This window comes from Bartonella sp. CL434QHHD (assembly GCF_042195145.1).
In the GTDB taxonomy this organism is placed as follows: domain Bacteria; phylum Pseudomonadota; class Alphaproteobacteria; order Rhizobiales; family Rhizobiaceae; genus Bartonella.
This window is the reverse complement of record NZ_JBHINT010000034.1, coordinates 230,685-288,355: the sequence shown is the minus strand read 5'-3', so window position 1 is coordinate 288,355 and position 57,671 is coordinate 230,685. Positions and strand designations below refer to the sequence as shown.

Here is a 57,671-nt window from a genome sequence, read left to right as displayed (position 1 = left end):
CCCATACTTTAGAAACCCATATCTATCGTTTGCGACAAAAAATCGAAAACGATCCCTCCAATGCACAAATTCTCATGACAGATCAAAATGGTTACCGTTTAAATCTTTAATTCGAGATTTACTGTTTCAAAAATAATTTTAATATCCTAAATGAAAACAGAAACGAGATGAAAAAAACTTCGCGTATAATTCAAATGCTATTACATAAAACTTACTCTTATCTGTACTCTTATAACAAAATATATAACATTATGAATAAAAAACGAAATATTCAACATGAGAACCAGAAACAAAAATGCTTTCAAACCTCACGATATACTTTGTAACTTCTGTTTCACATACTTTTGTTCTTTCTAAAATTTTTAATATGTTCCGCATATAAATAATCGTGATATCTTTTAGCAACATTCTTGATCATAACTATCATCTTTAGATGAGTGCTATTTATGATTATTTTTTTCAGAAAAACCGCTCCACGCAATGCTTTATCTCATATTCACTAGCCTAAATTGAGAGATGTTTTTTATCTTTATAGTTTTCCTCCATTCTTTATGATTTTATCTCCTCTTAAGAGGTTGTATAATTAATGATATAACGCTAAATGTTTATCCTAACGATAAAGCCACTGAGCACCACCATCTTTACCCTTATAAAAGAACAAGCCGGCACCATCACACACTTTGTTAGATTTCAATGTTGCAGAGGAGCCCTTGACACTTGAGAGATGGTTCATAAGAAGCATTTTAATCCTTCCTTGTACAGTTTTTAACCACCATGAACCATATTATGCAAGATCCCTTGGACTCTGCTATTTTTATGCTTACGAAGATACCAGCATTTTTTCTTTTAAAATGTTTCCACTATTCATGAAATATGGTTCAGTATATAGATACTTGAGATTTTTTATTCACATGCCAATTCCACATATAATGTACAAAAGAATATTTTTTAATTGTAAATGCAAAAAATTGAAATAAGAGAATCCTTCTATATTTGCGGTTCTTATGCCAAAGGCAAAATGATTAATTATCTTTATAAATTAAAATATTTCGCACTTGTGGTGATAACGCAGGAATAAAAATACGTCGCGACTGACGACGCTGTACGAGCAAACCCTGATAAACACGTTTTTGTGCCTGACACATTAAGAGTCCACCAAAATAAGGCAAAAGATAGCGTGCAAATGGCTCATAAAAAAATGAGAACAACCGCGAAACATAACCCGTAGAGGGCATATAATGTACAATTTCTTGTATTGGCCCAGAAACAAAATTTGTTTTTTCAAACAAACGAGTAATTTGTTGCCGACTATAGGGTTCGCCATAACCAAAGGGCGTAGTAATATTGCGCGCCCAAAAGCCAGAGCGATTAGGTACAATAACGATCAAGTGGCCATTGGGTGCTAAAACACGCCATATTTCATTCAACGTTTCAAACGAATTTTCTGTATATTCTAATGCATGTACCAATAAAATACAGTCAACTGACGCATCAGGAAGTGGCAAATCTTCTTCAAAAACAAGCGCTGTAGCAACTTGCTCAGCACAAGGCCAAGGCGAAGCACCCTGAGAAGCTGGCATAAAAGCAAAACATTGTTGGGCACGTTCACGCAATGTAGAAAGATAAGGAAGCGCATAACCCAACCCCATAATCCGTTTATCCGTAAGATCAGGCCACCATAAATTCAATTGGTCACACAGCGTCTTTTGCACACGCAGCCCAAGTGCAGAAGCATAAAAATCTTTCAGCGTAACGATATCCAACTCAACATACCATGTAGAAACAAATTTCAAACATTACAGATTTTCATATACCAAACTTATATGGACTTCTGCTCTTTTTCCGCAATAGCGAACATTTTAATATTTCATATTTTAAACTTAAATGATCAAAAAATCAGTACAGCAGGATAATTATTGCCTTACAAGCACTTTAATCATTTTTTGGGAGATGAACTCCATAGAGGTTCTTCATACACTGTTTTTGACATCAATTAAGAAAAAAGCCAACATTGGTTAATTAAAATGAAGCAATCTTTCAAGATAGTTTTTTTCTTCTTCTGAAAGATGCTCTTTACCAAGACGTTTGCGAATTTCATCCAAAATCTGCCGTGTACGCATTTGATCACTTTCTTGTGGTAGTGCCTCGCCTTCTTGTTCTTCATCTGTTTTTGAAGAAAGTGGACGTCCTAACGGATCTTTAGGACCAGAATCAGCATTTTGATCATCTCCCGTTTCTTTGAGTGTTTCGCGCATTTTTTTCAAAACATTTTGTGCACCTTGCCTCAAAGATTCCAAAGCATCAGACTGATTTTGTATAGATACCTGATGATTTCCATTATCAAGAGCATTTTCCGCAGAATTCATTTTTTCTTCTGCCCTTTTCAACGCGCCCCCTGTTTCAAATCCTTGTTCTGATAATTCTTTTTCTAATGTTGATAATTCAGACTGCAATTCAGCTTGACGTTTTTTTAAAGATTTTTTTTGTGTTTCTGGCACATCTTCTCCGCGTTTTTGTTCCATCTCTAACTGATGTGTTTCATTGAGAATTTCTTGCTGACGACGCATTAAATCTCCAAGCTGGTCCATCTTTTCTTTCATTTGTGCAGATTGGCTTTTTTCTCCCTCATTTTGATTGCCTTTTTGCACATGCAAATGATCAAGCGTCTGTTCAACTTCCGCCAAGAGTTGTTCAGCTGCTAAAGAAGAGCCCGTTTTAGCCATTTCCTCAATTAAATTTAGTTTTTCTTGTAATGTAGATTCAGAAAGATTAGGACTTTTTGAGCTTTTAGAATTTTTAGAAACTTGACTATCCGGTGCTTTTTCAGCCAAAGCACGAATATACTCATCCATAGCTTGACGTAAATCTGCCATAAGCCGTTCAATTTCTGCCGCTGAAGCACCGTAACGCAGTGCATCACGTAAAGCAGCTTGTGCTTGTTTTAACTTTTTTTGCACGGATTCAAGCTGATTATCTTCAATACCCAAAGCAATTTGCCATAAATAATCCACCACATCGCGCAAATCCTCGTCTGTTTGTGCTAAAGAAAGTCTTGTCCACGCACTTTGTAGAACAATAAAATGCGATGCATTTTGCAACCCCTTTTCTGGACGCACAAGCAAAGCAGAAAGCATATCCAATACACGCTCTTTCACAGAAGCATCAAGCGCTAATAGACGACGCAATTCAACCACTGCGCGTGCAACAGGATTCGAAAAAACACGCTGTGGTAATATCATAACAAAAGTTTTGCTACGCCCTTTCTGCCCCGCACCATCTTCTGCCACCAAAGTAATTTTGACTTGCGAACCTGCCCATGGATGCGCTGATATATCCTGCACCATTCGCATTTTCCCCTTTCCACCACGCGGAAGAAGAAGCTCTATTTCCGGAGCATTATAAAGAGAAGAAGCACTTTTATTCTGAGGAAGAAAAGGCTCTATTTCAACAAAAGCCTTTGTCACACCATAATCATCATCCACCACATATCGTAACTCCAACGATCCCGTTAAAATCCTCCCTGGTTTTTCCAGCCAATGAATTGTCGGAAGCTTGTCCTTAATTATCTGCAAATGCCACTGCTGTTTTTTACGACGTGATGATACAAATAAATTTATTGAATGCTTTAAATGTGTTTCAAAATGAACGATTGGATCATTCAAAGCTGTTTGTTCCGTTTTCTCTGAAAACGAAACTTCCCTCCCATCTTCTACAGACTTTGCTTTTACTGTAATACCAGCTCCATTGACAACACGCACAACAACATTACTCCCTTCAGGGATTTCTAGTTGTGTTTTCTCATCTTTTGTCAAATAAATCGGTGCCACACCGGTATAAGCTGGGGGTGTTACCCAAGCATCAATCCGCATGAGTTTTTCATCAACGACAGGACGAAAATCAAAGGCATCAGCCAAACGCCCCCCTTGTGAACCAAAAGAAAAACTAAAAGCGCACACAAAAAGAAGAGCACACAAAGCCCTCAAAGCCAAAGGATCATAATCCGCACTATTAAGAGAGATAAATCCAGTTTTTAAATGGTATAATTGCTTTGCCATTCGGCGTTGATGTTCACGCCAAATAACAGCACTAAAATCTTCATCATTTTCAGAACATAAACGATCTGTCTGAATATTCAAAGGCTGGTGTCTAAGATCATTGACGCGTTCAAGGCGGCAATTTACTTCCCGCATTGTGGGAAACCGAAAACGAATAAGAAAAAACAAACTTGCCCCAGCACAAACAAGTATAACCCCAAGTAAGAGCAAATGTGACCAATAGCCCAAAATGCCAAAAAGTCCCAACCAGCTAAACGAACAAAAGAGACTAAGAACGAGGAAAAATGGCAACAACCGTACCCACATCCGTTCAAATGAAAGGATCCCCCACATCAAAATGCGCACACACAAAAGCTTCATTGCAAAACCTTTGATGTTTTTATTTTTCATAAACAAGCATTTATCCCCTTTTATCGTGGTGCATTAAGATCATAAACCCCATACAAAACAATTTCTAGAAAATAAATTGTTTCATCAAAGTTTAGTAAAAATAAGACCCAAAATATTTAATAATGCTCAATCTAATTTGGGCTCAATCCAATCTGGAATATGATCACATCCTATCAATTGTGCATAATCAAGGCGTGGACGAATGACTGCATAACGCGTATCCTGAACCAAAACTTCCGGCACCAAAAGTCGACTATTATAAGTGCTTGCCATCACTGCGCCATAAGCCCCTGCTCCTGTTAACATCAAAACATCACCCGCTTTCAACACTGGTAAAGAACGTTCCAAGCCTAAATAATCACCAGTTTCACAAATAGGACCCACAATATCAGCATTAATCAGAGGGGCATCTACTGGTGTTTTTTTCACTGGCATTACATTTTGCCACGCATCATAAAGCGTTGGACGCATGAAATCATTCATCGCCGCATCAACAATAACAAAATTTCGTCCTTCCCCCTTTTTTAAATACACAACCGATGTCACCAACACACCAGCCTCACCAACAATACTACGCCCAGGTTCTAAGATAATATTGATCCCTAAAGGCGCAATATGTTTCTTTACCAGTGCTGCATACTCAAAAGGAGAAGGTACTGGATGCTGCTCATAACCATAAGAAATACCAAGCCCGCCCCCAATATCGATATGGGTTATCGCATAACCATTATTCCATAATTGACGCACAAAATCTGCAACAATAACAAATGCATCTTCAAACGGTTTTAAATCACAAATTTGACTGCCAATATGGAGATCAACACCACACACATGAAGACCGGGCAATTGGGCTGCTTTTTTATATGCATCACCCGCCAAAGACAGTGGAATACCAAATTTATTCTCAGACTTACCTGTTGTAATTTTCTTGTGAGTCTTAGCATCCACATCAGGATTAATACGTAAAGAAATACGAGCCGTTTTTGAAAGCGCAGCAGCCCGCGCCGATAATTGTTCAAGTTCTGGCTCTGATTCAACGTTAAAACAATAAATATCTTGTGCAAGAGCAAAATCTATTTCTTTCACTGTTTTACCAACACCAGAATAAACAATATTCTGTGCAGGAATACCAACAGCAAGTGCACGCCGTAATTCCCCTTCTGAGACCACATCAGCTCCCGCTCCATTGTTAGCTAAAAGTTGTAAAACCGCTTGATTGGAATTCGCTTTAACCGCATAAGCAATTAAACTCGGCATATCATGAAATGCATTCTGATAATCTTTAAAATGTGCAACGATTGCGCTAGCTGAATAACAATAAAAAGGTGTTTCAACTTTCCGCGCAAGTTCCAAAAGCGAAAGACCTTCAGCGTGGAGCACACCCTGATGATAAGAAAAAAAACGCATAAAAATCCCTATTGTATCAACCTATCAAGAATAAAAGGTTTATCTGTTTTGCCTTGAGGAACAAAAGTTCCTTGTGAAGAATTCACTCCTGTTGAAGGAGGTAACTCTAATGACCCTTTACGCCCACACCCAACGATACCCAAGCCCCCCAAAAGGACAATCATCACCCCCTTTAATATAATTTTCATCTGTCCTCTTTCCTCATCTCGATCTCTTTTTTACCTTTAAAATACAATCACTCAAGCGCTCACGAGACGCTTTTTCCAATACGCAATTTGCCGAAAAACCTCTGAAGGCGCTGTTCCCCCAAAGCTTTTGCGACTTTCAACAGATTTTTCAACGGTCAAAACATCAAAAAGTGTCGCATTGATATCAGGACAAATTGCTTGAAGTTCATCTAATGATAAATCATGGAGGCGACACTGTTTTTTTTCTGCCAATGCCACAGCACACCCTGTGATGTGATGTGCTTCGCGAAAAGGAATCTCTGATTCGCGTACAAGCCAATCAGCAAAATCTGTAGCTGTTGCATACCCTAAATCCGCTGCTTGTTTCATGGCTTTTTTATTCACTTTCAAATCAGCAATCATCCCTGTCATTGCTGCTAGTGATAATTCCAAACTCAAAGCCCCATCAAACACATATTCTTTATCTTCTTGCATATCCTTTGAATAAGCAAGCGGTAATCCTTTCATCACCGTTAACAATCCCATAAGCGCACCATTCAATCGACCTGCTTTCGCTCGTACTAACTCTGCCGCATCAGGATTTCTCTTTTGTGGCATAATAGACGAACCCGTTGAAAAAGCATCTGATAAATGAATAAAACAAAACTGTTCACTTGACCAAAGAATTATTTCTTCTGCTAAACGTGAAAGATGTGTTGCACAAAGAGCGCCAGCGCTTAAAAATTCCAATGCAAAGTCACGATCTGAAACACTATCAATTGAATTGCGTGTAGGTTCGCGAAAGCCTAGCGCTTTTGCTGTCATAAAACGGTCAATTGGAAAGCCTGTCCCCGCTAAAGCAGCCGCCCCTAAAGGCGATTCATTCATTCGCTCAACAGCATCACGCATCCGCGATAAATCTCGACCAAACATTTCAACATAAGCCATCATATAATGACCCAATGTTACGGGTTGAGCCAATTGTAAATGCGTAAAGCCTGGCATAAAGGTATCAACATGTTGTTCTGCGCGAATAAGTAATTGCTCTATCAATCCTTTTAAAGCTTGTGCTATCTTTTGCGTTGCTTCACGTACCCACAAGCGAAAATCAACAGCAACTTGATCATTGCGTGAACGCGCCGTATGCAAACGCCCAGCTACAGGACCTATCAATTCGCTCAGCCGCGCTTCAATATTCATATGAATATCTTCAAGCTTTCGTGAAAAAACAAATTTACCGTCTTCAATTTCTTGGCGAATAAGTTTCAAACCATGAACAATTTTTTCATAATCTGATTGTGAAATGATTTTCGTTTGCGCTAACATAGCTGCATGAGAAAGAGAACCTTCAATATCTTGTCGATAAAGTTTTTGATCAAAATCAATAGAAGCATTAATTTCTTCCATAATTGCAGCAGGGCCTGCCGCAAACCGACCACCCCACATTTGGTTCTTTAACTTCTCATCTGTCATATTCTGAAAACACCCATCCAAAGGACAAAATTATGATTTTTCAAATTTTCATCAGCAAAAAAAACAATAAAAAAAGGCAACTTTCCCTTGCATTCTTTATCATTGCATTGAGTTTATACGCAACCATAAACTACGATACCAAAAGAGAGTTTTTTCTTTTCAATTTCATTTCAGCAGCACAAGCACAAGAAATAAACATTAATAAAGCACGAGCAGAAAAAATGATGGCGATACGAAAAGCAGCAAAAGGCTTTTTTAGCCACATACGATTTGCTGATACGCCCTCAGATATGAATAAACTCTCTTTCAAGGATATTCTAGGAAAAGAGCACACACTCAGCGAATTTACTGGAAAACCAATGCTGGTCAATCTATGGGCTATTTGGTGTGCACCTTGCCGCACAGAAATGCCTGAACTTGCGCAATTAAAACGTGAATTAGGTGGAGAAAACTTTGATGTCATAGCTATTAATATCGATAAAACTGCTTCTCCTGAAAAAATTCAGCAATTTTTACAGAATATTCATTCAGATAATTTGCTTTACTATCGCGATGAAACAATGGATATTTTCAACAATGTTAGAAAACAGGGGCTCGCTTTAGGACTCCCCATTACATTGCTCATTGATAAAGAGGGATATCTCATTGCTTCTTTCAATGGTGCAGCTCCATGGGCCAATGACGATGCCAAAGCACTTATAAAAGCAGTCATTAAAGAAGCCCTATAACTTTAATAACCGCGTCTTTTTAAACGTTGTATAACAAGATCCAGTGCTGACAAAAAAGCAGAACGGTCTTTACGAGAAAAAGGACGGGGACCACCTATTATACTGCCCTGTCCACGCAAATCTTCCATCAAATTGCGCATCGCCAAAGCCTGACCAATTGAATTTACATCAAAAATACGCCCCGTTGGCGAAAGACAAAAACCCCCAGCTTGCACAACCCGTGCTGCTAAAGGAATATCACTGGTAATAACGATACTTGCCTCATGCACATGTTCTACAATCCAATCATCAGCACCATTGAATTCACCAGCAACGACCACTCTTTCAATGAGTGCTTCATCTGGAAGGGACAAAGAACGATTTGCCACAACAAATGTCTTAAGCTGATAACGATTCATCACACGATAAACTTCATCTTTTACAGGACAAGCATCCGCATCAATCAACAAAGTGATAGCAGGCTTTATTGGGATATTCATACCTTGGCTTTCAAGCAATAATAAGCTCTTTCATTCATCTGAATGTTGCAAATCCTTGCGATAAAACATTATCGCCGCGTTTATTTCTCCTCCCAAAATAAAAATTGCACTCAATATGTAGAGAAAAATAATAGCAACCATAATAGATGCCAACCCTGCATAGGTAGAAATATAATCAAACATCGTTAAATATTGCGCAAAAGCGATAGAAGCCATAAACCATATAAACATTGTCACCACTATTCCTGGTAAAATATCTATAATTTTCCGCCGCCCTGCTGGAAGCCATTTATGAACAATCAAAAGACTGATAAACAAAATAACGATTGCAACTGTATAACGCCATACACGAATAACAGCAATATATTCAGTCATAAAAAAAGAATGATTTTGCATAATTTTGATCAACAAAGGCGCCAGAATCAATAAAAAACTAATCACAACAAGACCAACAGCTCCAAGGATTACAAAAAACAGGCTTTGAAAACGACAAAATAACAAACTCCGTCGATCAGTAACACGGTAAGCTTTATTTAAAGCCGTACGCAAAGCCTCTATCCCATTAGAAGCAAAATAAGCCGCTCCAATGACAGAAAGCGTCAACACACCTCCTCGATGAATGGTTAAAACATTGACAATTTCCTGAGATAAAGGCTCTGCAATAACATCAGGCAATAACTGCACCAGTGCTTTAATTTTTTGCGGTGTATAGGTAAAAGCCCCTAGAAAACGAGCAAACGATGTTCCAAAAATAAAAAAAGGGAAAAATGCTAAAAGCCCCGATAGCGCAACATGGCTTGCAAAAGCACTCCCATTATCACGCCAATAATGACTTACTGCGTCACCCAAAATACGATAGCTATACCAAAAGATATTTTTTAACAAAACTCAATACTTTCTGGTAAAACTCTTCCTCAGTCTATTTCAAGTTTTATAAAAATCATCAAAACTCTGCAAATAAACATTTTGCAATGTTGCAATATAAAGGTCAATAATCAATACGGTCAAGCCCGACTTTATACCAAAACAAAAACAATAACCCACTCTATGAAGTTCTACAACGACCTCATTTTTTTGTTACTTCTACAGATCAGTAACCTCTTCTGTACATCATATGCCCTATAGAGAGCTAAGCAAGATGATCGTGCACACATAAAACCTTTTGAAGTCATGATTATCTGTATCGGAGCAATCGCCCCTCCTTTTTATTGCAATCTATGACTGAATAAAGAAAAAACTTCTTATCGATTTCTAGAAAAAACCAACGAAATTCAACAAAACCCCCTTGCTTTTATTCACCCTTTTTTAGAAACACTCTGACGTCCAAAATCAGGAGCATCAATTTCCTGTCCAGCATCAATAATATTGCGACGTACAGCACGCGTACGTGTAAAAAAGTTAAACAGTGTCTCACCATCTCCTAAATGAATTGCCCGTTCTAAAAAAGCAAGCCCCTCACTAAAACGGCTCAACATTTCTAAAATAGCATCCTTATTATGCAAACAAATATCTCGCCACATAACGGGATCAGAAGATGCTAAACGCGTAAAATCACGAAAACCGGAAGCGGAATAAGCAATCACTTCCGAATTTGTTACTTTTTCTAAATCACTCGCTGTCCCAACAGTATTATACGCAATCAAATGGGGTAAATGTGAAACAATAGCCAAAACAAGATCATGATGCTTAGGTTCCATCTTTTCGACACGCGCACCACAAGCTTCCCAAAACGCTGTTAATTGTGCGACAGCAGCAGCATCGCTATCCGCAAAAGGCGTTAAAATACACCAACGATTCATAAATAAATCAGCAAAACCAGCATCCGGTCCTGAATATTCCGTTCCAGCAATTGGATGCCCTGGAATAAAATGAACCGTTTTTGGCAATAAAGGTGCCATTTCCGCAATAACCAACGCTTTCGTAGAACCAACATCACTCACAATCGCTCCAAGTTTTAAATGATCACGAATAGTTTTTGCCACTTCTGCACTAGCTCCAACAGGAACAGAAAGAATAACCAAATCTGCTCCTTCAACAGCTTTTGCATTATCTGTCGTATAAAAATCCCCAAGCTCCAATTCACGCGCTCTTTTCAGGGTTTCTGGACGACGTGTTGCAATAGAAATCTGAGCCGCAAGATTTTTCTTTTTAATCACTCTTGCTAAAGAAGACCCAATCAGACCGATCCCAATGAGTGCTATTTTTTCAAACTGAATATGGAGCATCTTTCACCTTCAAAGATTCTTTGCAAATGGCAATAAAGACAATTGTAAAATCATAATTTTCTTGTTTGTTTGTTCAAGAGTTATGCGTAAAACATTAAAAAATGACAACTAGGGAATAAAGAATAACGCAGCTTACCAATTATCACCTGCGCAAGCTGACAACAGATCAATTTACCTAGAAAACACATAAAAAATAAATGACGAGAAATCTAACATCACGCTCTAAAACTCCCTCTTAATTACTGATCAAAGCGCATCACCGAAACAAAATAAAATGCACTCTCAATTAGGATAACAACGACTCTACATAAATCCCATCAGTTTACTTTATCTTACTAATTTACTCACAAAAAAACACATCAAAAGCGTAAGCAGACACTAACTCTTCTCCAATTATCCCGATACGTTCATTAATTTGTACATTAGACCTATATAAAAACGTATTACGACTCCACCTACAACATCAACATAAGTTTCGCGAATATTGAAAACACCGTAAAACAACGCATACCAAAAGATACCATTAAAAACATTTTCCTCTCCCGATTCCGGATACCATAAATAAAATAAATATGAGAAAAACACGCCCTCTCAATAAAGAAAAAGTTTGATAACAAAAACACTGAACATCCCTTTAATGGAATCACACCCCTCGCGTAAAATAGAACGCCCTAAATAGAATAGATTTGGATTACAAATTCATGCGTTTGTTTTAAAAAGGCATCTCGCTCCCCAGCCTATCTCACGACAATGTTCGTAAATGTTATAACTATAAATCCATTAAGCACGACCCTCTTTACACTTAATAAAACACTATTATTATATTTTCCTACCCCCAATGTTGCAAAAAACCTTGGAATTTGAGAGCATTCATAAGAGGCATTTTTAGTGCTTTCTTGCACAGTTTTTATCCACACGCCCCCACTTATGACGTGTAAAAGACATTGTTCTGATTGATTCAATATAAAAAATAATAAATTATTAATAATAAACAATGGCTAGCTTTGTTTATGAGACACATTCATTGCTAAGATAATCATCTCTGTATCAAACATAAAAGTTTCCCCATAGGTGCTGTCGTTTTCATCATAATCTATTTTGACCTTCTCCTCATCCCACGAAGATTCTTAATTCATACAGATCTGCACACCGTTCATTTTCTTGTCTAAAAGATTCCTCTGGCTCACTATTTTATGTGATTCAATTAATCTATAGTATATTGATTTATAAAAATAATAATTTTTTTCAATTTGAATCATAACTTCGAATACTGTAAAATTCTTCCATCACAAACCCTCTTATCAATTAAAATCTCTTTTCTACACGTCACAAGAAGACATGTGAGAAAAAATGATGAAAAACGCTTTCTAATGCTAAAAACTGTAGCAACATTAGAGGCTAGCAAAGTATATAATGAGTGTCGACTTGCACTTTTATTAAGCGTAAAGATAGAGTTGCTCTATGGGTTTTATATTCTTCACAAGGAACTTTACTTCTACACCATTCATAAACACCGCCTCGAAATAGATATGACGCGCATTAAAAAATATTTCTAAGAAAGCGTATGAATCTACCATACAAGTGTCTTCTGTTGTTTGAGATACTCTGTTTTACATGGGGGTGTTACTCCATTAAGACTCTATGAACCAACCTAATATTCACCAAATACCCACACAAAAAAACATCGAATACATAAAATTTGATATGAGCCTCGTATCACTACTCTAAAAAACAGTACTTTACGATACAACAAAATAATAAAACTGTTTCAAAATGGCCTTTTGAAAATAAACTATTTCTTTTGAAGAAAAATTTCTATCAAGCTTTCAAGCTCCTAAAATGCATCCTCAAAAATACAAGTTCCACCAACCTCTACTTGATAGCATAACAGTTTTAATTGCTGAAAATGCCTCTGTGGTATACCAAAAATAAAAAATCATTATATTTCTAGGCTGTTAAGCTGCCATCTGGCGTCGTGCAATAATTGTAAGCCCTAACAAAACTTGACGAATGATAGCTTCGCCCAAAAGTGGATTTTTACGACTGTCTAAAACAGCACTCTGAATTCTTTCCATTGCATAAGAAATTTGTTCTAACTTCCAATATTTTAAAGCTTGTTCAACGATCTTTTTCCGTTGAAAAAAAATGGGAGGACGAGCTTCAGAAACCACCGTAAAAGGCGATTTTCCTTCAACCTCTACCTGATAACGCAATAGCTGTAATTGCTGAAAATGCCTTTGAGCTGTACTCAAAATTAAAAAAAGTGCCCCATGCACTGCTGCATGTCGATTAAAATGCACTTCAAAGCCTGATATATCGCCCAATAAAAGAGCATCAATGACTTCATCTTGAGAAAGAGCACTGACATCGCTTACAACAGCTTTCACATCTTCAAGAGTAACGTGAGCATTTGCAGCGTAAAGACAAAGCTTTTCTAATTCACCTCGTGATACAAGGCGATCCGCCCCTAAACTTTCATGCAACCATCTACGTGCATCTAAAGAAAGAGTCTTCTTAAACTGTCCTAAAACCTCATCAATCAACCCGTCAAGAGAACGCATATCATCGGCAAAACAGGGCAAAGCCATCGCTTTTGATGCCGTTTCAACAGCATTGCGCAACCCTGTTCCTTTTTTTAAATCCCCTGATTCAATGAGTATAAAACAAGCTTCTGGTGGCTTCTCAATTAAAAGTTTTAAGGCAGCAAGAAAACCTTTTTGATTAGCCGCATTAGAGATCCATATCAAACGATCTCCCCCAAAAAGCGATAACGTACGCGCTTCATTTTCCAAACGTGCAGGATCTTTATCAATTTCAGCAGCATCCAAACGAATTGTCGAAAATGGATCTTCTATTGCTACCCGTGTAAGTTTTGCAAAACATTGTGCACGCTCACAAACAAGACCACGATCTGGCCCATAAATGAGAACAATAGGAAAAGCACGTGAAAAACGCGTTAAAAACTGATCAACTTCATGTGCTTTTTTCTGAGCCACATTATTAATCCATTAACAGTTCATCATCATCAAGAACTTCCCCGCGAACTTTCTGAAACATGCCAATTAAATCATTGACATTCAAGCCCTTACGCTCTTCATGACAGACATCCAAAATCACTTTTCCACTATGCAACATCAAGGTGCGATCGCCATAATCAAGAGCCTGACGCATAGAATGAGTCACCATGATAGTCGTTAATTTTTTCTCTTCAACGATTTTTTCAGTCAACCGCATCACAAAATCAGCCATTCCAGGATCAAGTGCTGAGGTATGTTCATCAAGCAATAAAACATCCGCATGTGCTAACGTTGCCATCACAAGACAAACTGCTTGGCGTTGCCCACCTGATAAACTATCCATAGGATTATGAATATATGCTTCAAGACCAATGCCTAATTGAGCAATTTTCTCTCGAAAAAATTGCCGTTTCTCATAATTTAAAGCTGCACGCAAACCACGACGACTTCCTCGAAGAGCAGCAAGAGCCAAATTTTCTTCAATTGTTAAAGAACCACAACTTCCCTCTAACGAATCTTGAAAAACACAAGCAATTTTTCCAGCGCGTTCACTGACTGATTGCCTAGAAACATTTTGTCCATTGATAACCACTTTCCCTGTTGAAGGAAGCGTTGCACCCGCTAAAACACTGAGCAAAGTTGATTTACCAGCACCATTTGAACCAATAACCGTAACAAAACTACCCTGATCAATTTTCAGGTTAATATCAATTAAAGCCTGTTTTTCCAAAGGTGTTTGCGGTTTAAATGTGACCCCAACATGAAAAAATTCAATCACGTTTACGCCTCCTCCAATAGCGTGGCACAATAAGGGTTAAAATAACCAACAGTGAAGTAATCAACTGAAGATCTGTCGACGTATCAATACCAATTCCATTTGCTTCAAATGCAAATTGCACCGCCACACGATAAAGCACAGACCCTACAATACAGCTGATTATAATCCAAAAAATATTGCGCGTACGAAAGAGAGTTTCACCGATAATCACGGCTGCCAATCCAAAAACAATTGTTCCAATTCCACCGGTAATATCTGTTGCAATCGCAGTTTGAATATAAAGAGAACCACCAAGTGCCACACACGCATTGGAAAGCCCCATTCCAAAATATATCAATGCTGATGTATGAACACCTTGCGCCGTCGCCATGCGTGGATTAGCTCCCATTGCACGCATAGCAAGACCAATTTCACTTTCCAAAAAGCGCCAAATCAAAAACGCCATAACGAGCAACACAATACCAACGAAAAGAGGGCGCACAAAAATATCAGACAAACCAAACAGATTATAAAAGGGCGTTAACGCCGTATCAGCAAGAGCTAAATTAACATTAGACCCTCCCATAATTCCCATAATACGAAGATTAACCGTATAAAGTGCCGACATTGTTAAAATAGAAGCTAAAAGATTCAAAATGCCAAAACGCAAATTCAACATAGCCGTTAATAAACCAGCCACCATACCTGCACAAAAAGCACATGCCATAGCTGTCCATGCATTGAAACCCAAGAGAATCAAAACACCACAGACACAGGAACCAAGAAGAAACGATCCATCAACTGTTAAATCAGGAAAATCTAAAACCCGAAATGAAAGATAAACCCCTATAGCAACAAACGCATAAATAAGGCCTAATTCCACAGCACCAGAAAACGCAAATATATTCATGTAAAAACAATCTCCATGAAAACTTAACGTATTTTTATAGGATCAACACTTTGATCAATAAAAGTTATTGAATCACTTTTGTTGCACGGTCAATAACTGCCTGCGGAATAACAATCCCTGCTTTTTGGGCTGCTTTCAAATCAATTCGAATGTCATTATTAGCTGCCTGTACAACATCAATATCACCAGGTTTTTCACCCTTTAGAATACGCACGACCAATTTTCCAGCATCAACCCCTACATCATAGAAATTCACACCTTGCGTCATAAAAGGCCCGCGCCCGATAGTATTAGCATCAACAGTAAATACAGGCATATTGGCTTCCTCTGAGACCTTTATTGCACCTTCTAAAACAGATAAAATCGTATTATCAGCAGGAACAAAAATAATATCGACCTTACCGATTAAAGCGCGTGTTGCTGCCTGCACATCTGAAGGCTTTGGTGCCGATGAGGGAATAATTTCAATTCCAGCTTTTTTTGCTACATCCTTTAACGTTTTAAGTGTCGAAACAGAATTTGCCTCAGAAGCATTATAAAGATAACCAATTTTTTTCAAATCTGGTTTTACTTCTTGTAAAAGTCTAACACTTTCTGCAACATCTATACGATCAGAACTCCCCGTCATATTACCGCCAGGTTTGGTAAGTGAAGAAACGATTTTAGCTCCGATAGGATCAGAAATCGCTGCAAAGACGATAGGAATTGTTTTTGTTGCCGCAAGCATCGTTTGTGCTGAAGGCGTGGTAATTGCTACAATAACATCTGGTTTATCACCAACAAATTTACGTGCAATTTGCGTTGCTGTTGAAATATTACCCTGCGCTGATAAAAAGGTAAGTTGAAAATTTTCACCTTGCTTATAACCATTTGCTGCAAGCACATCTTCTACACCTTTACGAACAGCATCCGCAGCAGGATGAACCATAATTTGCGTTATTGCAACTTTAACGTGTTTAACTTGGTCATCGGCCTTTGCAACACTGTTCATCATAAAAACAGTTGCAATGATAATCCCTAATATATTTATTCTCTTCAACATTATATTCCACCCCTCTCCATGCAAAAATTAAAAAAGGAATAATTTATTACTGAAGAATTTTCTAAAATCAATCTTTATTTCATTTTATTTAAACATGGACAAAATAAATCAAACTAAAATGATATTTTTTTGTTGCAATTCGTAGAAGCCTACGCCATACAGACAAGACATATATCGAATCGGTAAGCGGGTGTAGCTCAGGGGTAGAGCACAACCTTGCCAAGGTTGGGGTCGTGGGTTCGAATCCCATCGCCCGCTCCATTGAATTTTGTATTTATTCGTTCTTGTGTGGAGTTATAGCTTGTCATCGATTGTTGTAGCTGTATGTATCTTGCCAGCAGGTTTTGTATATTTTTCCACTCGGTTTTGTATCAATTTACTTTTTTCAAAGTTTTTCTAAGATTCGTAATTTCTTGTGAAGCATCTATTGGATTGGGGCTTAGATCTAAGATAATAATTTTTAACTTAGACGGATTTTTTTACAGCCCCCGTATAAAAGATTAATTAGAAATGATGAGCAATGACAAGAAAAACAAATGTTAAACAAATCAAAAATTGACTTATCATTAGAGAATAATTTTTGTTCAAAAGTACGTTTTTTACCAAAATTGTGCCCTAAAATAAAGGTTGTTGATTTTTCAAATGGCGTTTCTTCTATTAATTCAACATTTGCTTCAGATACATTCAATATTATCTCTGCTAAAAATTTACAAGAAACTATACCTGTAGAGCAGGCAAAATCTATAATCGCTTTCTTGTAATGCGCAGAAACTACCTTTAGCTTGGTGGGTTGGACCTCATTCGTCTCATTATAAAGTTGATGAAGTTCTCTTATCTATTAGCTTAGAGCATGTTGAAACAGAGGTAGGCATGGCAGCTTTAGCGCAAGATATAGACTCACATGTTACTTCTATGCCGGATAACTTCAAAATCAAGGAAGTTGAATCACTTCAAGATTTTAGAGATTATGGAAATGTTATGGCATCAGTCTTCGAGCCTTTTGATGAAGAAGCAGTTATATTTTATGAAACAATAGGCCGTTGTTATAAATAAAGACTCTGATGTAGAGATGTTCGTTGGTTATATAAATAACAATCCTGTAGCAATATGTTTTTGTATTAAAGCAGATGGAGTTGGTGGAGTGTATGATATTGTCACCAATCCAGATTTTCAGAAAAGAGGTGTTTGGTCATTCATGACAAAAATTGCTATTGAGCATTTAAAAAGAAAGAAATGTCATGTTATTGGTATGCAAGCCTCTCACGAGGGAATTGGCATTTATAAAAAATTGGGCTTTACAAACTTTGGTGAATTTAAAATTTATTCCAATAAACACATGATCATTGAGTGATGAATTCTTTTTTGCTCATCAACTAAAAGAATTTATTATTTTCAGCAGAGCTCAAATATGATCAAGCAATCGATACAACCAAGGAAGCTTGGCCAATCCCCTTTACTACTGATAGTGAAAAGCTAAAATCATTACAAATATAATTGTTTTAAATGACTCACTCAAATTTTCTTATTTTCTTACTTTGTCTTAAATAAAGATATCTATCACAAATCTAAGTTGAATAAGTGTAAATTTTTTATATGATCAATAATCTACTGTTTGTTACTGATAATTATGAAGAACTCGAAAGCAAATATTTAGAACGACAGTTGCATCATAGTTTGTTAGATGGTTAGTCTGTTAGTTAATTAATAGAAAAAATTTTCGCTTTATAAAATAACCAAAGGAGCTTAAAAAAACTTTCAAAGATCATTTAAAGGTCCTTTATGTGTATTGTTTCTTTTTTATATCACAGTTGATGATGAGAAATCTCTCACGCTAATTATATTATTTTTACACGAAATAAACTATTTTCACCTATTATGTAGAGTAAATTAAGTTTTTGGGATTTCTGGCACATCATTTGAAAGACAAAAGAAATTTTCCCTTGTACTTGTGCAAACAGCGTGGACATCATTTGGTAATCCTCTTGCTTGAACAAATTCTTATCCAGAATAATCTTCAACACAAAAATAAATTAACAACTTGATTTATAAAGATAATTTATAATTATTCATATTGAGCAAGCGTCTCAAATATCATAGGACTATCTCATTTCAAATCTCTATACATTAAAATCACTCACAATCATCTTCTCACGCATAACAGGCAAAATTGACGTATCGATAAAATTCACTTGAAGAAAGGAATAAAAACTCTTCTTCTGAACGCTCTGAAATACCAAAGATTATCGCAACATTGGGAGCTAAAATAGTATAGGGGGGGACCCCTTTCACCTTGAAAACGTAAAAATGGGAAGCATAATAGTTTTATACACTTCATAGAGGCTTTAGACCATTCACGAACATTATTATAAAATGGATGTTACACACCTTGAGAGAAATCTCTTTAAAATAAACATGTGAATTAACAATATAAGTGCATTCTATTTTACATGAGGAACATAACTTTAATCAAGATAAGGTAACATAAGGTGTTGAAACCGTCATAGCGCACAATAAAATCAGGCCATTTTAAATGTTTAATGGTAACATCTGCTAAACAACAGAATAAAAATTCAATTTTGAAAAGATTAAACCATACGCTACAGGTCTATTGAAACTCCGATTGTACGATCGACTATCTTCTCGCTAAAATTTAATCACTATAAATATAAAAACCTTAAAACCCGCTCTAAATGCGTGAAAGTTTCTAGATCTTGCTGTATTAAATATTGAAACTCCTCATGGCTACTCATCTGAAACGCCAATAATTCCATAAAGCAGTTCCATAAAAAGGATAATGACGTTGTAATATCCGAAAAAAATTTACCACATCACCTGAAAGATCATTGATAATTCCATCAGAAAGTATCAATTTCTATTTAGAAAACCCTATCCATGCCGACAAAAAACTCTGTAAATGTTAGATATCTTCAATAATTTTGATAACGATTTTGGCTCATCCTGTTTTGCCACCAATATAAGAAACAGCAAATATAGTGGGATCAGACAGCTTTAATATTGGTCTTTCCCTCTATCCTTTTTTCTATCAAATCCTGATTTTACAATTCCTTTCTCTCTCTTTTTTTATACTCAAAATTGCCTCTGAAACAGGATAGATTAATCGTAAAAAATATATAAAAGAAACAAATTATAACATTTTTTTCTCATCCTTCTTAATACAAAATAACTGTTAAGCTACAATGCGCTAACACTTATCAGTCATAAGTCCAAAACAGCATATAATGACGAAACAAATTCATAAAGTGAAGATTTTTCACTATCAATCGTTGTATTAATCTTTCCATAATGCATAAAAATGATGAAGCGGCCCTCGCCCTTTCCCTACTTTTAAAGCATCTGAGGCAGTTAAAGCGCCATGCAAATAATCTTTTGCTTGTTTAACAGCGCAATCCAAAGGTTGGGTAGGTAACAGAGCTGCAATGGCAGCAGAAATGGTACACCCTGTCCCATGATCATGAGTGGTTGAAAGACGAGAGGCTTCAAGTATAACAAGGTTTTCACAATCACAATAAAGATCTGGACTAGAACAATCGTAATTTTCTGTACTATTTCTGGTAAGCGTATTCAAATGTCCCCCTTTTAACAAAACTGCACGACACCCTAGCGCCAAGAGTCGTGGAGCATATTGATACATAGTCTCTAAAGACCATTGCACTTCACATCCCAATAACAATGCAGCTTCAGGCAAATTGGGCGTGATCAAAGTTGACATCGGCACAAGAACATCACGCATAATTTCAATTGCATCAGACTTTAAAAGAACATCACCACTTTTTGCAACCATAACCGGATCAAAAACAATGAAACGCGCTTTATGATAAGCAAGACGTTCTGCAATAACCTGTGCAATCTGAGCATTTGCAACCATACCAATTTTAACAGCATCAACATGGATATCCTCAAAAACAGAATCAATTTGATCTGCAACAAAAGAAGCATCTAATGCCTGAAAAGAACGCACACCCTGAGTATTTTGTGCAACAACAGCTGTAACCACACTCATACCATAAGTTTTCATAGCTGAAAAAACCTTCAAATCCGCCTGCATTCCAGCGCCACCAGAAGGATCTGTTCCCGCAATAGATAAAATCCGTGGAATAAAAAGTTTATCTTTTTGTAATTCCATCAACCTCTTTCCTTCTGTTTTTAAATATCGGAAAATGAGTTACCGAAAAATAGATGCTTGAAAAAATATAAAGAAGATGTTTTCTCATGTGAATTATATTATATACGAAGTCTTCTTATAGATATAAAATGGAAAATGTAGTGCTTATCCTTCGTTCTATTCTTTTTACGTTCGCTTTTTATACAACAACTTTCATACAAATGATTCTTTACGCTCCCGTTTATTTTTTAATGCCCCGCAAAAAGGCATGGATTGTCCCTAAAACATGGGCGCGCGTTACTCTCTTTTTGCAAAAATACATCGCAGGCACAAGTTATGAGATTGAAGGTTTAGAAAATCTTCCCAAAGGACCCTACATCATTGCTCCAAAGCATCAATCGGCTTGGGAAACTTTCAGTCTTGTTCCCTATTTTGATGATCCCACTCTCATTTTAAAACGTGAATTGATGTGGATTCCATTGTTTGGCTGGTATATGGCAAAAACGCAAATTATCCCCATTAACCGCACAACACCCATCAAAGCCTTAAAAATGATTATACAAAAAGCAAAAGAGAAAGTAAAACAAGGGCGCCAAATCTTGATTTTTCCCGAAGGAACACGCCGACAACCCGGTCAAGAACCAGATTATAAGTCAGGAATTGTCGCGCTCTATAATGAATTAGGACTTCAAGTTGTTCCTATTGCACATAATGCGGGTTTATATTGGCCACGCAATAATTTTCGCCGCTATCCTGGAACAATTCGTGTCCGTATTCTTCCCCCGATAGAGGCTGGTTTAAGCAAACGTGATTTTCTAGATCAACTTGTCCAAAAAACTGAAAAAGCGTGTGATGAACTGCTTCTCTTAGCAGCTCAAGATCCTACCCCTCCTCCTATGCCACCATACGCTGTTCAGAAACTTCAAAAACTAAATCATCATGAAACAATGCACTGATTGATAAGAATAATGCATCACTTTGTATATTGAGCGGAGTATAGGGAACAAAAATATAAGAAAGATACTTCAAACTTTCTAATTCAAAATTATAAAACACATGTACATGATAAGAAATAATCAATGTGTAAATTTTTTTGAAAAAGAATTCTTCCTCTCTTTAAAATCATTTAAATAACATACATCTCATTGATTTATAAGGATATTTTAGCGTTATTCAACTTGAATGAGAACCCTGAATACCGTAAGATTTTCTCATTTCAAATCTACTCTAGGTTGAATCAATTAGAATTATTTTCTTGCACATTACAAACGGGGATACCTCGTGTGAATAAAACGATACAAGAAAAGATTAAAATACTTTTTACGAACCGTCTCAAATACCAAGGGCTGTCCTAATAGGAAAGCAAGAAAAATGTATGATTATGCAGATTCGTTCCTTCCTGAGAAACATCAATCCCCCAAGAATCTGAAATCTTGTACAATCTTCATTATTTAAAAAGTATTTCTTGAGATACTTAAGTCATCAAACCAAATTCAAGGGGAAAATAAAAATGAGTGTTGTTTTTTATCCCACATACACAACGGATACAGCAATTAACCATCTTTCCTCCCTATCCTAGACTTAAAAGCTTTGTGTGCTACATTAAAACAATTCTAAATAACGAATAAGAGGGAACTAGATTTAAATTAATGCAACGTCTCTTCTATAATTTATTTTTTTCTGTGATTTTGAGTTTATCCAGCGCTGTTGCTCTAGCGCAGCCTTTTATTTCTGTTGATGTTACAACGAGGCGTATCTTAAAACATAATCAAGCTTTTGAGCGTTGGTATCCTGCTTCCTTGACAAAATTAATGACCGCTTATGTTATTTTTCGTGCCATGAGCCGAGGGGAAGTTTCACCAAACAAACATATCACCATCAGCGAATACGCCGCAAAAGCTCCCTCATATCGTTCAGGCTATAAAGCTGGTTCTGTACTCACACTTGATACAGCCTTAAGTATTACCATGGTTAAATCTACCAATGATTTAGCCATTGCCATGAGTGAAGCTATTGCGGGTTCACAGAAAGATTTTGTACGTAAAATGAATAGCGAAGCTAAACGTTTAGGCATGTTTGGCACCCATTTTGCGAACGCAAGTGGTTTACCAGATCCTCAAAACTACTCCACGGCACGCGATATTGCTCTTTTAGCCGTTCAAATACGTCGAGAATTTCCACAATATGCTCATTATTTTTCTATTCCAGCCATTGATTTTGGTAATAATCGAAAAATCCAACATAACTCAAACAACCTCATTGGCCGTTTTTATGGGATAGACGGTATGAAAACAGGCTTTATTTGTGCCTCTGGTTTTAATCTTGTTGCCTCAGCCACCCGCAATAAACGTACAATTATTGCTGTCATTCTAGGTGCTAACAACATAAGTGAAAGAGAAGAAAAAGCTGCACAACTTCTTGAAACAGGATTTTTGCACCAAGGAAACCCCCAATTAACACTAGCAACATTAAAACCTTATGGGAGCAACATAACACAAGCCAACAATATGAGACAACAAACATGCACACCTGAAGCCATAAAAATGCATGCAAATTCATATGATGATCAAGGAAATATTATTCTCACCTCACCTTTTATCACTGCTCCACCTTCTTTTTCTCATCCTTTATCAGTACATCTCATTCGTACGCCACAAACACCTAAAATGACAGTAAAACCACTAAGAAAACCCTATATTCCGTATAAAAGGCACGCAAACCATTCTATAAAAAGTCATAAATCATAATCTAAAATTAATTATAATACTTTGATTTATAATGGTAATTAATTATTTTGTACCTTATGTCAGAACCACAAGTATTGTAAGATTCTCTCATTTCAAATCTGTATTTGTTGAAGCAATAAAAACCAGTTTCTTGCCACCACAAGGTGGATGAACATGTAGATAAAATAATTAAAACAAAGAATAAAAATTCTTCCTATAAGTCCTTTCAAGAACTAAGAATTATCGTAACATTGACGCTAAAAAGTGTATGATATACCCACGTGCACCTACCTTTATAAGCGTAAAGATAGTGGTACAATGGATTTCATGGGGGATTAACCATTATATCCCTCACGGACACCATTATAAATTGGTTAGACATACTGAGATATATTTTTTAAAAACAAAACTATGATTGATGATTAACATGAAAATAAAGCGCATCCCCCTCACGCTTATTACAGGTTTTTTAGGCTCTGGCAAAACAACTTTGCTCAACCGTATGCTACAAGACCCTCTTTTAACAGAATGTGCTGTTATCATCAATGAATTCGGCGAAATCAGTATTGACCACCTTCTGGTTGAAAAAACGACAGAAGGAATTATTGAGCTTGCCAATGGCTGCTTATGCTGCAATTTACGCAGTGATCTCATCGACACATTAATTGATTTAATAAATCGCGTTCAGACAGGACAGATCAAACAACTCCATCATATTATCATTGAAACCACAGGGATGGCTGATCCCGCCCCTATTTTACAAATACTTTTAAGCCACCCGTTGTTTATTCAAACATTGTCCATAAATGCTGTTCTTGCAACATTTGATACATTAAGCCCGCTTTCCATATGTGAGCGCTATCCTGAAATATATAAACAATTAATATTTGCTGATAAAATCATTCTCACCAAAACAGATCTTAGAGACCCACAAACGCTTTCAGATACACTCCTTAGCACACTTAAAACAATGAATCCTACAGCACAAATCATTGACGCCCATTCTGAAGATTTCTGTTCAAATCTATTAATAAATAACACATTATGGGCTGAAAAAGTAGAAAATACAAAACTTAAACAAAATCTTACGACTACCCCGCATGATCATACCCCCCATAAAACCATTCGTACCTTTTCACTAAACTGTGAGGGTCCTGTTGATTACGCCACAATTGAAGCCTTTTTAGATCTCCTACAAGAGCGTTATGGTACAAAATTATTACGTATTAAAGCAATTATCGCATTGCGTGATGACCCTTATCGCCCACTCGTATTACATGGCGTACAAACATTTTTTCACCCTCCCATAAGATTGCCAGCATGGCCAAAAGGAATAAAACAAACACGTTTCGTCATCATTGCCGATGGTGTTGAAAAAGAAGCTATACAAAAACTCCTCAATGCTTTTTTTAATAAACCAGCAATAGATACTGCAGACAAAACAGCTCTCTTAGAAAATCCTCTGGTCATTCCAGGAATAAAATTTTAATTTTTTCTCCTCTTCAATGATATAGCATTAAATTCATTGACACCACCATCTTTATGTTTTTAAAGGAGCAAACCGGCACATCATTACACACTTTGCTAATTCCCAATGTTGAAATAGCTTTTGGCACTTGAAACGGTTTGTAAAAAGCATTTTAGTCTTTCTTGTACAATTTCACCCACGCAGCAATCCTCGCTTGTAATGTGCAAGCAAATGGTTTTAATTTATTCAACATGCAACAGCTTTGAAATGTGGAATCTTACGGTATTCAGGGTTCTAATTTAACTTGAATAACACTAAATTATCTTTATAATCAATATGTTATAAATTTATAAAAAACTTTCATAAATATTTCTATTCAAGTTTATTAACATAATGGAATAAAAAATAAGAAAATACACATTTTTAACAATGCTTTCTGCACAATAATGCCTCTCATAAAATTATTCGTACCTTTTCACTGAGCGGCAAAATCCCCATAGACTACCACAATTGAAACTTTTTAGCTCTCTTACAAAATCACATGCCGGAAAATGACTATCTATTAAAACACTCCAGCGCTAACATATTACCCTTATCTGTAAAATCGTCGCCCTCACACAAAATAGAATACCATTGTATCACGAATTCACGCACTCGTTTAAAAACATCGTCTCTCAATACGCATTATTCCTATTTCAAGACGCTACCCATAAATAATATAATACAAAATTCTCCATGAAATGTATAAGGCCCATTCTCCATCTTTACTCTATAAATATGTAAACTGATCGCCTCATACTTTTGCCAGTTAAAAATGTTTTGAAAAAACTTGGCACTTTAGAGTACTCATGAGAACTATCTGTACTCCTTTCTTTAAAAATTTTATTCACATGCCAATCCAATTTTATGGCGTGCAAAAAATGGTTTCGATTGATTCACCATAAACAAATTTTAAGATAAAAGGATCTTATGATATTTAGTCCCTAATTCAAACTGAAGAATTATAAACTATCATTATAAATCAAATTGTTATGATAAAAATTTTCAATATCCATCAATCTGTAAACAGATTGTTTTCTCTCTAAATGCGCTTCATCTGCAAACCACTTCATGTGATTCATTTCACAGACAGATTGGCCAAATTCTTGGTTCTAAAATATTCTGCTCAACTCTATATTTATTCAAGCTAATTGAAATCAAAATCCCTGTTAAGAAAAAAACCAAAATCAGACAGAGGCAATATCGCATTTTAAAATATGTGAATGTATCTTATATAACAGCACGACAAGACAATATTTTACAGCATAAAAGAATAAAACTCTTTGAAAGAAATAAAAAGAGAGGTGCATTTTATGTTAACTTACTCTTCACTAAAAACGAAGATTGACACCAGTGCCGATGTGCAAACAATCCAACTTCTTTGAGAAAATTCCTCTTGGCTTCCCACCTCATCTGATTTACTTACATAAGGCTCTATGAAAAAACTCTGCGCTTTAAAATATTGACTACTCACTTAAACACCTTATGTGCAAAGTTTTTGCATATCCTGTATCGCCATTATTAAGTGATAGTGTTACAGTGCAATAGAATACAATAACACTCACGGCATTCGAGAAACTGAAGTTTTATCAATATCGCGATTAAAAACGTAACGTTTTCCATAAACCTCAACAGTTGGAGGTTGACGATTTTTTTCAAAAAAATCATAACCTTTCTTAAGCATAACCCAGAATTGATAATGAGGATCCTTGCTATGACGTGACATATTATCCTCGGTCATGCGGAAAGGAAAAGCCTGTAACTGAAACTCTCTTTGTCCTCCTTTAAAAGCATCCCGTGCAAACGCATAAATCTGAGCCATGTTCTTATCACTCATAGAATAACAACCTGCGGAAAAGCAAGAACCATGCACCATAAGATTGCTTCCTGTGCGACCATTTTCTTGATCATAAAGGTTAGGAAATCCTATATTAAAAGAAAGATAATATTTTGAATAAGGATTCATTTGGTTTGCGCTAATAGTATAAAAACCCTCTGGTGTCTGAAGATCCCCTTCTTTATATTTAGGTCCAAGCTTACCAGACCATTTGCAAATACCATAGCGAGCAACCAAGATAAAAGGTCCTGAACGAGATTGTTTCCAAACTTCAGCAAGATTTTCTTCCTTGAAAAATCGCATTACAATTGGTGCATAAGGATCAATATCGTACAAAGCCATTCTATTCTGGATTTCTTGCGGCAACGGCTGCTCAACCTTAGCACGAATAGAAGCTGGTAATCTTCCTTCACATGCTGTCAATATTCCCATTACAAACAACATGCACACAGCGAGGAATCTGCTAAATGTCATCGAATAAAACTCCAATCCAACACCCCTCACAAAAAATAACCTATGTTAGAGATCGACCAATTTGAAGATATTTTTCCCTTCGCTCTTGTTTAAGAGCTTCCCCATCTTTTCCAGCCATAGCTTTTAAAGCCTCTGAAATAACATCACCCGTTGCATCAATGGCAATCTCTTTGCCACGATGTGCTCCCCCTAAAGGTTCCGAAATAATGCCATCAATAATCTTTAAGCGATACAAATCTTGAGCGGTAATACGCATATTCATTGCAGCATCTTTCGCACGAGCTGGATCACGCCATAAAATAGAAGCTGCTCCTTCTGGTGAAATAACAGAGTAAATTGCGTGCTCCAACATATAAACTTTATTGGCAGCCGCGATTGCTATCGCCCCTCCAGAACCGCCTTCTCCAATAACAACGGAAACTACAGGAACTTTCAAACGCAAAGTTGTAGCTGTTGATTGGGCAATTGCTTCTGCCTGCCCCCGTTCTTCAGCACTCACACCAGGATAAGCGCCTGCCGTATCAACAAAAGTGAGAAGTGGCAAACCAAAACGATCAGCCATTTCCATAATACGTACAGCTTTACGATAGCCTTCTGGACGTGCAGAACCAAAATTATAGCGCAAACGTGTTTGCGTGTCATAACCTTTCTCTTGACCAATATAAGCAACGGCCTCACCTTTAAAGCGTGCAAACCCCGCTTGAATAGCCTCATCTTCAGCAAACTTGCGATCTCCGGCCAAAGGCGTAACGTCACTCAATAGGCGTTTAGAATAGTCCATAAAATGGGGACGATTAGGATGACGAGCAACTTGCGTTTTTTGCCACGGCGATAATTTTTTATAAATATCGCGCAAGGCTGTTTGGGAACGCGTTTCAAGGCGAGCAATCTCATCGCTCATATCAAGACTGCCTTTTTCCTGAGAAATTTTTTTTAATTCAAGAATTTTCCCATCAAGATCAGCAACTGGTTTTTCAAAATCAAGATAATTATACATTTGTGTCAACTCATTCAGTGTCACTTATACACTTATAATTTGCTTTATAAAGTCTTTTTCAAAAACATCACCTTTTCTTTAACGAGCCTTTTGCTCATCGGCAAGTGGATGATGCTCATTGACTAAACGATAAAGTCCCTCTTCCAACACATGGGTATAAATCTGAGTAGTAGCAATATCAGAGTGACCTAACAAATGTTGAACGGCACGCAAATCAGCACCATTTTGCAAAAGATGACTAGCAAAAGCATGACGCAACACATGGGGAGAAAAGCTATCACTTTCTATTCCTGCTCTTCTAGCGAGATTTTTCAACTCCCGCGCAACGACTTGACGAGCAATATATCCTGTCTCGGAATGCGCGGGAAAAAGATAAGAACTCGTAGCACCCTTTCCCTGATCACGCAAGTTTAACCACTGTGAAAGAACTTGGCATGCTTTTTTTGATAACAGCACCATTCGTTCTTTTTTGCCCTTACCACGAACCAAAACGCTGTACTCCTTCCTTCGAACAGACTGAACCGGCAGACTCACCAACTCACTGATGCGTAATCCCGTTGCATACAGCATTTCAATCAATAGCTGAAGACGCAGTGCACGGAAATACTCTTTGGACCCATAATCTGCTTGATTGACTTCTAACTGTGCCAAATCAAGCAATTTTATCACTGCATCTTCACTCATGATTTTGGGCAAAGGACGCCCCTGACGAGGTGCATCAATATCATGAGAGGGATCATCTGCTCTCAACCCTTCAGCATAAAGAAATTGATAAAACTGACGCAAAGTCGATAAACGGCGCGCTTGCGATGATGCCGCAAAACCAAAAGTATGCATAAGCGACAAAAGGGTAATTAAATCTTCTTTTTGTGCTGAAAAAAGCGAAACAGAGTGTGAAGACAATTCGTCTTGTGCCCACTGCAAATCATGCTGATAAGCCGCAAGTGTATGAGGTGAAGCCCCTCTCTCCGCGCTCATCATCTCAAGAAAATGATCTATCACAGCACCACTTTTCATTTCATTGATTCACTTCCGTAGAAAGATTCCATGAATCCAAGGGAACATCAATGTACATATCCACAGTTACTGGTTCAACCCAAACCACAAGAGCACCCATTATAATGAAAAAAACAGAAAACAAAATGAAAAGAATCATCAAAAATCTAGTCAATGTTGGCATAAGACAATAACCTACCCAAAAATATTCTATCTCGTATAATGCCTCACAAAGATTAACAGGAATTGACTTTAAGATGGATAAATGCCGAAATAAAGTTATGAAAAGCAATCGACCAAAACGAATCCCCATAACACAAATAAAGAATCAGCTCTTATCGTCCCTTGATAAAAGAGCACTTGTCCTTGTTGGCCTTATGGGGGCAGGCAAATCAGTGATCGGAAAACGCGTCGCCACCATGCTTCGTTTACCCTTTTATGATTCTGACCAAGAAATTGAAAAAGCTGCACAAATGACAATCACGGAACTCTTTGAAATTTATGGTGAATCCGAATTTCGTGCTCTTGAACAGCGTGTTATTCTAAACCTCATGAAAAAAAGTCCCCTTATTTTAGCAACAGGTGGTGGTGCCTACATAAATGAAAATATCCGAAAAGCCATTCACAAAAATGGTATATCTATATGGCTAAAAGTCGATCTTGATATCCTCATGCAACGTGTCTCAAAGCACCCGACACGTCCCCTGCTTCAAACAGCCAATCCTAAAGAAACCATGCAAAAACTCATGGAACAGCGTTATCCTATCTATGAAAAGGCAAACTTAACAATTAACAGTCATAAAGAAAGCCGTCATACCGTAGCACAAAATGTTATACGATCCGTACAGCACTACCTATACACAGAAATTAACAATAGGGATAACCAGCATGCAAACCAAAACCGTCACTGTTAAACTGGACAAACACTGTTACGATATCATCATTGGTCCGGGTCTGATTACACAAGCTGCTTCACAGATTAAACATGCTCTTAACAAAAAAGATCCTTATCCAACGCGCTTTGCACTTGTTACAGATACAAATGTTGCTTCCCTTCATTTGGAGATATTGCAAGCAGAATTAACAAAAAATAAAATTCATACTGTCCCTATTATTGTAGAAGCGGGAGAACAATCAAAATCATTTTCAACCCTGCAAGTTGTCATCGATCAAATTCTTGCTGCGCGTTTAGAAAGAGGCGACTGTGTTATTGCTTTTGGCGGTGGTGTCATTGGCGATCTAGCAGGATTTGCGGCAAGTATAATCCGCCGTGGTATGAACTTCATTCAAATGCCCACAACGCTTCTTGCACAAATTGATTCCTCTGTTGGTGGAAAAACGGGCATCAACAGCCGATATGGCAAAAATCTTATTGGTGCTTTTTTTCAACCGCAATGCGTTATTGCTGACACCTGTGTCCTTGATACCCTATCACTGCGTGAATTTCGTGCTGGTTACGCGGAAATGGTCAAATATGGACTCATTAACCAGCCTGATTTTTTTGAATGGCTTGAAAAAAATGGACAAGAAGTCTTTTCTAATGGCCCTATGCGAACAGAAGCCATTGTCCGCTCATGCCAATTTAAAGCTGCCATTGTAGCACGTGACGAACACGAAACAGGAGAGCGCGCACTCTTAAATCTCGGCCATACATTTGGACACATGCTTGAAACAGCAACCGCTTATGACTCAAAGCGTTTAATTCACGGTGAAGCTGTAGCAATTGGAATGATTCTAGCGCATCAATTTTCTGCTCAATTAAATTTAATAAGCCCCACGCTTACACAACGCATTGAAGCACACCTTAAAGCAATAGGATTACCTACACAATTAAAGGATATCCCAGGGTGTCTACCAGATGCTGAAACTTTAATGACTCTCATTGCCCAAGATAAAAAAGTTTTACAAAATAATTTGACCTTCATCTTAACGCGCGGACTTGGCCAATCATTTATTGCAAAAAATGTTTCACCAGATGCAGTTTTATCCTTTTTGGAACAAAAATTAACAGAAATTCGTTAATTCATATTGAATATAATTGATTCGTTTTTATACTTCTATTAAAGATTAAATATGATGATGTCTGCGTAGCTCAGTAGGATAGAGCACAGGATTCCTAAAGAAATTGGGCACTTTGAGGAGAAATCCTCAAAGTGAATCTGCTCAAATTCGGGGAAAGCTTCATGGGCGACTATATGCCAATCCCGAGCCAAGTCTCTCTTCAAATGAGAGAAAGGTGTAGAGACTGAACGGGCAGCACCTAAAGAGCAAAAGCTTCAAGGTGAAGAGACAGTCCAGACCACAAACAGCCGATAAGGCTGGCGGTGAAAATCGAAGTGGTATGAATCCTGGGGTCGCAGGTTCGAATCCTGCCGTAGACACCATCGTATCAGTCAAATTATTCTTTGTGCACAATATTAGGAATATAGGGAAGCATCATGAAAAAAACTTTGCACATTTTAGGATTTTTCACCGCTTTAAGTTTATCACTCTTCAGCTCAAACAATAGCTTAGCTGGTTCTTTAATCATTGAAGTACCAGACAATCCAGAGCCCAAAACAGAGATCATTACCTATCAGTGTGATACTGAAACAGGTAAAGAGCGCGTTGAGGCAGTCTATCTTAATGCTGATAATATTTCGTTGGTTGATTTCAAATGGAACGGTGATCGTGTCATTGCTGCTAATGTCATCGCTGCGACAGGAGCAAAATTTGCAGGAGCTCAGTATATCTGGTGGGAGAAGAACAAAGAAGTCACGCTTTATGACCTTGCTCAGGATCCAGAAGAAAAAAAACCTATCCTCTGTAAAGATGAGTCAACATTATTATTTTAAATAACACGGGAAATATTATGAAAAAAATTTCTTTTACTAAACAATTTTTCATTACTTTAAGTGTGTTCCTCCTCGGTTCAATTAATGCATTAGCAAGTTCTTTAGTCATTAAAGTACCAGATGATCCAGAACCAACAACAGAGACCGTCTCCTATCAATGCGATATGGGAACAAGCAAAGAGCATGTTGAAGCAACTTATCATAATGCTGGCAATATTGCGCTTGTTGATTTAAAATGGAACGGTAAGCGCATCGTTGGTTCTAATGTAATTGCCGCTTCTGGAGGAAAATATGTGGGTGGTCAATACATTTGGTGGATAACTAAAAATGAAGCCATATTTTACGATCTTATTAATGATCCAAAAGAAGAAAAGCCCATCCACTGTGTAGAAGAAAAAAGCACAGAATAAGGAAGGTTCTTACATTTCAAGAACCGCGCTGGCTCTCATCTCTTGATGTTCCTTCTGATGTGGGTAACTTTTCCTCCGTCTGGTGTAATAAAAGAGCCAGCGGTTTTTCTGACTGTTCTTCTGAATGATGTCGATAAGCTGCTGTATGTGAAAGCAACATAGAAGCTATCGGCGCTGTTAAAAACAAAAAAAACATCAGCAACGCTTCATGAAAAACAAAATAATGGTCCACAAATATTGAATAAAGAAATGAAGAAATAAGAATACTACCAACGCCCCAACTCGTACATACTGAAAGCATATGCAAACGCTTATAAAAATTGGAAAAACGCACCAAACCTATTGTTGCGATCAATGTCAGTCCCGACCCTAATATTAAGAAAATCGTGATAGCAATAGCAACCACAAGCGATACATCATCTTTCATTCAATAATCTCCCCTCGCATGAGAAATTTCGCCAAAGCAATACTCGAGACTGGACCCAACAACCCAATAATGAGAGCTGCGACAAAATAAATGGTTGTTCCAGAACGAATATCGAATGTAAGAAACAAAAGAATAGTGGTTATATAAAGGGCATCCAAACCAACAATTCTATCCTGTGCCCGTGGACCACGAATCAACCGAAACAGCGCGAAAATCACCGCTAAACTTAAAAAAAACTGTGAAAAGAAAAGCCCCCAATAAAGAATCACCATACTCATAAAAAAATCTCCAAAAGCAATTGCTCATACCGTTGTTTGATCAACTGTTTGTAATCATATCCATTTTTTAAATTTAAGACATGAAGCAAAAGTTCACCCTTTTTACTATTATAGGCAACCCAAGCAGTTCCAGGGGTTGCCGAAAGGATGCACGCTAAAATAGCCAAAGCAGTGCGATTATGAAGCAGAAGAGGTACTACAATAAAACCAGATTTCTGCTCTCGAGACCTTTTTGTTAAAACAAACCAAGCCACCGAAACATTTGAGAATATAGAATCTATAAATACTCGAAAAACGAGACGAAAAACCGCACTCCAGCTTTTAATAACAGCCTTCTCTGGCTCCAGAAGCCGTATCATCCAACCACAAAACAAAGCGGTTAAAATCCCTAAAAGCAATTGCCCTAAACTAAAACCATTTAAAATAAGCCACATAAGGACAATGCCACCACTGAAAAAAGGGGAAGTATAAAAACGATTCATTTACTCATCTCCCTATTTTCGATAGAAAAATCCGTTAAAACGCTCCCAATATAGTTTTGAGGTTCATACAAAGTCTTAGCGGTTTCAGACATATAATGACTAACAGGACTGGCTACAATTGTTATAAGAAAACACAAGGCAAGAAGAACGGCAATAGGTGCAAATTCTATCACCTGCACACGGGGAACGCGACCTTCAAGAGAAATCCAAAAAGTTCGGATACCCGTTCGTGTCAGTGCAATCAAAGCTGCAAAGCCAGAGAGGGTGACAAAAACTACAAAAAGCCAATCTTGGTAAACCGGAAGAGAGGCAAAAAAATCCTCTCTACTATGGTTTAAAATTGCCATGAACATCATAAGTTTAGCAACAAAACCAGAAAAAGGTGGCAATCCAATAATCAAAATGGCACAGATACCAAAACAAGCCCCAAGAATTGCCAAGGTTACAGGGAAATATGTGCCAACTTCATCTTCTTCCTCCTCTTCATCGTCGCCATAAACCTCCATTGTGACAGCAAGAACATTAGCAGCCACATCTTGACAGCGCTCAACCAACTCTACCAAAAGAAAAAAAGCTCCCAGTGCTAAAGTTGAAGAAACAATATAAAAAAGTGCACCTGCTGTCAGTGCTGCATTGCCGATGCCGATCGCGGCCAACAATGTACCAGAAGAGACAAGGACACTATAAGCTGCCAAACGCACCAAAACTTGACTCGCCAATACCCCAATAAAACCAACAATCATAGTGGCAAGCCCACCATAAAACAAAACCGTATGACCAAAATGGTTAAAATATTCACTTTCAGGACTAAACCATAGCAACGTTAAACGTAAAATAATATAAATACCCACCTTGCTCAAAAGTGCAAAAGAAGCTCCAACGGGTGCTGCTACTGTACTGTAAGTTGGCACCAACCAAAAATTAAGCGGCCACATACCCGCTTTAAGCAAAAAAGCAATACCTAAAAGTGCAACACCTATTTCGAACAAAACAATATCTGTAGAAGATATATATTTTATTTTAACAGCCAAATCGGCCATATTAAGAGTACCAACGACTCCATAAATGAGCGCTATACCCACTAAAAAAAATAATGAAGCAACAAGATTAACCACGACATAATGCAACCCTGCGCGCACGCGTGTCTGACCAGAACCATGCAAAGCAAGCCCATAGGAAGCCGTTAACATAACTTCAAAAAACACAAATAAATTAAATAAATCGCCGGTCAAAAAAGCACCATTTATTCCCACCATAAAAAATTGCATTAGTGACTGAAAATGAGAACCAGCTTTGTACCAATGAGCCCGCGCAAAAACCAACACGCTAGTCACCAACAAGCTGGAAAGTAAAAGCATCATAGCGCTTAAGCGATCAAGGACTAAAACAATTCCAAAAGAAGACGGCCAATTACCAAGTCGATAAACATCGCAAGCCGGTGCTATTTCAAGAGTACGTATAATCAATAAAATGGCAGTAACGACCAACAGTCCCGCAGAAGAAAGACTGATGAATGATTTAAGTTTTGCACGACGTTCATCATAAAAAAGAAGAAGTGCTCCAGTGATTAACGGCAAAAGAATAGGCAAAATAAGGAGATGATGCACCCCTACTTCCATTATTGCACCTCACGTCCATCAACGTGATCAGAACCCGTTAAACCACGTGAAACCAACAAGATAACTAAAAATAAAGCTGTTGTTGCAAAACCAATCACAATCGCAGTTAACACCAAGGCTTGTGGGAGAGGATCGACATAATTAGCTGGATTAATAACAGTGGTAGGATCAACAATTGGAGCAGCATTACTACGCGGTCTACTCATTGAAAATATAAAAAGATTAACACCATAGGAGATCAAGGACAAACCAAGAATGACTTGAAAAGTACGTGGACGCAAAACAAGCCAAATACCTGATCCGACAAAAACACCAATACCCAAAGAAAGAACAATTTCCATTAATTTTCCTTCTCTTTTAAAATAGGTTTCTTACCGATTCGGTAACTCCGAATTGACTGGTGTGCAAGTGCAATTAAAATGAGAACAGTTGCTCCCAACACAAGAGAAAGTACACCAAAATCAAACAAAAAAGCAGATGTCATGGGAACTTTCCCAATTAACGGAAGATGAATATATCGAAAAAAGGATGTTAAAAAAGGATATCCAAAAAACCAAGAGCCCATCCCCGTTACAACTGACAACAATAAGCCAAAGCCTATCCAACGCAAAGGTAAAACTCTCAAATGCGTTTCCACCCACCGAATATCGCGTGCAAGATATTGTAAAATAAACCCTATTGCCAAAGTAATACCACCGACAAATCCACCTCCTGGCAGATCATGCCCTCGCATGAATAAATAAATAGCAAAAGCAATAATAATCGGAAAGAGCCAACCCATAATAACAGCAGGAACAGCTAAATAATTTAATACTGTATCTCCCACATTTCGATTAGGCTGTGCTATATCAAAGGCTTTCTGGATACGTTGTTGAAAAGGCGCATCAATACTCTCAGGCGCAGGACGAAAACGTCGTAAGAGGGCAAAAACAGTAAGGGAAACAACACCCAAAACCACAATTTCTCCCATGGTATCAAAACCACGGAAATCAACCAACAACACATTCACAACATTGCGACCACCAGCATCTGAGTAAGCATGCGTTAGAAAAAAATCAGAAATCGTTGTACCTTGAGGACGTGTCATCACTGCAAAAGAAAGCCATGCTACACCAGCACCTCCTACAAGGGATATGATGAAATCACGGAAACGACGCAAACGAATCCAAAAATGAACAGCAGCTGGCCCAGGATCATGCAAACGTTTAGGCAACCACCGTAAACCAAGCAATAATAAAACGACTGTAACAACCTCAACAACCAATTGTGTTATTGCTAAATCAGGAGCAGAAAGCCATAAAAAGGTTGCACAAGTCATCAAGCCAGCTCCCCCTAAAAGCATAAGTGAAGCAAGACGATGAAACTTTGCTCGCCAAGCAACTAAAAGCGCACATAATCCGCCAACCAGCCAAAGAGCGAGAAAAGGAATATCAAGTGGAAAAAGCGGTAATGTCCCCACTGGAATGAAACCATCGCACCAAAGTAAAAGACCAACAAATGCAAAACAGACCCAAAAAATCCAATGCAACTGGATCTGCAAACGGCGTGTTGACAAAGCAGATTCCACCGCACGGGCCCATTTCCAAGAAATAATTACGAGAATGCGTTCAAAAATACGCGGTCCTTTTAAGTGACGGAAAAAAGGAGCCCCATCATCACAGGATAAAAAATAACGATGCCCGACAGCATAGAGCAATCCGCCCCCTAATAATGCAACAAAACTCATCACTAATGGAGTGTTAAACCCATGCCAAACAGCCAAACTATAAGGAATTGTCATTGGTCCTAAAACAGACACGACCGCATTATCTAAAATAGGCCCTATTGTTAAATTAGGGAAAATACCAACCGCTAAACAAATAAACACCAAAAGCTCCATTGGTAAACGCATAAAATGCGGTGGTTCATGGGGAGTCTTGGGTAAATTGTCAGGCTTTGGTCCTAAAAAAACACCGTGAATAAAGCGTATAGAATAAGTCACACTAAACAGACTAGCTAGCGTTGCCACATAAGGCGCAATCCAATCGAGCCATGATTCCATATGCGTTTCAACAGCTTCAGCAAAAAACATCTCTTTCGATAAAAAACCATTCAACAAAGGAACCCCAGCCATCGCTGCACTCGCAACTAAAGCAAGAGTTGCTGTAATAGGCATAGAACGATAAAGCCCTGACAGTTTACGCATATCACGTGTTCCTGTCTCATGATCAATAATGCCAGCAGCCATAAATAAAGAAGCCTTAAAAGTAGCATGATTGGCCATATGAAAGATCGCCGCAACACATGCAAGTGGACTACCAAGACTTAAAAGCGTTGTAATTAATCCAAGATGACTAATAGTCGAGTAAGCAAGCAGTCCTTTTAAGTCTTGCTGAAACATGGAAAAATAGGCACCTAGCAGCAATGTCGAGAGTCCTGAAAAGCCAACCAGCCAAAACCAAGATTCTGTTCCAGAGAGCACAGGCCATAAACGAACAAGCAAAAACAATCCCGCTTTTACCATTGTTGCCGAATGCAAATAAGCCGATACGGGGGTTGGAGCAGCCATCGCGTTGGGTAGCCAAAAATGAAAGGGAAATTGCGCGCTTTTTGTTAACCCTCCCAATAAAATACAAATAAGGATAGGACTATAAAGAGAACTTGACCGGATCATATCTCCAGACTGTAGCACCTTATCCAAATCAAAACTGCCAACAGTATACCCAATCAATAAAACTCCAATAAAAAGGGCAAAGCCGCCAAAACCTGTGATCGTTAGAGCCATACGCGCACCCTCACGCGCACTTGCATTATGGTACCAATAGCCGATCAACAAAAAAGAAAAAATACTAGTGAGTTCCCAGAAAACAACCAAAAAGACGAGATTACCTGATAAAACTATTCCTATCATTGATCCCATAAAAGCCAAAAAAAAGGAAAAAAAACGAGGTACAGAATCCGCTGGATCCATGTAATAACGTGAATAAATGACAACAAGCAGCCCAATCCCTGTAATGAGCAAGCAAAAAAGCCACGATAAACCATCTATACGAAGAATCAAATCGCTTCCCCATTCTGGAAGCCAAGAAATATCTAAACGCACTATGTGGTTTCCGCGAACTTCCGGATAAAGCATTATTGTAAAAATAAGACAGAAAAGCGCGACAATCCCAGCAAACCAGGCTTCATTATTTTTTGCTGTCGAACGAAAAAAGCCAATGACAGCACTTCCACCAAAGGGAAGCAAAACGAGCAATACCAACATTGCTTCCCGTGTTGTCATTCTTTAAACTCCATTTTGCCTTAATATTTTGTCATCGACAAAAACTTATATTCTCACCCCCCATTCCACACTTAATGATAATAAGATTTAATAAAACTTAAAAGCATTTAAAATTTTAAAAAAAACAATGCTGGCATGAAAATACTGCGCACCACACAAGTCTTCTCTTTATTTTAAGAACAATAACGCCCACGACAAGAAGCAATTAAAATTTTATTTAATAATTTCTATCCTTTAAAAAAGCGTGATAAACACTGCTTACGCCCCCCATGAAAAGGCTGAAAACTATTATCATTTTTATTATAAGAGCGATAACGCGCAAGGCAAGATTCAATATGTTGTTTAAGCATCCATGGCTCTTTTTTTTCTAATTTTTCCGAAGAATAAGTTAAAAACACTTTTTTAGCATCTGGTACAACTTTTAATGATGCGCCTTTTGTGCTTAAGTGCGGTGATGTAATAAATGCCACTTCAGGATACCACCAATTATCACTGTATTTACGATAACCACGCCGATAATGACGATAACCTTTAAAACCATTAAGTTCTCTACGCCCCGTAAAAATCAAAGGCACCGAACTATCTTGGAGAGAGGTCTGAGTAACCAGTTTGGCTTTAGCATCACTCCTATTTTGCCCCCAATTAACAAGAGTGGTTATTATAATGAAAAAACTGCTAACAAATACAAAAGCTAAAGCATAATATAATTTTTTTTTCATACTCATAACAAAAAACTCAACATAATAAACAACAGTAATTACAGAAAGCCTTTCTCTTGCTGGACAGAAACAGATTCTTTTCTTAAGATTCTTTTTTCTTGAGACATTCTGTTACTCTTTGTACTAAACGTTGATCTTGGCAATAAGATCCTACAAAAAAGAATGAATAAATAATGATAAAAACCCCCTACTATCTTATAGACAAATCGAAACTCATCAAAAACATGCAAACAATTTCTCGTTTACGGGAAATGTCCGGAGCTAAAATTTTACTTGCTTTGAAATGTTTTGCCACATGGAGTGTTTTTGATTTAATGTCTGAGTTCATGGATGGAACCACATCATCATCCCTTTATGAACTGCGTTTAGGAAGAGAAAAATTTGGCAAAGAAACCCATGCTTATTCAGTGGCTTGGGCAGATGATGAAATTGATGAAGCCTGTGGTTATGCAGATAAAATCATCTTTAATTCCATCCAACAGCTTCAACGCTTTTCTGATGCAACAAAAACCATTCAAAGAGGTTTAAGGTTAAACCCAGGAATGAGCGCATCAAATTTTGATCTTGCCAACCCCTCTCGCCCTTTTAGCCGCTTAGGAGAAACAAACCAAAGCGCTATCAAAGAAGTTCTGCCTCTTATCAACGGATTGATGATCCATAACAATTGTGAAAATGCTGACTTTAATCTTTTTAACCAAATGCTTGGGTATATGGAAGAAAAATTTGCAGAACTTTTTTCTGCTGTTGACTGGATAAGCCTTGGCGGCGGAATCCATTTTACGGCTGAAAATTATCCTCTAGAAGCTTTCGCAAAACGCTTAAAACAATTTTCTAAAACTCATGGTGTCACTCTTTTTCTAGAACCAGGAGAAGCTGCTATTACCAAAAGCACCACACTGGAAGTAAGCGTTCTTGACACATTGTATAATGAAAAAAAACTTGCCATCGTTGATAGCTCTATTGAAGCTCATATGCTTGATCTTTTAATTTATCGTGAGAATGCCAAATTAGAACCCAATCAAGGTCCACACGAAATTATGATTTGTGGAAAGTCTTGTCTTGCCGGCGATATTTTTGGAACATTTCAATTTCAAAAACCTCTTAAAATAGGCGATAGACTGTCTTTTCAGGATGCAGCAGGTTATACAATGGTCAAAAAAAACTGGTTTAATGGCGTTACAATGCCTGCTATTGTTCTCAAAGAGTGCGATGGTACATTAACACTTCAACGCCAATTCAGCTATAACGACTATCAGGAAAGCCTTTCATAAAGATAAACCATAAAAAACGTCATACAACAGTATTAAAAAGGAGATGGACCTACAATGAAAAAAAATGTTCTCATTATTGGTGCCGGAGGTGTTGCACAAGTTGTTGCGCATAAATGCGCTCAAAACAACGATATTCTTGGTGAAATTCATATTGCTTCACGAACACTCAAAAAATGTGAGGCCATCATTGCTTCTATTAAAGAAAAAAACACAATGAAAGAACAGGGTGTTCTCAAAAGCCATTCGCTCAATGCCATGAATGTAGAAGAAACTATAAAGCTCATCCAAAAGACCAAATGCGAAATTGTCATTAATGTTGGTTCTGCCTTTCTTAATATGTCTGTTCTTTCAGCTTGTATTGAAACCAAATGCGCTTATATCGATACCGCAATTCATGAAGACCCATTGAAAATTTGTGAAACACCTCCTTGGTATGGCAATTATGAATGGCCTCGACGTCAAGAATGTGAAAAAGCTGGTATAACCGCTATTTTAGGAGCAGGTTTTGACCCAGGTGTAGTGAACGCTTATGCTGCATTAGCGCGCGATGATTATTTTGATAAAATCACAGATATTGATATTATTGATATTAATGCCGGAAATCATGGGCGTTGGTTTGCTACAAATTTTGATCCAGAAATTAACTTCCGTGAATTTACAGGACAAGTATGGTCATGGCAAAATAAAAAATGGACTTCCAATAAAATGTTTGAAATCAGCCATGAATGGGATCTTCCCGTTGTGGGAAAACAAAAAGCCTATATGACAGGACATGATGAAATTCATTCACTTTCCAAAAATCTTGATGTAGAGAATGTCCGTTTCTGGATGGGATTTAGTGATCGTTATATCACTGTTTTTACGGTTCTAAAAAACCTCGGACTCTTATCCGAACAACCAATTAAAACGGCAGAAGGTCAAGAAGTCGTGCCCTTGAAAGTCGTGAAGGCCGTCTTACCCGACCCTTCCTCTCTCGCCCCAGACTACACAGGAAAAACCTGTATCGGAGATCTTATTAAAGGCGAAAAAGATGGAAACTCGAGAGAAATTTTTATCTATAATATAGCCGATCACAAACAAGCTTTTCATGAAACTGGGGCACAAGGCATTTCCTATACAGCTGGCGTACCAGCAGCCGCAACAGCTCTTCTTATTGCCACAGGCGAATGGGATGTTAAAACTATGGTCAATGTAGAAGAATTACCACCCCACCCTTTCCTTAAATATCTTGATCATATGGGGCTTCCCACTTTTATAAGAGAACAACAAGAAGATAAAAAATTACAATTTTAATACCTATAGAAAGCATATGCTTGATTTTTTAAGTTATCACAAAACTGCCCAATGAAAACAAACTTAATATTCTCGTGTAATTATGGTTTTCAAAAAAATTTTAGCTATTCGTTATATTTTGGCAACATTACGATTTCTTAACAACCTTAAAGAAGAGACATATCATCTTTTTAAGACATAGCAAGCAATGATCAAGAAAAGCAGAGAAGAAAAAACTAACTTAATCACACTGTATGACTTGTCATTATCATCAAAAAGATAGTGTCATAAACAAAAGATATAAAAATACCGCTTTTTTAAAGAAGAGCGGTATTTTGTAGAATATCCAATCCCTCCCCTCTTCATCTTAAATGACAAAGATCCTTAACCCACACCAATCATTAAACAATTCAATTTCTTTGGGTGAATTCCTCTTGGCTTCTCTCTTCATATGATTCATCATCATATATAACGCATTGATTTATAACAATAAAATATCATTTTCAACTTGATTTATAACGCTGAATACTGTAAGATTTTCTTATCACAAGCTCTCTCACATTGAAGCAATTAAAATCTTTTGTCTGCACATCACAAACAAAGCGAGCGTGTGAGGTAAAATGATAAAAGAACAGAATAAAAATTCTCTTATGAAAACTCTCAAATAATAAAGAGCTTTAGAAATATTGAGAACTGAAAAAGTGTATTATCAATGTCAGCGTGTACTTTTACTAAACATAAAGATGATGGTGCACAATAGGTCTTATAACAGTTTGAATGAATTTCATATATTTCAAGAGAAACTTTACAGCTATACCATTCACGAGCACCATTGCGAAGTAGATTTGGGCATTTTGAGAGATGTTTTCTTAACACAAAGCACGCAGATAGGCTCAGAATCCTATCTTAAATATTTATAACAGTATAAAAACTACCCCATATATAAAACTTTACATAGACTAAACACCACCGCTCTAAACGATAGTGCACAACAGAATAATCAATCAAAACTGCACAACAGATATCTAAAACAGTAATTATCGAAAAGCATACAACAAATGGAACATTTTAATACAATTGGTTATATTCCTTTTTAAAGTTTTAAAATGCTGTTGCATGCTTCACTAATATTTTCCGCCTCATGTGCCTTTTAAAATGTACTTTTTAAAAGCTTTTTAAATATGAAGTGGTTTAGCAAATGTTGCCAAAGCTGCCTCACGCACGGCTTCTGATAAGGTAGGATGTGCATGGCAACAACGTCCCAGATCTTCTGATGAACCACCAAATTCCATTAAAACTGCAATTTCATGGATCATTTCACCAGCACCAAATCCAAGAATATGCCCCCCTAATACCCGATCTGTTTTTTTATCAGAAAGGATTTTAACGAACCCATCACTCTTTTGCATTGCACGTGCACGACCATTAGCCATAAAAGGAAATTTGCCAACATTATATTCAATACCAGCAGTTTTTAGCTCTTCTTCTGTCCTTCCTACACTCGCAATTTCCGGCTGTGTATAAACAACACTAGGAATAACATCAAAATTAACATGTCCTTTTTGACCTGCCAAAATTTCTGCCACAGCAACGCCTTCTTCCTCTGCTTTATGTGCTAACATTGGTCCTTTTACGACATCACCAATTGCATAAATTCCTGGAACATTCGTCTGCCAATGAGCATCAATTGCAATAAATCCGCGTTCATCTAACTGAACACCAGCCTCTTGTAAGCCAAGCCCCTCTGTATAGGGAGAACGTCCAGTAGCAATAAGCACAACATCAGCCTCTAAAGTTTCAGATTCACCACCTTTGACAGATTCAAAGCTCACCTGAGCAGTTGAGCCAGATTGTGTAACAGCTGTCACCTTTGCACCCGTTTTATATTCAATTCCCTGTTTTTCCATTAATTTCTGAAATTGCCGTGAAACTTCACCATCCATTGAGCCCAAAACTTTATTAAGATACTCAATAATGGTCACCTTAGCACCTAAACGGCTCCAAACTGATCCAAGTTCTGAACCAATAACACCAGCACCCACTACAATCATATGCGCTGGTACTTTTTCAAGTGAGAGAGCTCCCGTAGAAGAAACAATAGTCTTTTCATCAATTTCAACATTCACCCCTGGAATGCCTGAACTCTCTGAACCGGTAGCAATAATAATATTTTTTGTTTCAATTGTTTGTTTATTACCATCTCTGGCAACAACTTCCACATGACCCGCACTCAAAATTTTGGCTGTCCCAAAAAAAGTATCAACTTTATTTTTTTTCATCAAAAAAGAAACACCACTCGTATTGGCAGTTACCACAGCTTTCTTATGAACCATCATTTGTTCAAGGTTAAGCTTAGATTTACCAATAGAAATACCAAGCGTTTCAAAACCATGCTGGGTTTCAGAAAACACTTCTGAAGCATGCAACAACGCTTTAGAAGGAATACAACCAACGTTGAGACATGTTCCTCCTAATGTTGTACGCTTTTCAATAATCGCTACTTTAAGTCCCAGTTGTGCCGCCTTTATTGCTGCTACATAACCACCTGGACCCGCTCCGATCACAGCCACATCATAAGACATCCGTTTCTCCTTTCATCCTGAAAACTGTATTTTACAAATCAAGAACAAGGCGTTCCGGATCTTCTAAGCTTTCCTTAACACGCACAAGGAAAGTCACAGCTTCTTGCCCATCCACAATACGGTGATCATAAGAAAGCGCTAAATACATCATGGGACGAATCACAACTTGGCCCTCAACAACCATTGCTCGCTCTTTAATCGCATGCATTCCCAAAATACCAGATTGTGGTGCATTCAAAATCGGTGTTGACATCAACGATCCATACACACCACCATTGGTAATGGTAAAAGTTCCGCCCTGCATATCAGAAACGGCTAATTTTCCATCACGCGCAAGACGTCCCAAACGACCAATCTCTTTTTCAATCTCTGCCAATGACATTTGATCTGCATCTCGCACTACTGGAACAACAAGCCCTTTATCCGTTCCAACAGCAATTCCAACATTGACATAGTTTTTGTAAACAATATCTGTCCCATCAATCTCGGCATTAACAGCAGGAAGTTCTTTTAATGCATGACAAACAGCCTTGGTAAAAAACCCCATAAAACCAAGTTTAACACCATGTTTCTTTTCAAAAAGATCCTTATAACGCTTGCGCAAATCCATCACAGCTGACATATCAACCTCATTAAATGTGGTTAACATCGCTGCTACATTTTGTGCATCTTTAAGACGGCGAGCAATTGTTTGACGCAATTTCGTCATACGAACCCGCTCTTCACGTGTTTCTTGGACAGGAGTTGCCGAAGAACTCGTCGCAGAAGAAGAGGGTGTAGGGGCATTTGTACTTTGTTTTAATCCACCAAGAACATCTTCTTTAAGAATTTGTCCACGTTTTCCAGAACCTGAAATATCGCTTTTTGCAACATTATTTTCAGCCATCAATTTTGCTGCTGAAGGAGAAGGAGGCATTGCACTGCTCAAAGCAGGCTTCTCCGATTCAGATGAAGCCGCTGGAACAAGCGTAGCAGAAGGTGAAAATGATTGGGAGACACCAGCTTCTCCAGCTTTCACCACTCCTAAAAGAGCATTTACTTCAACCGTATCGCCTTCTTTTGCAATGATTTCAGATAATTTCCCAGCAACAGGAGAAGGAACTTCAACGGTTACCTTATCAGTTTCTAATTCAACCAAAGGCTCATCCATAGCGACAGCTTCGCCAAGTTTTTTAAACCATTTGCCAACCGTTGCTTCGGTAACCGATTCGCCCAAAGTAGGAACACGAATTTCAGTAGTCATAATATTTTTCCATACATCAGAGTAGTAATAAATTAAGAACCTAACGCGTCTTTAAGAAACGCAGCCAGTTGTTCAAGGTGTTTCACCATTAACCCAGAGGCCGGTGACGCACTCGCAGGACGTCCTGCATAACGAGCACGTGAATATTGCGCATTAATATGCGTCAAAACCCATTCCAAATAAGGCTCAATAAATGACCAAGCCCCCATGTTTTTTGGTTCCTCTTGGCACCAAAAAACTTCCGCCTGCAAAAAGCGCGATAACACATTCACCAAAACTTTTGCAGGGAAAGGATAAAGCTGTTCAATACGAAGGAGATAAACATCATCAATACCCTTTTTTTCACGTTCTTCATAAAGGTCGTAATAAACCTTACCAGTACAAAGAACGACACGGCGAATTTTATTATCTTTTTGCAACTTAATGACAGAATCTTTGAGACATTCTGCATCATCAAGCAACACACGACAGAAACTTGTTTCTGGCCCCATTTCATTGAGAAGAGAAACCGCTCGCTTATGACGTAAGAGTGATTTCGGTGTCATCAAAATCAATGGCTTACGGAAATCACGCTTAATTTGTCGACGCAAAATATGAAAATAATTTGCAGGGGTTGTACAATTAGCAACCTGCATATTATCTTCCGCACAAAGTTGAAGAAATCGTTCTAAACGTGCAGAAGAATGCTCCGGCCCTTGCCCTTCAAAACCATGAGGCAATAAACACACAAGACCAGACATACGAAGCCACTTACGCTCTGCGGATGAAATAAATTGATCAAAAATGACCTGTGCACCATTAGAGAAATCACCAAATTGTGCTTCCCAAAGTGTTAATCCTCGTGGTTCAGCAAGAGAATATCCATATTCAAAACCAAGAACAGCTTCTTCAGAAAGCATAGAATTAACAACGTCATAAAGCGCTTGCCCCTTTTGTAAATGATTCAAAGGAATATAACGCGCCTCATTTTCTTGGTCATAAAGAACGGAATGACGTTGTGAAAAAGTTCCCCGCTCAACATCTTCACCGGAAAGACGAACCGGTGCACCTTCCAAACAAAGTGAACCAAAAGCTAAAGCTTCAGCGGTTGCCCAGTCAACACCCTCACCGGTTTCAAAAATTTTAGCACGATTATTTAAAAAACGTTGAATGGTTTTGTGAACGTGAAAATTCGCCGGAATTTCAACAATTTTCTGACCAATTTCCTTTAAAGTTTTTAATTCAACACCGGTTGCTCTAGAATGCTGCTCATCAGAACTACTAAAAGCTTTGAGTCCCGTCCAGCTTCCATCAAGCCAATCAGCCTTATTAGGCTTATAAGAAGCACTCGCTTCAAGTTCACCTTCAAGCTTATCGCGCCATAATTTTTTTTGTTGCTCAATCTCTTCTGAAGAAATCATTCCTTCTGCTACCAATTGGTCACTATAAAGTTGAAGTGTTGTTTTATGATTACGAATTGCTTTATACATAAGCGGCTGCGTAAAGGAAGGTTCATCACCTTCATTATGCCCATAACGGCGATAACAAAACATATCAATAACCACTGGTTTATGGAAAATTTGGCGAAACTCTGTTGCTATTTTGGCAACAAAAACAACCGCCTCAGGATCATCACCATTCACATGGAAAATTGGTGCATCAATCATTTTTGCGACATCTGATGGATAAGGCGAAGAACGTGAAAAACGTGGAGATGTTGTAAAACCAATCTGGTTATTGATAATAACATGAAGTGAGCCTGCAACACGATAACCTTTAAGACCTGAAAGACCAAAAGTTTCTTGGATAACGCCTTGTCCTGCAAAAGCAGCATCACCATGAATAAGCAATGGCATCACTTTTGAACGCTCACTTAATGGGAGTAAATCAGTATGCGCAGGTCCCATAAGTTGATCTTGTTTAGCACGTGCTTTCCCCATAACAACCGGATCAACAATCTCAAGATGAGATGGATTAGCCAACAGCGATAAGTGAACTTTTTTACCATCAAAGTCCAGATCAGCGGTAGTTCCCAAATGATATTTGACATCACCGGATCCCTCCACATCATCAGGCTTATAAGATCCCCCTTTGAATTCATGAAAGATAGCCCTATGCGGTTTGGCAAGAACTTGTGAAAGAACATTTAAACGACCACGATGTGCCATTCCTAAAATAACTTCCTGCACCCCCAAAGCACTACCACATTTGATAATTTGTTCAAGAGCGGGAATCAGCGCCTCACCACCATCGAGTCCAAAACGCTTTGTACCTTTATATTTAGTGTCTAAAAACTGTTCGAATCCCTCTGCCTGAATAAGCTTATTCAGAATAGCTTTCTTGTCTTGTTGTGTGAAAGAATTTTTTTTATCTCGCCCTTCAATGCGTTCTTGAAGCCATGCTTTCTGAACTGGATCAGAAACATGCATATATTCCACACCGATTGTTGAACAATAGGTCCGATTGAGAATCTCAAGCATTTGCGGAATAGTTGCATATTCCAATCCTAAAACATTATCAATAAAAATGGGACGCTCGTAATCAGCTGGAGTAAAACCATAAGCTTCTGGAGAAAGTTCCTTATAATCTTCTTGTTTTTCGGCCAATTGAAGAGGGTCAAGCTGCGCATGAAGATGTCCCCGTTCTCGAAACGCACGAATCATCATAATTGCATGAACGGAATCACGTGTTGCACGAATAATATCTTGTTTACTGGAAGTTTTTCCCTTTTGTGCAGCACCTGTTATTGCTTTTTCCTTTAATTTATCGCCAAGATATTTTTCAAGAGAAGACCAATCACCATCAAGAGCAGAAACCAATTCACCCTCTGCTTTTAACGGCCAATGATCACGCTGCCATGTTGCTCCTTCAGCATTTTTAAGAACATCTTCTTTATTATCATGAAGTCCTTCAAAAAAAGCACGCCACTGTGAATCAACACTGGTAGGATCTTTTTCATATTGAGCATAAAGTTGATCTATATAATCCGCATTCCCACCATAAAGAAATGATGTCTGTGCAAAAAGGCTATTTATTTCGTCCTGCCTTGCCATATACCTCTCCGGAACATCTATTCCGTCTCCTTATATCTCTTTTGACCTTTAAATGCTTACAAACAAGCAGTGATTTGAACATTCAAAAAAGTTTTACCTTTTTATACTCAAGTTTTTTCACCTGAATCTAAGAACCTTTGCTTATTCAGGTGAAACTTTCTTTTAGCCTTTCAAAACTGACATCAAAGTCTTACCTATCTGTGATGGCGAAGAAGACACACGAATCCCTGCTGATTCCATTGCTGCAATTTTATCTTCTGCTCCACCCTTACCACCAGAAATAACAGCACCGGCATGTCCCATTGTACGTCCTGGAGGAGCCGTACGGCCAGCAATAAAGCCAACAACTGGCTTTTTTCGACCTTTTCTTGCTTCATCTTGCAGAAACTGTGCTGCTTCTTCTTCAGCAGAACCACCAATCTCACCAATCATAACAATAGACTGAGTTTCATCATCTGCTAAAAACATTTCCAACACATCAATAAATTCAGTACCCTTAACAGGATCACCACCAATCCCTATAGCAGTTGTTTGTCCGAGACCTTCCTGACTCGTCTGAAAAACGGCTTCATAAGTTAAAGTTCCCGACCTCGAGACAACCCCAACAGAACCTTTTCTAAAAATAGAACCAGGCATAATACCAATTTTACATTCATTTGGTGTAAGAATACCGGGACAATTAGGACCAATAAGACGAGACTTTGAGTTTTCTAATCGCGCCTTCACTTTAACCATATCCATAACGGGAATACCTTCCGTAATACAGATAATTAAACGAATTTCAGCTTCAATAGCCTCTATAATAGCTGCCGCAGCCCCTGCAGGAGGAACATAAATAACGGAAGCATCCGCGCTTGTTTTTTCTTTTGCTTCTGCAACATTAGCAAAGATAGGAAGAGTTTCACCTTTTGAACCTTCCCATGTTTCTCCACCCTTTTTAGGATTAACGCCACCAACCATTTGCGTACCATGATAAGCAAGCGCCTGTTCTGTATGAAATGTTCCTGTTTTTCCTGTAAGCCCTTGAACTAGAACTTTTGTCTCTTTATTCACAAGAATCGACATAGCTTAAGCTCCCTTCACGGCTGCAACAATTTTTTGGGCAGCATCATCTAAATCATCAGCAGGAATAACATTCAAACCACTCTCATTAATAATTGCTTTACCCTGCTCAACATTAGTGCCTTCAAGACGAACAACCAAGGGAACTTTTAAACCAACCTCACGAACAGCAGCAACCACACCTTCAGCAATGACATCACAACGCATAATACCACCAAAAATGTTAACCAAAATGCCCTTAACATTTGGATCGGCCGTAATAATCTTAAAAGCAGCTGTCACCTTTTCTTTTGATGCTCCACCACCAACATCCAAAAAATTCGCTGGCTCTGCTCCATAAAGCTTAATGATATCCATTGTTGCCATAGCAAGCCCAGCACCATTAACCATGCAACCAATCGTACCCTCAAGAGCAACATAAGCAAGATCATGCTTTGATGCTTCTATTTCCTTTGGATCTTCCTCTGAAAGATCGCGCAATTCTAAAATATCTGGATGACGAAACAGAGCATTATTATCAAAAGAAACTTTCGCATCAAGAACACGCAAACGACCATCTTTCATCACAATAAGTGGATTGATTTCTAAAAGGCTCATGTCTTTTTCACAAAATGCCTTATAGAGAATCGGAAAAAGCTTTTCACCATCTTCTCGCGCACTACTTTGTAGTTTCAACGCATCACAAAGTCTTGCACAATCAGCAGAAGTAACACCCTCTCCAGCATCAATGGGAAGCGTGAATATTTTTTCTGGTGTCTCTTCAGCAACCGTTTCAATATCCATTCCACCTTCTGTTGAAACAACAAAAGCAATTCGACCAATGCTACGATCAACCAAAAGTGAAAGATAAAGCTCCCGTTCAATATCGGCACCGTCTTCAATATAAAGGCGGTTGACCTGCTTACCCTCTGGACCAGTTTGTTTGGTTACCAAAGTTTTTCCAAGCATTTCTTGAACATTTGCAACAACTTCTTCAACAGATTGTGCAAGCCGAACACCACCCTTTGCATCAGGATCAAGTTCTTTAAACTTACCCTTACCACGACCACCAGCGTGTATCTGACTTTTAACCACATAGAGAGGTCCGGGCAATTTTTCCGCCCATTTTTCCGCTTGCTCTACAGAATAAACAGCGACACCATTTGCAATTGGTGCTCCATATTCATGAAGCAGACGTTTGGCCTGATACTCATGGATATTCATGCATTTGTCCTTTTCTTTTATGGATCATGGATCTTATTAATCCTAAAGTTTTAATATTCTAAATACTTATTTTAATGAATTAAACCTTGTTCAATTTACTTGAGACTAGGTACAAGAGCAATACAAGCTTCACAAAGCTTTTTAACCGCATTTACTGAATGATCAAAAGCACCTCTTTCTTCTTTATCAAGATCAATTTCAATGACTCGTTCAACACCACCTGCACCAAGTACAACAGGAACACCAACGTAAGTATCATTAACCCCATATTCTCCTGAAAGATAAGCTGCAACAGGCACAACACGCTTAGTGTCCTTTAGATAAGCCTCAGCCATAGAAACAGCAGAAGCTGCTGGTGCATAATAAGCAGAACCTGTTTTTAACAAACCAATAATTTCTGCACCACCATCGCGGGTACGCTGGATAATTTGATCAATTCTTTCCTGTGTTGTCCAGCCCATCTTTACAAGATCAGGCAAAGAAATACCACCAACCGTTGAATAACGCACGAGAGGAACCATTGTATCACCGTGGCCCCCTAAAACAAACGCTGTCACATCTTTAATAGAGACCTTAAATTCCTCAGATAAGAAATGACGAAAACGCGCTGAATCAAGAACACCTGCCATACCAACCACTTTATGTGTAGGGAGACCTGAAAATTTCTGCAAAGCCCACACCATCGCATCAAGGGGATTAGTAATACAAATAACAAACGCCGAAGAAGCGTATTTTTTAATTCCAGCTCCAACTTGTTCCATAACCTTTAAATTAATGCCCAAAAGTTCATCACGGCTCATACCAGGTTTTCGCGCAACGCCTGCTGTTACAATAACAACATCAGCACCTTCAATTGTTTCATAAGCATTAGCACCTTTTAGACTGATATCAAAACCATCAACAGGAGAAGATTCGGCGATATCTAGAGCCTTACCTTGTGGCACACCTTCTGCAATATCAAATAAGACCACATCAGCAAGCTCTTTAAGCCCAATAATATGTGCTAAAGTACCACCAATCATACCTGAACCAATGAGAGCTATTTTTTTCCGTGCCATTTTATTTTTTCCTAACTTTTAGATAATTCAGCGCACACCCATCAGCGTCCGTATACTGAATATTTTTGACTTCAACCATATTCAAACAATATCATAAAAAGGAGTAAAGAAATGAAATTTACAAATTTCTCTCTTTACAGAAACAACAACCCTCCGCTGAAACAACTATTAGAAAATTATCACGATGTATCGATAAAGTGAATTTAAAAAAAATACAACAGAATTATTATATTTCTTTAATTTCAAAAAGTTATTGTTTTTACAGTTTACGTAAAGGTAAAAGTATAATCAATGCTTCTTCTTCAAAAGAAAATGTTCTTCCCAAAGTTTTAAATAATCGTAGCTTTGCATTTCGAAAAGACGTGATTGTGTTCTTTTAAATTCAAATGTTTCCGTAATCTGCGCATGCCCTTTATACAAATCCCCTACCCCTGCCGCAGCCGACATAAACAACCGTATGTGGCGTTCATAAAGAATATCAATAAGCAAAATAAACCGTTTTGTTTCATTGCGACATGTATCATCCATGACCGGTACATTATCAATAAAAATCGTATGATAACGCTCTCCTAATAACAAATATTCAGCCGCGGCCAAAGGCTTTGCACATAAATCCCCATAATCAAAACGAGCACATCCTGCACCAAAGCGCGGAATAGGAATAAGGCGCCCTTTTATAGAAAGCTCATCAGATGTCTCCTTATGTCCTTGCAATACAAGTGCCCATGCTTGATCCATATATTCATTTGCCGGGACCCCCAACGGCGACACATACACCTGTTGTAGATTTGATTTTTCAAGGCGATAATCTGTTTTTGCATCAAGATTAACAACGCGAACATATGCTTTCAAAACTTGAATAAAAGGCAAAAAGAGTTCACGATTTAAACCGTTACAATAAAGGTTATCCGGCGCCACATTTGAGGTTGCAATAAAGAAAATTCCTTTATCAAACAAAGCAGAAATAAGCCGCCCCAATACCATAGCATCAGCAATATCTGTTACACTAAACTCATCAAAACAAAGTATTTTTGCTTCTCGTGCAAGATCCTCAGCAACAGCTAAAATAGGATTATCTTGTTTAAATTTTGCACACCCAGATGCTTGACGATAAAAATTAATACGCTCATGCACATCAGCCATAAAATCATTAAAATGGGCACGCTTTTTATGACCTTTAGGCAAACAAGAAAAGAACAAATCCATCAGCATGGTTTTGCCCCGTCCTACTTCACCATAAATATACAGTCCCTGAAAAAAACCTGTTTCATCTCCTTGTTTTACAACACAAGAAATATTTTGTTTTTTCCTTTTAAATATTCTATTAAAGAAAGAGCAAAATATCCAAGTCCAAGGACGAGGGATATTTTGTTCCGTAATTTTTTTTAATAAATGATCAAAATATTCTGTTATAGCTAATTGAGCGGGATCAAAACAAACCTCTCCTTTAGCGACAAGCTCCTTATAACGTGTTGAAACGAGAATCATCCAAAAAACCTTTTTCAAACCGATCTCAATGAAAAATACAAATACTTTTCACGAATCTGTCCGTCTAGCTTAGCTTGTCATAAACGGTCAAAAATGATTTAACGACTTAAAACAACGGGATGATCATCAAGTGTACGTCCCTCAAAACGATCAACATTTGAAGAATAAAGAACGAGGATAACACGTCCAGAGTTATTATAAAAATATAATCTTTTTCCTTTAACGTCCCACGATCTCACTTGGGAAGCAATTCCTGGACAGTGTAAAGGACCAGCACGGTACCCTTTTCCAAACTTTGTTTGTGGAGTTGCAATCCGGCAAACTTTTCCTCCCATAGAAAGATTCCATACCCCAGCAATACTTGCAGGAAATAAATCAGTGGCACTGCTTGGCAATTCGAGACTAGCCATTCGTCCATCGCTCTGAGAATCTCCTTTTTCATACACCGAAGCGTTTGCGTCTTCAGATATCGACGAAGAAGGAGACGACAGATTAGACGCTTCCAATATTGTCATTTGTTGAGATGGATAAAAAACTTCTAATGCGTTATTATCGTCATTACCATCAAACCGTGTTGTTGAACATCCCCCTAAAAACATTACAGTTGATAGTGCAACGAAAAACGAAACTCTTGAAAACGCCATGTCTGTACTCTCTCCCACGACAATAAATAAGTTCACAAAAAAATTAAGCGAATATTTGTTATAGTTACAAAGATAAATTAACAAATTAAAAAAAACAGGTTAAAATCACTTATTTTAAACGAAATAACTTATGTACCAAATTTTATATTTATTAAACACTGGAAATTTATAATATTTTCAGCCATATATCTCTTTTATAAGTAATCATTAGAAATAGAGAAGTTTCATGAAAACGCCATTTAGCAAAATGGACGGTCTTGGAAATCAAATTATTGTTGTTGATATGCGTGAAAGCACTCATGCTCTTACACCAAAAGCAATCCTTGCTTTGTCAGCAGATCCTGAAATGCATTTTGATCAAATCATGGCTATCCACACACCAACCCAGAAAAAAGCCAACTTCCGCATCGAAATATGGAATGCCGACGGATCAATGGCTAAAGCTTGTGGTAATGGTACCCGCTGTGTCATCGCATGGCTTAAAGATCACAATTTTGGTGAAAAATTTCATTTAGAAACTCCCGCTGGAATTATTGAAGGGAAATACCAAACCGACAATCTCATTTCTGTTGATATGGGATGCCCAAATTTCAATGCAAAAGAGATGCCTGTTTCACGTGAAATAGTTGATACAAATCACGTAGAAATTACGGCTGGTCCCCTAAAAGACGCTTGTCTCATATCCATTGGCAATCTCCATGCTATCTTTTTTGTTGAAAATGATATTCAACATATTCCATTAGAGGAATATGGGCCAAACCTTGAACATGATCCCCTGTTTCCCGAACGGTGCAATATTTCCATTGCTTGCATAACGTCAAAGAAAAGTCTAAATTTACGTACATGGGAGCGAGGAGCAGGATTAACACAAGCATGTGGGAGTGCTGCTTGTGCAAGTGCAGTGGCTGCTTATCGTCGTGGTCTTACACAACGTCATATTGATGTAAACTTACCAAAGGGAACACTTAATATTTTTTACCGAGAAGACAATCACGTTATTATGACAGGACCAATAAAATATCAATTTAGTGGCTTTTTAAGCCCTTTAACAGGGTGCTACAAAAAGGATCACTCCTGATGGCAATAGAAATTGTAACTTTTGGTTGTCGACTTAATAGCTACGAATCGGAAATCATTCGCAAAGAAAGTACTTCTTCAGGGCTAGATCAGCTTAAAGATGGTGCTATTATCTTTAATACCTGTGCTGTCACTGCCGAAGCCGTACGACAAGCAAAACAAGCTATCCGCAAAGCACGACGTGAAAATCCTCATGCACGTATCATTGTAACAGGGTGTGCCGCCCAAACAGAAGCACAAAATTTTGCCTCAATGACAGAAGTGGATCTCGTTTTAGGAAACGAAGATAAACTTCACGCCCATTCTTATCGTCAACTTCCTGATTTTGGTATTAACCATTCTGAAAAGGTGCGTATCAATGACATTATGGAAGTACAAAAAATTGCTCCACATATGGTCAGTGCAATGCAAGAGCGCACCCGCGCTTTTGTACAGGTACAAAATGGATGTGATCATCGCTGTACATTTTGCATTATTCCTTATGGACGAGGACCATCTCGTTCAGTACCCATGGGTGCTGTCATAGAACAAATAAAAAAGCTGATAGGTGAGGGTATCCAAGAAGTGGTCCTTACAGGTGTTGACCTTACAAGTTATGGCCACGATCTTCCTGGAAAAGCTACTCTAGGAAAATTAACTTCAGCAATTTTGCATCATGTCCCTGACTTAGCGCGATTACGCCTCTCATCTATTGATTCTATTGAAGCAGACGAAGAGCTCATCAATCTTTTAGCTTATGAAACAAGGATCATGCCCCATTTGCATTTATCTTTGCAAGCAGGTGATAATATGATTTTAAAACGGATGAAACGGCGTCATCTGCGCGAACATGCTGTTCAATTTTGCCAAGAATTGCGTGCCAAACGTCCTACAATGGTGTATGGTGCTGACTTAATTGCTGGTTTTCCTACAGAAACAGAAGAGATGTTTCAAAACAGTCTTGTTTTAATCAAAGATTGTAATTTAACCCATCTCCATGTCTTCCCCTTTAGTCCAAGAGAAGGAACACCTGCCGCACGTATGCCACAAATCAACCGTAAAATAGTTAAGATGCGTGCTGAAAAATTGCGTAAAGCAGGTGAGATGGCTTACCAAAAGCATCTTGCTCATTTACAAAACAGTCTACAAACAATTCTCGTTGAAAAAGATGAAATCGGACGAACAGAAGATTATACCCTTGTACAGGTTAAAGGTGCAAAAGCAGGAACAATTGTTCAAGCCCTTATCGTTGATCATGATGGCGATAAATTGATTGCTGTCCTTCCAAAATTAAACGCTGCTTGAGCAGGAAAATTCTTATGACGAAATCTTTTATTAAAAAAATATTCTCTTTTAACAAATCTCAAGAGCAAGAAATTGAACAACAGATTTCTATTCCTGATAAAAGCGATATAATAGAAGAAAATAAAGACAAAAATGAAAAGACAAAAAATAACCAAGTTTCTATAGACACAGAAAAAGAAGAACAAACAAAAAATCCAGAGTCAATACTTACAAAATATGATGAAAAATCTCCATTTCTAGAATCCCGTTCTGATAAAATTCCTTTTTCTGGTAAAATTATTGTCACAGACAACATCCGTGAAAAAAAGAATGAAGAAATTTTATCTGAACCTTCTGTTGAACAAAAAAAGACAGCGTGGTTTGGGCGCCTTAAAAAAGGTCTATCCCTTTCTTCACAACGCTTAAGCGGATCAATTAGCGATCTCTTTGTTAAAAGAAAACTTGATGAAGACACATTGCAAGAGCTCGAAGATATTCTTATCCAAGCTGACATAGGTGTAGAGACGGCAACACGCATCACAAATACTTTAGCTTCCAGTCGTTACGGAAAAGACCTCTCCCCAGATGATATTCATACTATTGTAGCGGATGAGGTCAAAAAAGTTCTGGAACCTGTTGCAATACCATTGGAACTTGATCTCAGCCATAAACCGCATGTTATTTTGCTGGTAGGTGTAAATGGCACTGGAAAAACGACAACTATTGGAAAACTTTCAGCAAAATTAACAGAAGGGGGATTAAAAGTTATGCTGGCAGCTGGTGATACTTTCCGAGCCGCAGCTATTGAGCAACTACACATCTGGGGTGAACGTACCAATTCTCCTGTTATTTCAACAAAATTGGGTGCAGATGCCGCCAGCTTAGCATTTGATGCTTATGAAAAAGCAAAAAAAACAAACAGTGATGTATTAATTATTGATACAGCAGGGCGTTTACAAAATAAATCTGAATTGATGGATGAATTAGCAAAAATTATTCGTGTTTTAAAAAAACATACCCCCCAAGCACCCCATACAATCCTTCAAACGCTTGATGCAACAACCGGACAAAATGCACTCAACCAAGTAGATATTTTCCGCGATATTGCTGGTGTTAATGGTTTAGTCATGACAAA

At 37.9% G+C, this 57,671-nt stretch carries 49 protein-coding genes and 1 tRNA gene (2 of these 50 cut by a window edge); 18 read left to right on the top strand and 32 right to left on the bottom strand.

Translation table 11 applies throughout. The annotated features are described in order from the left end of the window. Positions 1-110, top strand: the end of a protein-coding gene (locus ACFILN_RS06030) for a response regulator transcription factor (protein ID WP_375664027.1). Its footprint begins 571 nt before the window's first position; 110 of the gene's 681 nt are visible here — the last part of the coding sequence; its start codon lies off the left edge, out of view; the stop codon is at positions 108-110. A 500-nt stretch (positions 111-610) separates the two neighbouring features. Here ACFILN_RS06030 and ACFILN_RS06025 read toward each other — a convergent pair whose 3' ends face one another. The 6 genes from ACFILN_RS06025 to argH all read right to left on the bottom strand — a co-directional run bounded on the left by ACFILN_RS06025 (position 611) and on the right by argH (position 7,492). Beyond that, the gene (locus tag ACFILN_RS06025) at positions 611-742 is read right to left on the bottom strand and encodes a DUF4102 domain-containing protein (protein WP_375630682.1); all 132 of its coding nucleotides are present in this window, start codon (positions 740-742) and stop codon (positions 611-613) included. A gap of 280 nt (positions 743-1,022) precedes the next feature. Further along, positions 1,023-1,793 carry a class I SAM-dependent methyltransferase gene (locus ACFILN_RS06020; protein WP_273790085.1) on the bottom strand — a complete coding sequence of 257 codons (771 nt, stop codon included), beginning with the start codon at positions 1,791-1,793 and terminating at the stop codon, positions 1,023-1,025. Between the two features lie 222 nt (positions 1,794-2,015). Next, positions 2,016-4,445: a TIGR02302 family protein gene (locus ACFILN_RS06015; protein WP_375671079.1), complete on the bottom strand. Its 2,430-nt coding sequence runs from the start codon at positions 4,443-4,445 to the stop codon at positions 2,016-2,018. Positions 4,446-4,571: 126 nt separating this feature from the next. Further along, on the bottom strand, positions 4,572-5,852 hold the full coding sequence (gene lysA, locus ACFILN_RS06010) for a diaminopimelate decarboxylase (RefSeq protein ID WP_375659812.1): 1,281 nt from the start codon (positions 5,850-5,852) through the stop codon (positions 4,572-4,574). Between the two features lie 8 nt (positions 5,853-5,860). Continuing rightward, positions 5,861-6,040 (bottom strand): LPS translocon maturation chaperone LptM, encoded by a 180-nt coding sequence (locus tag ACFILN_RS06005; RefSeq protein ID WP_273790088.1) that lies wholly within the window; start codon positions 6,038-6,040, stop codon positions 5,861-5,863. 51 nt (positions 6,041-6,091) lie between these two features. After that, positions 6,092-7,492: an argininosuccinate lyase gene (argH, locus tag ACFILN_RS06000; RefSeq protein WP_375671077.1), complete on the bottom strand. Its 1,401-nt coding sequence runs from the start codon at positions 7,490-7,492 to the stop codon at positions 6,092-6,094. Positions 7,493-7,524: 32 nt separating this feature from the next. On the opposite strand from argH, the gene ACFILN_RS05995 reads away from it, so the two are divergent. Beyond that, positions 7,525-8,220 (top strand): TlpA disulfide reductase family protein, encoded by a 696-nt coding sequence (locus ACFILN_RS05995; protein ID WP_273790090.1) that lies wholly within the window; start codon positions 7,525-7,527, stop codon positions 8,218-8,220. A 2-nt stretch (positions 8,221-8,222) separates the two neighbouring features. Here ACFILN_RS05995 and ACFILN_RS05990 read toward each other — a convergent pair whose 3' ends face one another. From ACFILN_RS05990 to ACFILN_RS05960, 7 genes are all read right to left on the bottom strand, one after another. Beyond that, entirely contained in the window at positions 8,223-8,699 is a 477-nt protein-coding gene (locus ACFILN_RS05990) for a YaiI/YqxD family protein (RefSeq protein ID WP_273790302.1), read from the bottom strand. A gap of 30 nt (positions 8,700-8,729) precedes the next feature. Further along, entirely contained in the window at positions 8,730-9,584 is an 855-nt protein-coding gene (locus ACFILN_RS05985) for a YihY/virulence factor BrkB family protein (protein ID WP_273790091.1), read from the bottom strand. 410 nt (positions 9,585-9,994) lie between these two features. Continuing rightward, positions 9,995-10,924, bottom strand: coding sequence for a prephenate/arogenate dehydrogenase family protein (locus ACFILN_RS05980; protein ID WP_375618338.1), 930 nt, complete (start codon positions 10,922-10,924; stop codon positions 9,995-9,997). Positions 10,925-12,879: 1,955 nt separating this feature from the next. Beyond that, positions 12,880-13,920: a DNA polymerase III subunit delta gene (gene holA / locus ACFILN_RS05975; protein WP_375671075.1), complete on the bottom strand. Its 1,041-nt coding sequence runs from the start codon at positions 13,918-13,920 to the stop codon at positions 12,880-12,882. Between the two features lie 4 nt (positions 13,921-13,924). Next, positions 13,925-14,719 (bottom strand): ABC transporter ATP-binding protein, encoded by a 795-nt coding sequence (locus ACFILN_RS05970; RefSeq protein ID WP_375637313.1) that lies wholly within the window; start codon positions 14,717-14,719, stop codon positions 13,925-13,927. Next, the gene (locus ACFILN_RS05965) at positions 14,712-15,608 is read right to left on the bottom strand and encodes an ABC transporter permease (protein WP_273790095.1); all 897 of its coding nucleotides are present in this window, start codon (positions 15,606-15,608) and stop codon (positions 14,712-14,714) included. The genes ACFILN_RS05970 and ACFILN_RS05965 overlap by 8 nt, the downstream gene beginning before the upstream one ends. A gap of 64 nt (positions 15,609-15,672) precedes the next feature. After that, positions 15,673-16,650 (bottom strand): ABC transporter substrate-binding protein, encoded by a 978-nt coding sequence (locus ACFILN_RS05960; RefSeq protein ID WP_273790096.1) that lies wholly within the window; start codon positions 16,648-16,650, stop codon positions 15,673-15,675. 186 nt (positions 16,651-16,836) lie between these two features. Between ACFILN_RS05960 and ACFILN_RS05955 the strand changes: the two genes are divergently transcribed. From ACFILN_RS05955 to ACFILN_RS05940, 4 genes are all read left to right on the top strand, one after another. Further along, positions 16,837-16,911, top strand: a tRNA-Gly gene (locus ACFILN_RS05955). Positions 16,912-17,186: 275 nt separating this feature from the next. Continuing rightward, positions 17,187-17,411, top strand: coding sequence for a hypothetical protein (locus ACFILN_RS05950; protein ID WP_375659809.1), 225 nt, complete (start codon positions 17,187-17,189; stop codon positions 17,409-17,411). A gap of 109 nt (positions 17,412-17,520) precedes the next feature. Beyond that, entirely contained in the window at positions 17,521-17,703 is a 183-nt protein-coding gene (locus tag ACFILN_RS05945; RefSeq protein WP_375630671.1) for a hypothetical protein, read from the top strand. A gap of 16 nt (positions 17,704-17,719) precedes the next feature. After that, positions 17,720-18,001 carry a GNAT family N-acetyltransferase gene (locus ACFILN_RS05940; RefSeq protein WP_375671073.1) on the top strand — a complete coding sequence of 94 codons (282 nt, stop codon included), beginning with the start codon at positions 17,720-17,722 and terminating at the stop codon, positions 17,999-18,001. A gap of 1,938 nt (positions 18,002-19,939) precedes the next feature. On the opposite strand, the gene thiD is transcribed toward ACFILN_RS05940, so the two are convergent. Next, positions 19,940-20,794 (bottom strand): bifunctional hydroxymethylpyrimidine kinase/phosphomethylpyrimidine kinase, encoded by an 855-nt coding sequence (gene thiD / locus ACFILN_RS05935; protein ID WP_375637303.1) that lies wholly within the window; start codon positions 20,792-20,794, stop codon positions 19,940-19,942. A 128-nt stretch (positions 20,795-20,922) separates the two neighbouring features. Between thiD and ACFILN_RS05930 the strand changes: the two genes are divergently transcribed. The 3 genes from ACFILN_RS05930 (at position 20,923) to ACFILN_RS05920 (ending at position 24,988) form a co-directional block, all read left to right on the top strand. Further along, positions 20,923-21,729, top strand: a complete 807-nt coding sequence (locus tag ACFILN_RS05930) for a 1-acyl-sn-glycerol-3-phosphate acyltransferase (protein ID WP_273790137.1) — start codon at positions 20,923-20,925, stop codon at positions 21,727-21,729. A 693-nt stretch (positions 21,730-22,422) separates the two neighbouring features. Continuing rightward, positions 22,423-23,520: a D-alanyl-D-alanine carboxypeptidase family protein gene (locus tag ACFILN_RS05925; protein WP_375630665.1), complete on the top strand. Its 1,098-nt coding sequence runs from the start codon at positions 22,423-22,425 to the stop codon at positions 23,518-23,520. 406 nt (positions 23,521-23,926) lie between these two features. Beyond that, positions 23,927-24,988: a CobW family GTP-binding protein gene (locus ACFILN_RS05920; protein ID WP_375659807.1), complete on the top strand. Its 1,062-nt coding sequence runs from the start codon at positions 23,927-23,929 to the stop codon at positions 24,986-24,988. Positions 24,989-26,567: 1,579 nt separating this feature from the next. Here the strand turns inward: ACFILN_RS05920 and ACFILN_RS05915 are convergent. The 3 genes from ACFILN_RS05915 to ACFILN_RS05905 form a co-directional block, all read right to left on the bottom strand. Further along, a complete protein-coding gene (locus ACFILN_RS05915) occupies positions 26,568-27,317 on the bottom strand; it encodes a murein L,D-transpeptidase family protein (RefSeq protein WP_273790140.1) in 750 nt (249 codons plus the stop codon). Between the two features lie 40 nt (positions 27,318-27,357). Next, positions 27,358-28,314: an acetyl-CoA carboxylase carboxyltransferase subunit alpha gene (locus tag ACFILN_RS05910; RefSeq protein ID WP_273790141.1), complete on the bottom strand. Its 957-nt coding sequence runs from the start codon at positions 28,312-28,314 to the stop codon at positions 27,358-27,360. Positions 28,315-28,392: 78 nt separating this feature from the next. Next, positions 28,393-29,331, bottom strand: a complete 939-nt coding sequence (locus tag ACFILN_RS05905; RefSeq protein WP_273790142.1) for a site-specific tyrosine recombinase XerD — start codon at positions 29,329-29,331, stop codon at positions 28,393-28,395. Positions 29,332-29,591: 260 nt separating this feature from the next. Between ACFILN_RS05905 and ACFILN_RS05900 the strand changes: the two genes are divergently transcribed. The 4 genes from ACFILN_RS05900 to ACFILN_RS05885 all read left to right on the top strand — a co-directional run bounded on the left by ACFILN_RS05900 (position 29,592) and on the right by ACFILN_RS05885 (position 32,554). Further along, the gene (locus ACFILN_RS05900; protein ID WP_375645449.1) at positions 29,592-30,224 is read left to right on the top strand and encodes a shikimate kinase; all 633 of its coding nucleotides are present in this window, start codon (positions 29,592-29,594) and stop codon (positions 30,222-30,224) included. Continuing rightward, on the top strand, positions 30,199-31,332 hold the full coding sequence (gene aroB / locus ACFILN_RS05895) for a 3-dehydroquinate synthase (protein WP_375663341.1): 1,134 nt from the start codon (positions 30,199-30,201) through the stop codon (positions 31,330-31,332). Before ACFILN_RS05900 ends, aroB begins: the two co-directional genes overlap by 26 nt. 416 nt (positions 31,333-31,748) lie before the next feature. Then, positions 31,749-32,144, top strand: coding sequence for an MliC family protein (locus ACFILN_RS05890; protein WP_273790144.1), 396 nt, complete (start codon positions 31,749-31,751; stop codon positions 32,142-32,144). A gap of 17 nt (positions 32,145-32,161) precedes the next feature. Next, positions 32,162-32,554: an MliC family protein gene (locus ACFILN_RS05885; protein ID WP_273790145.1), complete on the top strand. Its 393-nt coding sequence runs from the start codon at positions 32,162-32,164 to the stop codon at positions 32,552-32,554. A gap of 16 nt (positions 32,555-32,570) precedes the next feature. On the opposite strand, the gene mnhG is transcribed toward ACFILN_RS05885, so the two are convergent. The 7 genes from mnhG to ACFILN_RS05850 all read right to left on the bottom strand — a co-directional run bounded on the left by mnhG (position 32,571) and on the right by ACFILN_RS05850 (position 39,347). After that, positions 32,571-32,981 carry a monovalent cation/H(+) antiporter subunit G gene (mnhG, locus tag ACFILN_RS05880; protein WP_273790146.1) on the bottom strand — a complete coding sequence of 137 codons (411 nt, stop codon included), beginning with the start codon at positions 32,979-32,981 and terminating at the stop codon, positions 32,571-32,573. Then, the gene (locus ACFILN_RS05875; protein ID WP_273790147.1) at positions 32,978-33,259 is read right to left on the bottom strand and encodes a K+/H+ antiporter subunit F; all 282 of its coding nucleotides are present in this window, start codon (positions 33,257-33,259) and stop codon (positions 32,978-32,980) included. The genes mnhG and ACFILN_RS05875 overlap by 4 nt, the downstream gene beginning before the upstream one ends. Then, positions 33,256-33,741: a Na+/H+ antiporter subunit E gene (locus ACFILN_RS05870; protein ID WP_273790148.1), complete on the bottom strand. Its 486-nt coding sequence runs from the start codon at positions 33,739-33,741 to the stop codon at positions 33,256-33,258. The genes ACFILN_RS05875 and ACFILN_RS05870 overlap by 4 nt, the downstream gene beginning before the upstream one ends. Next, positions 33,738-35,360, bottom strand: a complete 1,623-nt coding sequence (locus ACFILN_RS05865) for a monovalent cation/H+ antiporter subunit D (protein WP_375671072.1) — start codon at positions 35,358-35,360, stop codon at positions 33,738-33,740. Before ACFILN_RS05865 ends, ACFILN_RS05870 begins: the two co-directional genes overlap by 4 nt. Then, positions 35,360-35,701 carry a Na+/H+ antiporter subunit C gene (locus ACFILN_RS05860; RefSeq protein WP_273790150.1) on the bottom strand — a complete coding sequence of 114 codons (342 nt, stop codon included), beginning with the start codon at positions 35,699-35,701 and terminating at the stop codon, positions 35,360-35,362. Before ACFILN_RS05860 ends, ACFILN_RS05865 begins: the two co-directional genes overlap by 1 nt. Continuing rightward, complete coding sequence (locus ACFILN_RS05855; protein WP_273790151.1) at positions 35,701-38,622, bottom strand: monovalent cation/H+ antiporter subunit A; 2,922 nt, start codon at positions 38,620-38,622, stop codon at positions 35,701-35,703. The genes ACFILN_RS05860 and ACFILN_RS05855 overlap by 1 nt, the downstream gene beginning before the upstream one ends. A gap of 227 nt (positions 38,623-38,849) precedes the next feature. Then, the gene (locus ACFILN_RS05850) at positions 38,850-39,347 is read right to left on the bottom strand and encodes a BA14K family protein (RefSeq protein WP_375657991.1); all 498 of its coding nucleotides are present in this window, start codon (positions 39,345-39,347) and stop codon (positions 38,850-38,852) included. Between the two features lie 167 nt (positions 39,348-39,514). Here ACFILN_RS05850 and ACFILN_RS05845 point away from each other — a divergent pair, with 167 nt between their 5' ends. Further along, positions 39,515-40,612: a carboxynorspermidine decarboxylase gene (locus ACFILN_RS05845; protein WP_273790153.1), complete on the top strand. Its 1,098-nt coding sequence runs from the start codon at positions 39,515-39,517 to the stop codon at positions 40,610-40,612. 54 nt (positions 40,613-40,666) lie between these two features. Beyond that, a complete protein-coding gene (locus ACFILN_RS05840) occupies positions 40,667-41,905 on the top strand; it encodes a saccharopine dehydrogenase family protein (RefSeq protein WP_273790154.1) in 1,239 nt (412 codons plus the stop codon). 1,154 nt (positions 41,906-43,059) lie between these two features. Here ACFILN_RS05840 and lpdA read toward each other — a convergent pair. The 8 genes from lpdA to ACFILN_RS05800 all read right to left on the bottom strand — a co-directional run bounded on the left by lpdA (position 43,060) and on the right by ACFILN_RS05800 (position 54,196). After that, positions 43,060-44,466 carry a dihydrolipoyl dehydrogenase gene (gene lpdA / locus ACFILN_RS05835; RefSeq protein WP_375630654.1) on the bottom strand — a complete coding sequence of 469 codons (1,407 nt, stop codon included), beginning with the start codon at positions 44,464-44,466 and terminating at the stop codon, positions 43,060-43,062. A gap of 31 nt (positions 44,467-44,497) precedes the next feature. Beyond that, positions 44,498-45,709: a 2-oxoglutarate dehydrogenase complex dihydrolipoyllysine-residue succinyltransferase gene (odhB, locus tag ACFILN_RS05830; RefSeq protein ID WP_273790156.1), complete on the bottom strand. Its 1,212-nt coding sequence runs from the start codon at positions 45,707-45,709 to the stop codon at positions 44,498-44,500. A 32-nt stretch (positions 45,710-45,741) separates the two neighbouring features. Further along, the gene (locus ACFILN_RS05825; protein ID WP_375654298.1) at positions 45,742-48,741 is read right to left on the bottom strand and encodes a 2-oxoglutarate dehydrogenase E1 component; all 3,000 of its coding nucleotides are present in this window, start codon (positions 48,739-48,741) and stop codon (positions 45,742-45,744) included. 162 nt (positions 48,742-48,903) lie between these two features. Beyond that, positions 48,904-49,806, bottom strand: a complete 903-nt coding sequence (gene sucD / locus ACFILN_RS05820) for a succinate--CoA ligase subunit alpha (RefSeq protein ID WP_375630649.1) — start codon at positions 49,804-49,806, stop codon at positions 48,904-48,906. 3 nt (positions 49,807-49,809) lie between these two features. Continuing rightward, positions 49,810-51,006: an ADP-forming succinate--CoA ligase subunit beta gene (gene sucC, locus ACFILN_RS05815; RefSeq protein ID WP_273790159.1), complete on the bottom strand. Its 1,197-nt coding sequence runs from the start codon at positions 51,004-51,006 to the stop codon at positions 49,810-49,812. Between the two features lie 95 nt (positions 51,007-51,101). Beyond that, the gene (gene mdh, locus ACFILN_RS05810) at positions 51,102-52,064 is read right to left on the bottom strand and encodes a malate dehydrogenase (RefSeq protein ID WP_273790160.1); all 963 of its coding nucleotides are present in this window, start codon (positions 52,062-52,064) and stop codon (positions 51,102-51,104) included. A 288-nt stretch (positions 52,065-52,352) separates the two neighbouring features. After that, on the bottom strand, positions 52,353-53,552 hold the full coding sequence (gene zapE / locus ACFILN_RS05805; RefSeq protein ID WP_375662909.1) for a cell division protein ZapE: 1,200 nt from the start codon (positions 53,550-53,552) through the stop codon (positions 52,353-52,355). Between the two features lie 98 nt (positions 53,553-53,650). Next, positions 53,651-54,196 (bottom strand): AprI/Inh family metalloprotease inhibitor, encoded by a 546-nt coding sequence (locus ACFILN_RS05800; protein WP_375671071.1) that lies wholly within the window; start codon positions 54,194-54,196, stop codon positions 53,651-53,653. Positions 54,197-54,422: 226 nt separating this feature from the next. Here ACFILN_RS05800 and dapF point away from each other — a divergent pair, with 226 nt between their 5' ends. The 3 genes in view from dapF to ftsY are tightly spaced (at most 14 nt apart) and all read left to right on the top strand, a layout consistent with a single transcriptional unit that may run on beyond the window. Beyond that, positions 54,423-55,274 carry a diaminopimelate epimerase gene (gene dapF, locus ACFILN_RS05795; RefSeq protein ID WP_375630645.1) on the top strand — a complete coding sequence of 284 codons (852 nt, stop codon included), beginning with the start codon at positions 54,423-54,425 and terminating at the stop codon, positions 55,272-55,274. Further along, on the top strand, positions 55,274-56,557 hold the full coding sequence (gene mtaB / locus ACFILN_RS05790; protein WP_375671069.1) for a tRNA (N(6)-L-threonylcarbamoyladenosine(37)-C(2))-methylthiotransferase MtaB: 1,284 nt from the start codon (positions 55,274-55,276) through the stop codon (positions 56,555-56,557). The genes dapF and mtaB overlap by 1 nt, the downstream gene beginning before the upstream one ends. A gap of 14 nt (positions 56,558-56,571) precedes the next feature. Continuing rightward, positions 56,572-57,671, top strand: the 5' portion of a protein-coding gene (ftsY, locus tag ACFILN_RS05785; RefSeq protein ID WP_273790164.1) for a signal recognition particle-docking protein FtsY. Its footprint extends 154 nt past the window's final position; the window shows 1,100 of its 1,254 coding nt (coding positions 1-1,100); its start codon is at positions 56,572-56,574; the stop codon falls past the right edge of the window.

Excerpts from the sequence above, each read along its gene's own strand:
- ACFILN_RS05990 (WP_273790302.1), bottom strand. The coding sequence starts at position 8,699 with ATGAATATCCCAATAAAGCCTGCTATCACTTTGTTGATTGATGCGGAT.
- thiD (WP_375637303.1), bottom strand. The coding sequence starts at position 20,794 with ATGGAATTACAAAAAGATAAACTTTTTATTCCACGGATTTTATCTATT.
- ACFILN_RS05860 (WP_273790150.1), bottom strand. The coding sequence starts at position 35,701 with ATGGAAATTGTTCTTTCTTTGGGTATTGGTGTTTTTGTCGGATCAGGT.
- sucD (WP_375630649.1), bottom strand. The coding sequence starts at position 49,806 with ATGTCGATTCTTGTGAATAAAGAGACAAAAGTTCTAGTTCAAGGGCTT.
- ACFILN_RS05900 (WP_375645449.1), top strand. The coding sequence starts at position 29,592 with ATGAAAAGCAATCGACCAAAACGAATCCCCATAACACAAATAAAGAAT.
- ACFILN_RS05885 (WP_273790145.1), top strand. The coding sequence starts at position 32,162 with ATGAAAAAAATTTCTTTTACTAAACAATTTTTCATTACTTTAAGTGTG.
- ACFILN_RS05910 (WP_273790141.1), bottom strand. The coding sequence starts at position 28,314 with ATGTATAATTATCTTGATTTTGAAAAACCAGTTGCTGATCTTGATGGG.
- ACFILN_RS05995 (WP_273790090.1), top strand. The coding sequence starts at position 7,525 with ATGATTTTTCAAATTTTCATCAGCAAAAAAAACAATAAAAAAAGGCAA.
- ACFILN_RS05925 (WP_375630665.1), top strand. The coding sequence starts at position 22,423 with ATGCAACGTCTCTTCTATAATTTATTTTTTTCTGTGATTTTGAGTTTA.
- ACFILN_RS05850 (WP_375657991.1), bottom strand. The coding sequence starts at position 39,347 with ATGAGTATGAAAAAAAAATTATATTATGCTTTAGCTTTTGTATTTGTT.
- ACFILN_RS05965 (WP_273790095.1), bottom strand. The coding sequence starts at position 15,608 with ATGAATATATTTGCGTTTTCTGGTGCTGTGGAATTAGGCCTTATTTAT.
- ACFILN_RS06005 (WP_273790088.1), bottom strand. The coding sequence starts at position 6,040 with ATGAAAATTATATTAAAGGGGGTGATGATTGTCCTTTTGGGGGGCTTG.
- ACFILN_RS05870 (WP_273790148.1), bottom strand. The coding sequence starts at position 33,741 with ATGAATCGTTTTTATACTTCCCCTTTTTTCAGTGGTGGCATTGTCCTT.
- ACFILN_RS05950 (WP_375659809.1), top strand. The coding sequence starts at position 17,187 with ATGTTAAACAAATCAAAAATTGACTTATCATTAGAGAATAATTTTTGT.
- mnhG (WP_273790146.1), bottom strand. The coding sequence starts at position 32,981 with ATGAAAGATGATGTATCGCTTGTGGTTGCTATTGCTATCACGATTTTC.
- zapE (WP_375662909.1), bottom strand. The coding sequence starts at position 53,552 with ATGATTCTCGTTTCAACACGTTATAAGGAGCTTGTCGCTAAAGGAGAG.
- ACFILN_RS06015 (WP_375671079.1), bottom strand. The coding sequence starts at position 4,445 with ATGAAAAATAAAAACATCAAAGGTTTTGCAATGAAGCTTTTGTGTGTG.
- ACFILN_RS05905 (WP_273790142.1), bottom strand. The coding sequence starts at position 29,331 with ATGAAAAGTGGTGCTGTGATAGATCATTTTCTTGAGATGATGAGCGCG.
- ACFILN_RS05960 (WP_273790096.1), bottom strand. The coding sequence starts at position 16,650 with ATGTTGAAGAGAATAAATATATTAGGGATTATCATTGCAACTGTTTTT.
- ACFILN_RS05875 (WP_273790147.1), bottom strand. The coding sequence starts at position 33,259 with ATGAGTATGGTGATTCTTTATTGGGGGCTTTTCTTTTCACAGTTTTTT.
- ACFILN_RS05800 (WP_375671071.1), bottom strand. The coding sequence starts at position 54,196 with ATGGCGTTTTCAAGAGTTTCGTTTTTCGTTGCACTATCAACTGTAATG.
- aroB (WP_375663341.1), top strand. The coding sequence starts at position 30,199 with ATGCAAACCAAAACCGTCACTGTTAAACTGGACAAACACTGTTACGAT.
- ACFILN_RS05920 (WP_375659807.1), top strand. The coding sequence starts at position 23,927 with ATGAAAATAAAGCGCATCCCCCTCACGCTTATTACAGGTTTTTTAGGC.
- ACFILN_RS05915 (WP_273790140.1), bottom strand. The coding sequence starts at position 27,317 with ATGACATTTAGCAGATTCCTCGCTGTGTGCATGTTGTTTGTAATGGGA.
- lysA (WP_375659812.1), bottom strand. The coding sequence starts at position 5,852 with ATGCGTTTTTTTTCTTATCATCAGGGTGTGCTCCACGCTGAAGGTCTT.
- ACFILN_RS05940 (WP_375671073.1), top strand. The coding sequence starts at position 17,720 with ATGTTCGTTGGTTATATAAATAACAATCCTGTAGCAATATGTTTTTGT.
- ACFILN_RS05980 (WP_375618338.1), bottom strand. The coding sequence starts at position 10,924 with ATGCTCCATATTCAGTTTGAAAAAATAGCACTCATTGGGATCGGTCTG.
- ACFILN_RS05945 (WP_375630671.1), top strand. The coding sequence starts at position 17,521 with ATGGCAGCTTTAGCGCAAGATATAGACTCACATGTTACTTCTATGCCG.
- mtaB (WP_375671069.1), top strand. The coding sequence starts at position 55,274 with ATGGCAATAGAAATTGTAACTTTTGGTTGTCGACTTAATAGCTACGAA.
- ACFILN_RS05825 (WP_375654298.1), bottom strand. The coding sequence starts at position 48,741 with ATGGCAAGGCAGGACGAAATAAATAGCCTTTTTGCACAGACATCATTT.
- ACFILN_RS05845 (WP_273790153.1), top strand. The coding sequence starts at position 39,515 with ATGATAAAAACCCCCTACTATCTTATAGACAAATCGAAACTCATCAAA.
- ACFILN_RS05855 (WP_273790151.1), bottom strand. The coding sequence starts at position 38,622 with ATGACAACACGGGAAGCAATGTTGGTATTGCTCGTTTTGCTTCCCTTT.
- mdh (WP_273790160.1), bottom strand. The coding sequence starts at position 52,064 with ATGGCACGGAAAAAAATAGCTCTCATTGGTTCAGGTATGATTGGTGGT.
- ACFILN_RS05890 (WP_273790144.1), top strand. The coding sequence starts at position 31,749 with ATGAAAAAAACTTTGCACATTTTAGGATTTTTCACCGCTTTAAGTTTA.
- dapF (WP_375630645.1), top strand. The coding sequence starts at position 54,423 with ATGAAAACGCCATTTAGCAAAATGGACGGTCTTGGAAATCAAATTATT.
- ACFILN_RS05865 (WP_375671072.1), bottom strand. The coding sequence starts at position 35,360 with ATGGAAGTAGGGGTGCATCATCTCCTTATTTTGCCTATTCTTTTGCCG.
- odhB (WP_273790156.1), bottom strand. The coding sequence starts at position 45,709 with ATGACTACTGAAATTCGTGTTCCTACTTTGGGCGAATCGGTTACCGAA.
- lpdA (WP_375630654.1), bottom strand. The coding sequence starts at position 44,466 with ATGTCTTATGATGTGGCTGTGATCGGAGCGGGTCCAGGTGGTTATGTA.
- ACFILN_RS05930 (WP_273790137.1), top strand. The coding sequence starts at position 20,923 with ATGGAAAATGTAGTGCTTATCCTTCGTTCTATTCTTTTTACGTTCGCT.
- argH (WP_375671077.1), bottom strand. The coding sequence starts at position 7,492 with ATGACAGATGAGAAGTTAAAGAACCAAATGTGGGGTGGTCGGTTTGCG.
- sucC (WP_273790159.1), bottom strand. The coding sequence starts at position 51,006 with ATGAATATCCATGAGTATCAGGCCAAACGTCTGCTTCATGAATATGGA.
- ACFILN_RS06025 (WP_375630682.1), bottom strand. The coding sequence starts at position 742 with ATGCTTCTTATGAACCATCTCTCAAGTGTCAAGGGCTCCTCTGCAACA.
- ACFILN_RS05840 (WP_273790154.1), top strand. The coding sequence starts at position 40,667 with ATGAAAAAAAATGTTCTCATTATTGGTGCCGGAGGTGTTGCACAAGTT.